This is a genomic window from Polymorphospora sp. A560 (assembly GCF_045781765.1).
Classification (GTDB): Bacteria; Actinomycetota; Actinomycetes; order Mycobacteriales; family Micromonosporaceae; genus Polymorphospora; species Polymorphospora lycopeni.
The window spans coordinates 3,552,794-3,610,464 of record NZ_CP122282.1; the positions used below are offsets into that span (position 1 = coordinate 3,552,794).

The window sequence follows — 57,671 nt, forward strand, 5'->3', positions numbered from 1 at the left end:
CGATCGCACGCCGGGTGGCGGAACTCGTGCCCGACGGGGCGACGCTGCAGGTCGGTCTCGGCTCGCTTCCGTCGGCGATTCTGGCGCAACTGGCCAATCATCGCGACCTGGGTGTCCACTCCGGTCTGGTGACCGACGCGGTCGTGGACCTGATGTCGGCAGGCGTGGTGACCGGCCGACGCAAGACCGTCGATCGCGGCAAGGTGGTGACCGGCCTGCTGATGGGGACCGAGCGGCTCTTCCGGGCCGCCGGACACGATCCCGCCTTCCAGTTGCGGGAGACGACCTACACCCATGATCCGGAAGTGCTGGCGGCCCAGCACCGGTTCGTCGCGGTCAACTCCGCGCTACAGGTCGACCTGACCGGGCAGATCAACGCCGAGGAGGTGGGTGGGGAGTACGTCGGCGCGGTCGGCGGCGCGGTGGACTTCCTGCGCGGGGCGCGGCGGTCGCCCGGCGGCGTACCCGTCGTCGCGCTCCCGGCCACGTCGCGGGGAACCTCGCGGATCGTCGTCCAGTTGAGCGGGCCGGTCAGCACCGCCCGCAGCGACGCCTGCGTGGTGGTTACCGAGCACGGAGTCGCCGACCTGCGCCGGCTCACCCTCGCCCAGCGCCGCGAACGGATGCTGGCGATCGCCGCGCCGGAACACCGGCCCGCCCTTGCGGAGTCGCTTCGGGCGTCGGCGTCGCCCGCACGGTCGGGAACCACGAGAGCAGGAGGTCGATGATGAGGCGAGCCGCGATCGTCAGCCCGCTGCGTACCCCGGTCGGTGCGTTCGGCGGGGCGCTGCGTCCCGTACCGGTGGAGGACCTCGCCGCGACGGTGGTCCGCGCGGTCGTCGAACGGTCCGGCGTCGATCCCGGATCGATCGGCGACGTGGTGTTGGCGCAGTCCTACGCGAACTCGGAGACACCGTGCGTGGGTCGCTGGGTGGCACTGCACGCCGGCCTGCCCGAACACGTTCCGGGCCTGCAGATCGACCGGCGTTGCGGCGGCGGCCTGCAGGCGGTGGTGACGGCGGCGATGATGGTGCAGACCGGTGCCGCGGACTGTGTGGTGGCCGGCGGCGTCGAGTCGATGAGCAACATCGAGCACTACACGACCGACGTGCGCTGGGGTCGGCGGTCCGGCGGCTCGGTCCTGCACGACCGGCTCGACCGCGGCCGGCAGCGGTCGCAACCGGAATGGCGGCACGGACCCATCTCGGGAATGATCGAGACGGCGGAGAACCTGGCCGCCCGCTATGACATCTCCCGCGCCGAGTCCGACGCGTTCGCGGTGGTCAGCCACCGGCGCGCCGCGGCGGCCTGGGCGGCCGGCCGGTTCGACGCCGAGGTGGTGCCGGTCGAGGTTCCTCGCCGCCGGGGTGATCCGGTGCCGTTCACGACCGACGAGGGCATCCGTCCGGACACCGACGCGACGGCGCTCGCCGGACTCCGGGCGATCCGGGCCGGTGGCACGGTGACCGCCGGCAACGCCGCGCAGCAGAACGACGCGGCGGCCGCCTGCCTGGTGGTGGCCGAGGACGCCCTCGACCGGCTCAACCTGGAGCCGGTGGGGTTCCTGGTCGGATGGGCGGCGGCGGGCTGCGATCCGGCGCTGATGGGAATCGGGCCGGTGCCGGCGACCGCCCGCCTGCTCGCGGCGACCGGCCTGCGGCTCGACGACTTCGACCTGATCGAGGTCAACGAGGCGTTCGCCTGCCAGGTGCTCAGCGTGCTGACCGAGTGGGGCCTGCGAGACGACGAGCGGGTCAATGTCAACGGGGGCGGGATCTCGCTCGGTCATCCGATCGCCGCCACCGGCGTACGGATCATGACCTCGCTCCTGCACGAGCTGCGCCGGCGTCGTGGCCGGTACGCCCTGGAGACGATGTGCGTCGGTGGCGGGCAGGGCATGGCCGCCGCGTTCGAGCGGGCCTGACGCCCGCCCGCGTCGCCGGTGCCGAGCCGACGGTGCCGGCCCGACAGATCGTCCGAATCGAACAACCGGCGGTTCCGTGCCGGTGGGAGGTGGTGTCATGCCCAGACGGGTGCCCCGGATGTCCATGCGCGAACTGGTCGCGGACCTTGTGCCGGACGGGCAGCAGTTGTTGATCGGCGGGTTCGCCTTCGGCGACCCGATGGCGCTGGCGCACGAGATCGTCCGCCAGCGCCGGACCGGGTTGGACGTACTCAAGACCAGCGGGGGAGTGCTGGTCGACCTGCTGGTCGGCGCCGGCTGCGTCGCCGAGCTGGCGTTCTGCCACGTGTGGAACTCGGTCGGCCCCGAGCCGGCGCACGCATTTCGGCGGGCGGTCGAGGGCGGCCACCCGAACCGGCCGGCGATCGAGGAACTCAGCTTCGGCGCGATGACGATGGGACTGGCGGCCGGTGCCCTGGGCCTGCCGTTCATGCCGACCACCCCGGTCACGCTCAGCGGCCACGACCTGGTACGCCGGCGCTGGCCGGACAAGCTCGGCACGGTCACCTCGCCGTTCGGCGACCATGAGCTGGTCAGCGTCGCGCGGGCGATCACGCCCCGGATCGGGATCTTCCACGTGCAGCGGGTCGACGAGTTCGGCAACGGTCAGGTCTTCGGTCCGACCGCCGAGCTGCGGTATGCGATCGGGGCGTGCGAGCGGATCGTCCTGGTAGCCGAGGAGGTGGTGGCCACCGAGGTGGTTCGGGAGCGGCCCGAACTCACCGTCGTGCCCGGCTTCGCGGTGGAGGCGGTGGTGGTGGAGCCGTGGGCGGCCCATCCGACTGACAGCTCCGGCTACTACCGCCGCGACCTGGACCACCACATCGACTACGGGGCGGCGACCGCCACCGTCGAGGGATTCGAGGACTACGTGCGGGACTGGATCGACGGCACCGACGACCATCCGGGTTTCCTGGCCCGGCTCGGCGGCGACCGCCTGGCGGCGCTGGCGTTGCGGGACCGGTGGTGGTGACATGTCGACCGTCCACCCGTTCGAATGGTTCCTGATCAACGCGGCCCGGGAGTTCCGGGACGGCGAGGTGACCTTCGTCGGCTTCCACTGGCCGATGGTCGCGGCGCGCATCGCGCGTCACCTGCACGCACCGGACCTGGTCGTGGTCTACGAGTGCGGCATCGTCGAGGACCGCCTCACCCCGCAGCTGTCCACCTCGCCGTCGGACCTGCGGGCCGCGGTGGGCGCGCCGATGTGCGCCGGCAGCATGGACGCCCTCTATTCGTGGCTGGGGCGTGGCCGGGTGACCCGTACGTTCCTCGAGGCGCCGATCGTCGACCGGAGGGGCAACGTCAACACGACCGTGGTGGGCGACTACGACCGGCCGACCGTACGGCTGCCCGGCTCCGGCGGCGGGACCGAACTGGGCAGCCTGGGGCGTGGCCTGGTGCTGTTAAGTACCGGTGACCGGGCCCGGGCGTATCCGGAACGGGTCGACTACGTCACCAGCCCCGGACACCTGTCCGGGCCGGGGGAGCGGGAACGGCTGGGCTATCCGGCCGGTCGCGGCCCGGAGGTGTTGTTGACACCGCTCGGACGGCTCACGTTCGACAGCCGGGAGGGCTTCGTCCCGGCGGCGCTGCGCCCCGGGGTGTCCTGGCAGGAGGCCCGCGCCTGCTTCCGGTGGCTGCGGGAGGAGCCGGGCGAGCTGTCGGAGCTGCCGGAGCCGACCGCCGAGGAGGTGGCCGCCACCCGGCACGTGCTGCGCGAGGCGCGGGAGATGCGCTACCGGCTGCCGGCAGACCTGCCCGCCTGACGCGGCGGGCGGCGGCCGATGGCTCACTGAAAGTTACGGGATGTTACAGCGGCATGTCGTTGACTTGCAAAATCTATGCATACTATTCTCATAGTGGCCGAGATCACGAAAGGCTCGGCGACGTCCGGCATGGGCATCTGTGCTGGTCAGGACACCGTACGAGAGATTCGGCCGGCTCAACGTAACGAGCCGACAAAGGTTCAGAACTTCCGGCGGACGGTGACGCTCCGGTGCGGTGCACCGCTCGTCGTTCGACCGATCGATCCGCCGGAAGTGGTGCTGTCGAGGACCGCGCGACGCGGTCGGCGCACGAGGGAGACAACCCATGAGATACAAGTCGCGGTTGCTTGTGTCCCTGATCGCCGTGAGCCTGGCCCTGGCCGGCTGCGGCGGCGGGGGCGGGCAGCGCTCACCGTCGGGCAACACGTCCGGCGGTGCCCTGGACCGGTCGGCCGAGCTGCGGCTGGCCACCAACGCCTTCGGGACGAGCTTCGACCCGCACCTGTCGCGCAACTTCGCGACCGACGTGCCGTGGGACTTCCCGATCTACGACCGCCTGCTGTCGTTCGCCGACAACAAACTGGAACCGATGCTCGCCGAGTCGTGGGAGCTGGCGGACGACCGCCGCACCCTGACGATGAAGCTGCGCTCCGGCGTGACGTTCCACGACGGCACCCCGTTCGACGCCGAGGCGGTCGCCGCCAACATCACGCGGGGCAAGGAACTCGACGGCTCCACCGTCGCGCGGGTCTTCGCCCTCATCGACTCGGTGCAGACGCCCGACGCCGGCACCGTGGTCTTCAACCTCAACGGCGACGGCAGCCTCCTGCCGTACAGCCTCGCCGACATCCCCGGAGCGATGATCAGCCCGGCGGCGTTCGACGGCAACGTCGCGCAGCAACCGGTCGGCGCGGGACCGTACAAGCTGGTGAGTTCCACCAGCGACAGCGCCACCTACGAGCGGTTCGACGGCTACTGGGCACCAGACCGGGCCAAGGTCGCGAAAATCACCTACCGGTCCATCCCCGACGACAACGCCCGCTTCAACGCGCTGCGTACCGGGCAGCTGGACGTCATGCAACTGCCCGCGACGATCTTCCAGCAGGCGCAGGAGCTGGAGACGCGGGGGCAGGCGAAGATCGAACGGGCGCTGGGCTCGGCGGTCATCGGCATTCTGCTCAACACCAAGCACCCCCAGCTGTCCGACGAGCGGGTCCGGCGCGCGCTGAACCTCGCGGTCAACCGCGAAGCGATCAACGACGGCCTGATGGAGGGCGAGTGCGTACCCGCGCTGCAGCCGTTCACCGCGGCCAGCGTCGGCAACGACCCCGCACTCGACAGCCAGATCAGGTACGACCAGGCCGAAGCCCGGCGACTGCTGGCCGAGGCGGGCGTGACGAACCTGGTGCTGCGCACCAACGTGGTCGGGGTCAGCCCCTACACCGAGATCGCCCAGGCCGTGCAGGCCCAGCTCGCCGAGGTGGGCATCACCCTGGAGCTGACCAACGTCCCCGGCGGCGAGGCCCGCGCGGAGTGGCGTAAGGGCGGCTGGGACGCGTTCTCGGCACTGATCACCGCGGGTGTCGATCCGGCGCTGACGCTCTCGACCTCCTACCTCGCCACCGACGCGGTCGGTGGGCCGGCGTCGCCGGAACTGACCGCCCTGGTCGACGAGTCGGCACAGTTCGCCATCGGCAGCCCGGAACGCGCGTCGGCGATGCAGAAGATCAGCGGCCACCTGACCGGCTCGCCCACCCACATCATGGTGTGCGCGCCGCAGTTCGGCTGGCTGACCGGCACGAACGTGCAGGTCGAGCCGGGCGCCTTCTACTCCTACTCGTACATCTTCGACCCGACCCGGCTCGGCATCACCAGCTGATCCGAACGGGCGGAAAGGGACGGCGCGGGACCCCGACGGCGAGCGGTCGGGGTCCCCGTACCGGGGACAGGAGACGGGATGGACGACGAGACCCGGCCGCTGCTGGAGGTGTCCGACCTCAGCGTCGACTTCCGGGGGGCGGCCGGCTGGACCCGGGTGCTCGACGGCGTCAGTTACGACGTACGCGCCGGTGAGGTGCTCGGCATCGTCGGGGAGTCCGGCTGCGGCAAGACGGTCTCCTCGCTGGCCGTCATGCAGTTGCTGGACCTGCAGGGCGGCCGGATCACCGGTGGCGACATCCGCTACGACGGCCGGAGCCTGCTCGGCCTCGGGCGCCGGGAACGGGACCGGGTCCGGGGCGCCGAGATCGCGATGATCTTCCAGCAGCCGATGCGCAGCCTGAACCCGGCGTTCACCGTCGGGCACCAGATCGCCGACGTGGTCCGGCACCACACCGGATGCGGCCGCCGGCAGGCGTGGGACCGTGCGGTCGAGATGCTCTCGCTGGTGCACATCCCGTCGCCGCAGGAGCGGGCCCGGGCCTATCCGCACCAGTTCAGCGGCGGCATGTGCCAGCGGGTCATGATCGCGATGGCGCTGGCCTGCTCGCCGAAGATCCTGATCGCCGACGAGCCCTCGACGGCCCTCGACGTCACCGTGCAGGAGCAGATCCTGGCACTGCTACGGGAACTACGGGACCAGCTCAACCTGGCGATCGTCATCATCACCCACGATCTCGGCGTCGTGGCCGACCTCGCCGACCGGGTGGCGGTCATGTACGCCGGCCAGGTCGTCGAGCAGGCACCGGTCCTGGATCTCTTCGCCGACCCGCAGCACCCGTACACAGCCGCCCTGCTGGCCGCCGTACCGACCGAGGTGCACCGCTCCGAGCGGTTCGTGTCGATCCCCGGCCGGGTCGCCCTGCCCGGCGAATGGCCGGCCGGCTGCCGCTTCGCCACCCGCTGCCCGGTGGTCGACGGCGAGCGGTGCACCGACCATCCGCCACCGGTCCACGTCGACGGACCCCGGTCGGTGCGCTGCGTACGCGCCGGCGAACCGGCTCTCGTCAAGCAGGGAGTTGCCCATGGTCGCCGTTGACGGCGCGATCCCGGCCGGACCGCCGGTGATCGCCGCCCGCAACCTGCACAAGACGTTCGTCACCTCGCGCAACCTGGTCGGCCGGGCGGTGCGTACGGTCCCCGCCGTGCAGGACGTGAGCCTGGCGGTGCACGCCGGCCGCACCCTCGGCATCGTCGGCGAGTCCGGGTCGGGCAAGTCGACCGTCGCCCGGCTGCTGCTGCGGCTCATCCAGGCCGACCACGGCTCGGTGTCGGCCGGCGGAATCGACGTGAGCCGCCTGCGGCGCCGCGAGCTGCGCGCCTGGCGGCGGAACGCCCAGATGGTGCACCAGGACCCGTTCACCTCGATGGATCCGCGGATGCGGGTCCGCGACTCGGTCGCCGAACCGCTGCACGTGCACGAACCCGGCCTGGGCCGCGACGAGGTCCGGGCCCGGGTCGACGACCTGCTGCGCAGCGTCGGCGTCGATCCGGGGCAGGGCGAACGCTACCCGTCCGGCTTCTCCGGCGGTCAGCTGCAACGGATCGCGATCGCCCGGGCGCTCGCGCCGGGCCCGTCGGTCCTGGTCTGCGACGAGGCGGTGGCGGCGCTCGACGTGTCGATCCGGGGCCAGATCCTCAACCTGCTGCGGGACCTGCAACGCGAGCGCGGTATCGCGCTGGTGTTCATCTCCCATGACCTGTCGCTGGTCCGGGCGATCGCCCACGAGATCGTCGTGATGTACCGGGGCCGGGTCGTCGAGACCGGTGACGCCGAGCAGGTCTTCGCCCACGCGGCACACCCGTACACCCGGCGGCTGCTGCACGCGATCCCGGTCGCCGACCCGGTACGCCAGCGCGAACGGCAGGCGACCACGACGGAACCGGCCACCGGCCCGGCGCCGGTGGCCGGCTGCCAGTACGCGCCCCGCTGCCCGCTGCGGATCGACCGGTGCGGCGCCGAGCCGCCACCGCTGGTGGAACGGCCCGACGGCGGCGCGGTGGCCTGCTTCGTGGCGTCCGGCACGCGGGACGGCACCGGTGGCGGGCCGGCCCGTGCCGGCGCCGGTCCGGTGCGGGTCGAGAAGGGGCCAGCGCCGTGCTGAGCGTCGTCGGCCGACGGCTGGCCACCATCGTCCCGATGCTGCTGATCCTCATCCTGGGCGTCCTGCTGCTGATGGACCTGACGCCCGGCGACCCGGCCGCCATCGTGGCTGGCGACAACGCGACCGCGCAGGACATCGAGGAGACCCGGGAACGGTTGGGCCTCAACGACTCCATCTTGGAACGCTACGTCGGCTACCTAGGTGACCTGGCCCGGGGCGACATGGGCACCTCGCTCTACACCAACCGGCCGGTGAGCGAGGCGATCCTGGCGGCCTTGCCGGTGACCCTGTGGCTGACCTTCCTCGCCCTGGCCGTCGCGCTGCTCGTCGCCGTACCGCTCGGGGTCCTGGCCGCGGTGAAGCGGGGCAGCGCCTTCGACCGGATCATCTCGTCGGTCTCCGCCGGCGCGATGGCGGCACCACCGTTCGCGATCGGGCTGCTGCTGGTCACCGTCTTCGCGGTGAACCGGTCCTGGTTCCCGGCCGGCGGCTACGTGGCGCTGGGCGAGGATCCGACGGGCTGGGCGTTGAGCGTCACGCTGCCGGCGCTGGCCCTCGCCGTCGACCCGGCGGCCGAACTGGTCCGGCAGACCCGCGGGGCGGTGGTCGACGTGCTGGAACGCGACTACGTACAGACCGCCGTGGCGATGGGCATCCCGCGCCGGGTGGTGATCGCGAAGTACGCCGGCAAGAACGCGGCCGTACCGGTGGTGACCGTGCTAGGGCTGCAGGCGGCCCGGGTGCTCGGCGGCGCGGTGGTCATCGAGCTGATCTTCACCTTGCCGGGGCTCGGCTCGGAGGCGCTCAACGCCGTCCTCTACCACGACTATCCGATGATCCAGGGGATCGTGCTGGTCAGCGCCGCGCTGATCCTGCTGATGAACCTCATCGTCGACGCCTCCTACACCTACTTCGACCCGAAGCTGCGGGGGTGACCATGAGCGGCACCGCACCGACCAGGAAGAAGACCGGGCCGATCGGGGCCGGCATGAGGCCGGGGACGAAAGGCGGCCGCTCGGGAAAGGGCGGCCTCGGCCTCGCCCCGAAGGTCGGGCTGGTCTTCATCGCCGGGCTGGTCCTGCTGGCACTGGTCGGTGACCTGCTGGTCCGCACCGACCCGAACGCGCAGGACCTGCTGCGCCGGATGGAGTCACCGAGCGGCGACCACTGGCTCGGCACCGACGCGTACGGGCGGGACACCCTCGCCCGGCTGATCGCCGGCGCCCGGCTGACCCTGGTGGCGACGTTGCAGGCGGTCGGCACGGCGGTGGTCCTGGGTATCCCGCTCGGCCTGGTCGCCGGATACGCCGGTGGGATCGTCGACGCCGTGCTCGGCCGGATCGCCGACTCGGTGATGAGCGTGCCGACGCTGATCCTGGCCCTGGCCATCGTCGGCATCCTCGGGCCGGGCCTGACCAACGCGATGATCGCGGTCGGCATCGTCTTCGCGCCCAGGTTCTTCCGGGTGGCGCGGGGCGCCGCGTCCGGCATCCGCAACGAGCCGTACATCGAGGCGTGCCAGGCGATCGGCTGTTCGCCGGCCCGGATCCTGTTGCGACACATGCTGCCGAACGCCAGCGGACCGCTGCTGATCCAGACGACGTACAGCCTGGGACTGGTGGTCATCGCGGAAGCCAGCCTGAGCTTCCTCGGACTCGGCGTGCAGGCGCCGGACGCGACCTGGGGCGGGATGACCCGCGAGGCGTTCGGGTCGGTGTCCCGCAACGGATTCCCGATGCTGCCGCCGCTGTTGATGATCTTCCTGACCATCCTGGCGTTCTCCATGGTCGGTGACGGCATCCGCGACCGGCTCACCCGGGGTCGGGACGGGAAGCGGATATGACGCCGCTGGTCGAGTCGGTCGAGATCACCCCGTTCCGCCTACCGCTGCGCCGGTCGGTCCGGTACGCCATCGGCTCCGACGACGTCGCCGAGCACGTGCTCGTCGCCGTACGCCTGGCCGACGGGACCACCGGCTATGGGGAGGCCATCCCGCGCCCCATGGTGTACGGCGAGACGCTGGCCTCGGTGCTCGACGTGCTGGACCGGGTCCTCGCCCCGGCCGCCGTCGGCACCCCGGTCGGCCGGCCGGAGCTTTTTCGGGCCCGTACCCGGCACCTGGTCGGCAACCCCACCGCCCGCAGCGCCGTCGAGCTGGCGATGTTCGACGCACTGGCCCGCTTCGTCGGGCTGCCCGCCTACCAGTTGCTCGGCGGTCACGCCGGCGACGTCGCCGCCGCCACGCTGCTCAGTTGGGGGCGGCCCGACGAGGTGGCCGCCGCCGCGGTGGAGGCGTCGACCGGTTGGGGGGTCACGGCCTTCAAGCTGAAGGTCGGGATCGACCCCGACCTGGACATCGCCACCACCCGGGCGGTACGCACGGCGCTCGGCCCGGACGCCCTGCTCTACGCCGACGCCAACCAGGGCTACACCTCGGCGCAGGCGGCCCGGTTCGTGGCCGCGACCCGCGAGGCCGGGCTGGCCTGGCTGGAGGAGCCGTGTCCACCCGGGGCGGTCGGCGGACCGGCCTACGCCCGGAGCAGCCCCGTGCCGGTCGTCGGCGACGAGAGCTGTCCCGACCCGGCCTCGGCCGGCGCGGCCGTGCTGGCCGGCCGGGTCGGCATGGTGAGCATCAAGACCGCCCGTACGGCCCTGCGCCGCTCGGCGACGATCCGCGACTTCTGCGCGGTGGCCGGCGTGGATGTGGTCGTCGGCAGCCAGGGCGAGTCGGCCGTCGGCACGTTCGCGGCGGCGTCGTTCGCGGCGGCGACGCCGGATACGAGCCGGTATCCGGCCGAGGTCCTCTACTTCCTCGACCTGCCCCACGACATCGCCCGGGAGCCGCCGGTGGTCGCGGGAGGCCGGCTGCGGCTGCCGGACCGGCCGGGATTCGGGTTCGAGTTGGACACCGGCGCGCTCGCCGCGGCGGCCTGCGGCCCGACGGTCCGGGTCGGTGCGGAAGTGCCGGTCGGACGGTAGCCCGCCCGATCCGAATCTATTACTATAGTTCGCATGGATAGGTTGCCTGATCCGCTCGTCTCGGGGTCGGGAACCGGTGGTGAAGGGGGACGGTGATGGATCCACTCTGGGAGCGCCTCGGACGACAGGCAGTCGTCACCGAGGCCGCCCGGCAGTTGCAGGTCGCGTACTGCGCGGCGTTCGACCGGGCCGACCGCGAGGCGTTGCTGCCGCTGTTCGATCCGGACGCGGTGTTCCGCCGCCCCGACTCGGTCTGCGCCGGCCGTGCCGCGATCCTCGACTTCTACGAGCACCTGTGGGCGGCCGGGACCAGACCCACCCGGCACTTTCCGGTCGTGGTCGAGGTCGACGAGATCGGCGAGCGGCTGCTGAGGGTCCGGACCAGCTACTTCCTGATCCTCGGCCACGGCGACGACCTCTACGTCGGCTGGGGCGACTACGACGACCGGGTCGCGGTGGGTCCGCAGGGGCTGGTCTTCGTGGCGAAGACCAGCACCATCGAGGGCCTCGTCCGCGCCGAGGGCGGCTGGGGCCGGGCCAGTCGTACCCCGCCGCCCTGGTTACCGGGAGGGAAGACGCCGTGAAGCTCGGGATCATCATCGGTGACGTCCGCACGTCGGTACCACCCGCCGAACACCTCGACCAGCTGCTCAGACAGGTCGAGGCGGCGCAACGCAACGGGTTCACCCACATCACGATCGGCCAGCACTTCATGTACGGCGACCTGCGCTGGCTGCAGCCCGTGCCGGTGCTGGCCCGGCTGGCCGCCGAGGTCGACCCGCACATCACCCTCGCGACGAACATCGTCGTCGTCCCGCTCTACCACCCGGTGCTGCTGGCCGAGGAACTCGCGACGCTGGACATCATCACCGCCGGCCGGCTGGTCGTCGGCGCCGGCATCGGCTACCGCACCCAGGAGTTCGACTACCTCGGCGTGCCCTACGGCGAACGGATCTCCCGGTTCGAGGAGTCGCTGGAACTCATCCGTCGACTATGGAACGAGCGCAAGGTCGACCACCACGGTCGGCACTGGCGGTTCGAGGGCGCCGAACCGCACCTGCGGCCGGTCCAGCAGCCGCACCCGCAGATCTGGATCGGCGCCCAGTCCGCGCCCGGCGTACGGCGGGCCGCCCGGCTCGGCGACCGCTGGACCATCTCACCCCGCGAGCCGCTACCCGCACTCAGCAGGCTGTGGGAGACATACCGGCGCGAGCGGGAGACCCTCGGCCTGCCGGTGCGACCTCCGATCATGCGTCGCGACCTGATCCTCGGCCGGGATCGGACGGACGCACTGGAACGCTTCGGCGCGATGGCACAGGGGCGCTACCTCGCCTACGCCAACCGGGAACTGGCCGCGCTCGACGCCGACACCGTCGCCAGCAACTTCTCCGAGGCGGTGAAGGACACCGTCCTCGCCGGCAGCCCCGACCAGGTCATCGACCAACTACGCGCCATTCACGATGCCGTACCGCTCGACGCGATCCTGGTCCGGCCACAGTGGCCGGACATGTCCGCCGCCGACGTCGTGAACTATCTCGACGACCTGGGCCGGGACATCGCACCCCGGCTCACCGAGTTCGCGGCGGCGCCGCTATGAACGCCGTCGTCATCGACGCGGTCCGATCCCCGATCGGCCGGGGCAAGGCCGGCGGCGCGCTGTCCGGCCTGCACCCGGTCGAACTGCTCGGCCAGGTACTCACCGGCCTGCTGGCCCGCAACGGCACCGTCGACCCGACCGACGTCGACGACGTCATCGTCGGCTGCGTCAGCCAGGCCGGCGAACAGTCCGGCTGCCCGGGGCGGCTCGCCTGGCTCGGCGCCGGGCTGCCGGAGACCGTGCCGGCCACCACGATCGACCGCCGGTGCGGCTCCGGTCAGCAGGCCGTCCACTTCGCCGCGCAGGGCATCGCCGCCGGCGCGTACGACCTGGTGGTGGCGGCCGGCGTCGAGTCGATGAGCCGGGTGCCGATGTTCAGCGCCCGCGCCGGCGGCGACCCGTGGGGACCGTCGGTCACCGCCCGCTACGCCCCGGGCCTGGTCCCACAGGGCATCTCCGCCGAACTGGTCGCCGCCCGCCACGCAATCTCCCGATCCGACCTGGACGCCCTGGCGCTGCGCTCGCAACAGCGGGCCGCCGCCGCCGCGCGACGTGGCGCCTTCACCGCCGAGATCGTCCCGATCACCGTCCCGGCCGCCGACGGCACGGTGCGCACCGTCAGCGCCGACGAGACGATCCGGCCCGGCACCACCGCCGAGGCGCTGGCCGGGCTGCGACCGTCGTTCATCGACGGCACCGTCCGGGAACGCTTCCCGGAGATCTCCTGGTCGGTGACCGCCGGCAACTCCTCGCAGTTCGGCGACGGCGCCGCCGCGATGCTGCTGGCCAGCGAGGATTACGCGGCCCGGCACGGGCTCACCCCACGGGCCCGCTTCGAGGGCTTCGCGCTCGCCGCCGGCGACCCCGTACTGATGCTCGACGCGCCGATCCCGGCGACCCGCAAGGTGCTCGACCGGGCCGGACTGCGGCTCACCGACATCGACCACTTCGAGGTCAACGAGGCGTTCGCGAGCGTGCCGCTGGCCTGGCAACGGGCCCTGCGCGTCGACGCCGAACTGGTCAACCCGCTGGGCGGGGCCATCGCGCTCGGGCATCCGCTCGGCGCCTCGGGCGTCCGGTTGATGACGACCATGTTGTACGCCATGGAGGCCGGCGGCACCCGGCGTGGCCTACAGACCATGTGCGAGGGCTCGGGCATGGCCAACGCCACCGTCATCACCCGCGATGTCTAGAGCTACTACCCATGAGGGGGCCACTGTGTTAGCAGGTGGGGCACTGGAGGCAGGCCGGCTGGCCCGACCCGCCACGAGCCTGTCCATCGGATGCGGATCCGGCTATTCCAACGACCGGCTGGATCTCGCGGCAGACCTCGCCGGCAGCGGCCTGGTGAGCTATCTGGGTTTCGACTGCCTCGCCGAACGCACGCTGGCGCTGGCCCAGATGCAGCGCCGGGCCGACCCCGACCGCGGTCACGACCAGCGGATCGGCAAACTGCCCGCGTTGCTGCGGGACTACCTCGCCGCCGGCGGCCGGATGGTCGGCAACTTCGGCGCGGCCAACCCGACCGCCGCCCAGCGGGACTGCCTCGACGGCCTGCGCGCGACCGGCCTGACCGGGGTACGGGTCGGCGTGATCGAGGGCGACGACGTGCTCGACCTCGTCACCGAACTGGACTGCGAGCTTCCCGAACTCGGTTCGACCGTGTCCCGCGAAGCACACCGGGTGGTCTCCGCGAACGCCTACATCGGCGCGGACGGCGTCGTCGACTGCCTGGCCGGCGGCGCGCAGATCGTCATCGGTGGCCGGCTGTCCGACCCGTCGATCTTCGTCGGCCCGATCTGCCACGAACTCGGCTGGCAACTCGACGACTGGCCCCGGGTCGCGCTGGCCACCATGGCCGGGCACCTGCTCGAGTGCGGGGTGCACAGCACCGGCGGCAACTACGAGGACCCACCATTCCGGTTCGTGCCCGACCCGCACAACCTCGGATTCCCGTACGCCGTGGTCGAGGACGGCTCCGTCGTGCTGCGCAAGCTGCCGGGCACCGGCGGGCGTATCGACCGCCAGGTGGTCCGCTCCCAGCTCTACTTCGAGATCTGCGACCCGCGGCACTACCCGACCCCGGACGTCACCGCCGACTTCAGCGAGGTGCTCGTCGAGGAGGTCGGCGAGGACCAGGTACGGCTCTCCGGCGTCACCGGCCGGGAGCGGCCGGACCGGTTGAAGGTCCTGGTCGGCCTGGATCTCGGCTGGCGGGCGCTGGGCGAGGCGTCGTACGGCGGCCCGGGCGCGATCGACCGCGCGCGGCGTGCCGAGGAGATCATCCGGCGGCGGCTGGAACCGGTCTCCGCCGAGATCGCCGAGATCGACGTCTCCTACCACGGGGTGAACGCGCTCTTCGGGGACTCCTCGCCTTCCGGTCAGCCGTCCGAGGTACGGCTGCGGGTCGCCGCGCAGTGCCACACCGAGGCGGCCGCCCGTGCCGTCGCCTACGAGGCCGAATACCTCTACTTCGGACCAGCCGCCGCGGGCGGCATGACGTCGAGCGTCAGCCCGGCCATCGGCGTCACCCCGGCCTACGTACCGCGCGCCCGGGTGCGTACCGATTTCGAGGTGGTGACGGCGTGAAGGTCCGGGACATCGCCTACGCCCGCTGCGGCGACAAGGGCGACAGCAACAACATCTGCGTCTTCGTCTACGACCCGGAGCACTACCCGCTGCTCGCCGAGCGGCTCACCGTCGCCCGCGTCGGGGCGGCCTTCGGCGGACTCGTCGCCGGTGACGTCGTCCGATACGACATTCCCAGCAACCACGGGCTGAACTTCGTGCTCACCGGATCGCTCCGCGGCGGCGTGTCGATGTCGCTGCGGACCGACCCGCACGGCAAGGCGTACGCGTCGTTGCTCCTCGGCATCGAACTGTGACAACGAAAACGGAGGTACGGGCATGAGACTCGCAGGACGGGTGGCGCTGGTCACCGGCGCCGGCTCCGGCATGGGCCGGGCGAGCGCGATCCGGTTCGCCGAAGAGGGCGCCACGGTCGTCGCCACCGATCTGGACGAAGCCTCGGTACGTGAGACCGCCGACCAGATCACCGCGGCCGGTGGTGCGGCGCGGTGGGCGGTGCTCGACGTGACCTCACGCGAGAACATCGACCGGGTCGTGGCGGAGGTCGAACGCGACCACGGCATCCTGCACGTGTTGTTCAACCACGTCGGCGCCCCCGGCGCGGCAGGGCTGGACATCACCGACGAGGAGTGGCAGTTCGCCATCGACGTCAACCTCAAGGGCGGGTTCTTCCTGACCGGTGCGGCGCTGCCGTTGCTACGCAAGGCGTCCGGCTCGGCGTCGGTCATCTTCACCGCCTCGACCGCCGGGCTGGTCGGTTCCCCGATCAGCCCGCTCTATTCGTTGACCAAGGGCGGTGTGGTGAACTTCGTCCGTGGCCTGGCGCTGAACCTCGCCGCGGACGGCATCCGGGTCAACGGCATCTGTCCGGGACCGATCGACACCCCGATGCTGCCGAAGTTCTTCTCCCGGGCCGCCGAGGGCGTACCGGCCGAGCTGATGCAGCAGTACATGTCGGTGATCCCGCTCGGGCGGGCCGGCACGGTGACCGAGATCGCCAACGCGGCCCTGTTCCTCGCCTGCGACGAGTCCAGCTTCATCACCGGTGTGCCGCTGCCGGTCGACGGCGGATACCTGGCGCGCTGATGGCGGACGACGGCGCGGCGCGGACGCCCGGCGGGGAGCGGGCCGGACTGCCGACGTACGCGCAACTGCGAGACCGACAGGGTGCCCCGGCCGGGTCGAGCTGGGGACTGTTCGGCGATGCCGACGAACTCGGCACCGTCGCCCTGCTGACGCCGCAGCGGGTGCTGGCGGCGGCCCGGACCGTCCGCCGGGGGGCCGTCTTCCGCCTCGACCTGCCGATCGACGCCTTCGACCCGCCGCTGGCGTCGTCGCGGGGCGTACCGCGTCACACGATCTTCCAGCGGGACCCCAACCACCGTGACGACCTGGTTGACGGGCTGTATCTGCAGGCGACCTCGCAGGTCGACGGGCTGCGGCACTTCCGGCACTGGGAACACGGCTTCTACAACGGGGTCGCCGACGACCGGGTCCGGGAAGGTTCGCCCGACCTGGGCATCCAACGCTGGGCCGAGCACGGCATCGTCGGCCGGGGCGTCCTGGTCGACCTGCCCCGCTATCTGCGCTCGCTCGACGACGACTGGGACCCGGCGGGTTGGCGGGCGTTCACGGTCGGGGAACTGGAGGGTGCGCTGGCCTACCAGGGGGTGGCGCTGCGCGACGGCGACATCCTGCTGTTGCGTACCGGGTGGCTGGCCACCGTGCTGGCGCACGACGTCGACCGGCGCCGGGCGTTCGCCGCCGCGCCCACCAGTCCCGGACTGGAGCAGAGCGAGGAGATGCTCGCCTGGCTGTGGGACCACCGGCTGGCGATGGTGGCCTCGGACAACATGGCGGTGGAGGCGCTGCCGCCGGCCACGGACTCGCCGTTCGTCTCCGGCCGGGAGGCGGCGGGGGAGCGCGGGCCGCACACCGGTCTGATGCACCGCGCGCTCATCCCACTGCTGGGGTTCGCCCTCGGTGAACTGTGGGACCTTGATGCGCTGGCCGCCGACTGCGCGGCCGACGGCGTCTGGGAGACGCTGCTGGTCGTGACCCCGCTGCACGTCGTCGGCGGGGTCGGCTCGCCGGCCAACGTGGTGGCGGTCAAGTGAGCGGCGACCGGCCGGACGGCGGCCGGACCCTAGTGCCAGTCGACGATCTCGTCGAGGAAGCCGGGGTAGCGCTTCTCCGCCTGCGCGATGAACTCGGTCATGTGTTCGCGGGTGAGCCGCTCGGCGAGTTCGGCGTCGCCGGCGGTGATCGCCGCCACGATGTCCGCGTGGGCCTCGACCACCCGGGCCCGTGCCTCCAGCGGGAAGACGACCCCGGTGATGCGTTCGGCGTAGATGTTGCCGATGGCCCGGCTGACGAGATCCAGCACCCGGTTGCCGGAGGCCCCGGCGAGCACGGCGTGGAAGTCGGTGCCGGCTTCGAACTGTGCCCGGGAGTCACCGACCGGGTGTTCCCGGGCCTGCTCGACCACCGTGTTGAGCGCGGCGAGGGTGTCCGGGTCCCCGCGCAGCGCGGCCTGCCGGGCGATCACCGGCTCGAGCACCAGGCGGGCCTCGGCCAGCTCCCGGAACGTGGCACCGGCGACATGGAAGTAGAGGGTGGCCATCTGGCCGAAGTGCTGGCTGCTGACGGTCTGCACGACCGGCCCGCCGCCCGGCCCGGGCCGGATCGTCAGCAGGCCGTGGACCTCGAGAATGCGCAACGCCTCGCGCAGCGAGGCGCGGCCGACGCCGAACTGCTCCAGCATCGCGCTCTCCGAGGGCAGCGCGGCCCCTGCCCCGAGCCGCCGCCGGACAATGTCCTTGACGATCTCCCGGGCGATGACCGAGGCGAGTTTGGTGTTGCCACCGTTTCGCGTCACCTGATCTCCAACCGATCGACTGGCGGCACCGGCGTGCAGCTAATCACTTCAATCCATCCCAAAAATCTCTGTGCATCATAGCACCAGTTTGAGCACGGTGGATTGCCCGGAGGCAGCCTTGTCAGCATCCGACACCACCCTCCCGAACCCGTCCCGTGGTCACCGCGGGACCGGCGAAACCGTCAACTTCGCGACCGGCCGGGGGATCGTGGAGCTGATCCACGACCGCGCCCGCAGTCGCGCAGAGCATGCTTTCCTGTTCTGGGACCCGATGGACGCACCAGTGCAGACCTGGTCCTACGCCCGGTTCGCACACGACGTCGACGCGGTCGCCGCGGGTCTGCTCGCCCGTGGAGTGCGCCCGGGCGACCGGGTGGCGATCGTACTCGACAACTGTCCCGAGTTCGCCATCACCTGGGCCGCGCTGTTGAGCGTGGGCGCGGTTGCCGTATGCCTCAACACCCGAAGCTCCACCGACGAACTCGCCTACTACGCCGGTCACTCCGGCGTGGTGGGCGTGGTGACCCAACCGGCCGCGGCGTCCCGCGTCGCCACGGCGATGCGCGACGTACGGTGGACCGTGGTGACGGCCGGCGACGGCGATCACCACGCACGGGACACCCCGGCCGAGCCGGGGGACACCTTCGAGGCGTTGCGCGGCGACCCGTCGACGGTGCGCCGGGTGCTGTCCGGCCCGCTGGACCCGGCCACCATCCAGTACACCTCGGGCACCACGTCGCGGCCCAAGGCGGTCCTGTGGACGCACGCGAACTGCCTGTGGGCGGGCCGGGTCAACGCCGCGCACGAGGGTCTGCGGCCGGACGACGTACACCTGATCTCCCTGCCCCTGTTCCACGCAAACGCGCTGGGCTATTCGTTGCTGCCGACGCTGTGGGCGGGGGCCAGCGCCGTGCTGCTGCCCCGGTTCAGCGCGTCCCGGTTCTGGGAGGTCTCGCTGCGGCACCGGTGCACCTGGGCGTCCATGGTCCGGTTCACCTACCAGGTGCTGGCGACGCACGAGGTGCCGGCCGGGCACTCGTACCGCCGGTGGGGCCACAGTTTCTGCGCGTCGGCCGAGACCTCGTACGCCGGTACGGAGACCATCGGCTGGTACGGCATGACCGAGACCGTGTCACACCCGCTCTGCGGGGAACTGCACCAGTCCAATCAGGACGGCAGCATCGGCCGCCCCACCCCCGAGTACGGCGTCGCCGTCGTCGACGGGCAGGGCCGGCCGGTCGGCCCCGGCGAACCCGGCGAACTGCTGGTGCGCGGCGTACCGGGCATCTCGCTTTTCGGGGGCTACGCCGGCGACCCGGCCGCCACCGCGGACGCGTACGACGAGGCGGGCTGGTTCCGCACCGGTGACCGGGTGCGCTACGACGAGGCCGGGGTCTTCCGCTTCGTCGACCGGGCCAAGGACATGCTCAAGGTCGGCGGGGAGAACGTCGCCGCACTCGAGGTCGAGACCGTGCTCCTCGATGTGCCCGGGGTCCGCGAGGCGGCGGTGGTCGGCCGGCCGGATCCGGTGCGGGGCGAGGTGCCGGTCGCGTTCGTGGCGGCGGCCGGGCCGGACGGTGTGGTGGGCGAGCGGGCGCTGGCGGAGTGCCGCCGGAGGTTGGCGGATTTCAAGGTGCCGGCGCGGGTCGTCGTGCTGTCCGAGTTGCCCCGGACGACCATCCACAAGATCGCCAAGTCGGAGCTGCGGGCGCTGGCCAGGGATCTGGACCTTGGGTGACCAAGATTCTATGCGTATGATACGAACAATAAAGACGACTGAGGAGGACACCGTGCTCCCGTCCGATTCCGCTCCCACCGGTCCGCTCGGTCCCGCCGCGGCCCGGCTCGTGGCCGGCGACCTTCTCGTGGCCAACACCTGGGCCGCGGGCCGGGGCGAGGCCCAGGAGACCGTCAACCCCGCCGACGAACAGCCACTGTGGCGGATCAACTCGGCCACACCGGCCCAGGTCGACGCCGCCGTGGCCGCCGCCCGGGCAGCCTTCGACGGCGGTGAGTGGTCACGGTGCGGGCCGACGGGCCGCCGCGACCTCCTGCTCGCGCTCGCCGACCAGATGGAGCGGCACCGCGCCGAACTGGAGGAGATCGTCGTCGCCGACGTCGGCACACCGGTCTCGCTGGCCCGCACCCTGCAGGTCGCGATCCCGATCGCCAACCTGCGCTGGTTCGCCGACGCGGCCGTCCGCGGGCCGCGTGGCGGCTACGACGAACCACTGCGACCGCACTTCGGCAACGTCGCCTCGACCAGCATGCTGCTGCGCGAACCGGTCGGCGTCGTCGCCGCCCTGGTCGCCTACAACTACCCGCTCTACCTGACGGTGTGGAAGATCGGCGCTGCCCTCGCGGCCGGCTGCCCGGTCGTCCTCATGCCGTCCCCACGCGCCCCGCTCGCCGTCGCGGCACTGGCCGAGTTGGCCGTACGGGCTGGCTTCCCACCCGGCGCGGTCAACCTGGTGCAGGGCCCGCCGTCGGTCGGCGAGCAGCTGGCCCGGCATCCCGACGTCGACATGGTCAGCTTCACCGGCTCGGAAACCGCCGGCGCCGCGGTGATGCGTGCCGCCGCCGACACCACCAAGAAGGTGGTGCTGGAACTCGGCGGCAAGTCGCCCGACATCGTCCTACCCGGCGTCGACCCCGACCAGATCCTGCCCGCCGCAGTGCTGCGGTTCACCCGCAACGCCGGCCAGGGCTGCGGCGCCACCACCCGGCTGCTGGTGCCCCGGCAGCGGTACGACGAGTTCGCCGCCGCGGCCATCGCCGCCCTCGAGAGCCTGAGGGTGGGCGACCCCACCGACCCGGCCACCGACGTCGGGCCGCTGATCAGCGCCGGGCACCGGGCCGGGGTGCTCGCCCGGATCGGGCGCGCGACCGCCGCCGGCGGCCGGGTGCTGTGCGGCGGCCAGGCGCCGCCCGGGCCCGGCTACTACCTGCGCCCGACCCTGGTGGGCGGACTGTCCAACAGCGACGAACTCGCCCAGGAGGAACTCTTCGCACCGGTCGGCGTGATCCTGCCGTACGAGGACGTGACGGACGCCGTCCGCCTGGCCAACGAATCCCGCTTCGGCCTCAACGCCAACATCTGGGGCCCGACCACCGAGGCGTTCCCGATCGCCCGCCGGCTGCGGGTCGGCAACGTGACCCTCAACGGCGGCGGCGACGTACGCCCCGAGTCGCCGTGGGGCGGCTACAAGCGCAGTGGCGTCGGACGCGAAATGGGCGAGGACGGCCTGGCCGAGTACTTCCACGTCAAGCACCTGCAGTGGCGGATGTGAAGGGAGAACGATCATGAAGACCAACAGTCGACGCGAACGCCTACTGGCATCCGTCGCCGAGCGGCTGGTCCGCCCCCGGATGATTCAGATCATGCGGTTCGTCCCGGTGATGCCGCGCGCCTTCAAACCGAAACGCTGGCCGGCCGACCCGCAGATCCGAGTGCCCGAGAACCTGCGTTCCACGCCGGGCATCCGGCGTGACCGGCAGGCCGAGGAGAATGCCTTCGCCGAGGGACCGATGCCCGAGTTCGGCAAGGCACACAGCAAGGCGATCCACTGGGCGCACCAGATGATGTGGCGCTCCTGGATCCCGTCGGCACCCCGGCTCATGCGCGCCTTCCACCGGGTCCGCACGGCACCGACCGCGCCGAGCCACGCCCGGACGCACCAGGTCGACGCGGCGGATCTCACCGCCGAACTGCGCAGCGTCGCGGCCGCTGCCGGCATCAGCACGATCGGCATCACCAATCACGACGAGAAGTACACCTGGGCGCCGTACCTCGGACAGGCACCCGGGGACAAGATCGTGGTATGCATCCTGGAACAGCCGTACGAGCCCACCCAGACCGCACCCAGCGGCCAGGCCGAACGAGCCGCCCTGCGGACGTACGCCGAACTGATGAACCGGGCCCTCGCCGTCGGTCGGTTCCTGCGCGAGCGCGGCTACCAGGCCAATGTCAACGACATCCGCGGCCACGGCGCCTCGCTGCACTACGCCGTCGAGGCCGGCCTGGGCCAACTCGGCCTCAACGGCCAACTGCTGACCCCGGCGGCGGGCTCCCGGTGTCGAATCCTGATGATCAACACGGATGCGCCGCTGACCATCGACCACCCGGTCGACTACGGCATCGAGAAGATCTGCGACAACTGCCTCGCCTGCGTGGAACGGTGCCCATCCGGGGCGATCCCGGCCCGCCGCGACTTCCACCGCGGCGTCTACAAAGCGAAGATCAATACCAAGCGCTGCCTGCCCGTGGTCGCCCAGGTCGACGGCTGCGCCGTGTGCATGAAGGTCTGCCCGGTCCAGCGGTACGGCCTGCCGGCCGTGCTCGACCACTTCGAGAAGACCGACACCATCCTCGGCCGCGGCACCGACGAACTCGAGGGCTACGGCTGGCCACTCGACGACCAGCGCTACGGCCCCGGCCAGAAACCGAGGCTGACCCGCGAATTCTTCGAGGCGATGCCGGAACGCTTCGACAACCAGACCAAATCCACGGGTGACGACACCGTTGCCTTCCTCTGACCCGGGCGACCGGCCGGACCGACCCGACCCGCGCGACGCCCGCTCGCTGCTCTTCGTACCCGGCAACCGCGGTGACCGTTTCACGAAGGCCGTCGCGAGCGGCGCCGACGCCGTCGTCTGCGACCTCGAGGACGGCGTCGCACCCGCAGCCAAGGACACCGCCCGCGACACGGTCGCCGGCTGGCTGCGGGCAGGCGGCCAGGCAGTCGTCCGGATCAACGCCCCCGGCACCCCCTGGTACGACCGTGACATCGCGGCCCTGGCCGGGCTGCCCGGCCTACTGGGTGTCATGCTGCCGAAAGCGGAGAGCACGACCGACCTCGCCACCCTCTGCGGCACGTTCGGCACGGTGTTACCCCTCGTCGAGACCGCGCTCGGCGTCCACCGGGCCCACGAGATCGCCGCCGTGCCCGGCGTGGTCCGCTTGGTCTTCGGTTCGCTCGACTACGCCCTGGACGCCGGTACGGCGCTCACCGACACCGCGCTGCTGCACGCCCGGTCCACGCTCGTGCTCGCCAGCCGGGTCGGCGGGATCATCGCACCAGTCGACGGGGTTACCACCGACCTGGCTGACCCGGCCGCTACCGCCAGTGCCGCCCGGCTGGCCCGGGACCTCGGCTTCGGTGGCAAGCTGTGCATTCACCCCCGACAGGTCGATCCTGTCAACCACGCCTTCAGCCCGAGCACCGAAGAGATCCGGCGAGCTACTCAGATCGTCAAAGCCGTGACGGACGACGGAGTCGCCGTGGTCGACGGCGCGATGGTGGACCGGCCGGTGGTCGAGGCCGCCCGCCGTACGCTCATCCACGCGGCCCGCCGGCAGGTATCGCTTGAGCGACGGGACCGGCACCAGAATGGGCTCTCCTGACGCTGTCGTGGGTGGCTTGAGGCCCTGATCAACAAAGCGCGCCGCTACGAACGCAAAGCCGACCACTTCCAGGCCTTCGCCGACCTCGGCTGCGCCCTACTCGGCTACCGCCGACTCACCAAGAACAACATCTGGGATGAACCCTCAGGCCCTGCCCCGGGTCGGTCCGATTTGGCGGCCCGCCCTACCGGTAGGTAGGCTGCTGGCATGACTTCGCTCCCTGCCGTCGACATCGTCGGCCTGACAAAGACCTACGGGGACCGGAACGCGCTGGACCACCTGTCGCTTCAGGTCGAGCGCGGAACTCGCACGGTGGTGCTCGGTCACAACGGCGCCGGCAAGTCCACGCTCCTGGAGATCATCGCCACGCTGCGCACACCAACCTTCGGCACGGTGACCGTCGAGGGGTACGAGACGGTGAAGCAGGGGCGGGAGGTGCGGCGCCTGATCGGCCTGACCCCGCAGTCCAACGCCCTGGACCCGCTGGCGACCACGGCGGAGGTTCTCGAGTTCCAGGGGGCTGCGCTCGGCCTCGACCGCCGGAACGCCGCGCGCCGGACGCGGGAGCTCCTTGACCTCTTCGGTCTGGCAGAGCACCGCGGGACGCGGATTTCCAGGCTGTCCGGCGGAACCCGCCGAAAGGTCGACCTCGCCGTGGCGCTCGTGGCCGAGCCCCCGGTCGTGATCCTTGATGAGCCGACCACCGGCCTCGACCCGCTCAGCCGCCTCGACTTCTGGGACGAGCTGAAGCGACTGAACCAGGGCGGCAGGACCCTCCTGGTGTCCACCCAGGACCTGCACGAGGCCGACGTCCTCGCCACGGACGTCGTCGTGCTCCGCAACGGAACGGTTGCCGCGCAAGGTTCCCCCGAGTCGCTGAAGCAGCGCGTCGGGGAGCGCACCCTGACCCTCGTGCTGACAGACGCGGACGCCTCACAGGCGCTGCTCGCCTCCTCGCGTGCGCCATTTCGAGCCGAGCCGGACGAGCCGCGCACCGTGCGCCTCGCGCTCCCCGGCACGGCCGGCGCACTGAAGGTCGCGCTCGATGACATCGGCCAGGTCGCGGGCGACGTCGAAGAGCTCCGCCTCACCGAACCCTCGCTCGACGACGTCTTCGTCGCGCTCGCCGCTGGCTGACCCGAATCCCCGTCACCTCATGTGAGGACTCGATCGTGACCGCTTCCGCCGTCTCTGTCGTCCCTGCGCCCAGCGCGGCGGTCCCCGTGACCCTTGCCGCTGTCAGGCGCTCCACCCGCATGGTTATGCGCTCACCGGCCCTGCTGATCGCCCCGATCGCGCAATCCCTGTTCTTCCTCCTCGTCTACGCCGGACAGCTCAGCACCGTCGGCGGCAGCTATCTCGCAGGTGCCAGCTTCGTCTCCTTCCTGCTCCCGCTGATCCTGCTCACCGGTGTCGCCACCGGAGCGGGAGCCGCGGGCACGCTCGTTCTGGGCGACGTCACCAGCGGATACCTCGACCGGCTCCGACTCGCCCACGGCACGACGATCCCGTTCGTCCTGGGCGCCGTCGCCGCCGCCCTCGTCGCCGTCACCGTCCAGATGCTCGTCACGATCGCCGGCGCCGCGGTCATCGGCTACCGGCCGGGGAGCTGGCCGGGCGCGATCGCAATGATCCTCCTGATGCTCACGCTCGGGCTGGGAGTCGCCCTGCTCAGCGTCGCGGTCGCCATCCGCACCGCATCCGCGTCGAGCACCAACCTCGTCACCCTCGCGGTCTTCGGGCTGTCGTTCTTCACCGGCGTCTTCGCACCCGTGGACGAGCTCGCCGGCTGGATGCGGGCAATCGCGACCCTCAACCCACTCACCTACGTCATCGACGCCGCCCGCCAGCTCGAGAGCGCCGCCACACCCTCGGCCCTGCCGATCGCCCTCGGCGTCCTCGGGATCCTCGTCGCCGCCGGGACCGCCTCCTGCGCCCTCGCACTCAACCACGCTCGGAGAAACCGATGACACCCGCAGCAGACACCCGTTCACAGATCATGGACGCCTTCGGCGAGCAGTTGGCCGCCGCGGGCTACCCGGGCATCTCCCTCGTCGGCGTCGCCCGCACCGTCGGCATCCAGAAGCCATCCATCTACCACCACTTCCCCGGCGGCAAGGAAGAACTCTATGCGGCCGTCGCCATCAGGTTCATCGAACAGCTCCACGACAGTCTGGCCACCGCCCTCGCCGCCGAAGGACCGACGGAACAGAAGCTGCGGTCCCTCGCGGTCGTCGCCGCCGACCACTCCACCCGCGCCATCTCGTTCGAGCAACGCGTCTACGACGCGCTGGATCACGTCTCCGACGAGACCAGAAGCACCGTGTCGCAGAAGTACGTGCGCGACATCCTCGATCCCGTCGTGGCTTTCTTCGCCCACGCCGTCGACGTCGGTGAGGTGACTGGTGAGCCCTGGTTCCTCATGAACGCGTTCCTGCACCTCGCACGCGCAACGGACCTCGTGAACACCCCGGACGGGGCGACCCAGGTCGTCGCGCTATTCCTGGAGGGAGCCCGGCCCCGCTAGTGCCTCGTCATGCAGCCATGAACAGGTGATCGGGGTGGCGGATCTTGGAGTTGATCGCGAATCCGGTCTTCGGCTGTGCGAGGAACTGTTCCAGACCGGCAAGGGCCAGGTCGGCCTGCACCACTACCAGGTCCGCGGCTGGACCGGCTGGCACCGGTTCATCACCCTGGCCATGCCCGCCCTGGCCGTCCTGACCACCCTCGCCGCCACCAGGCAGCCCGCCTCCGACCCGGAGATCACCGCGTTGCCCGTCGCCGAGATCCGCCGACTCCTCAACGCCCTCGTCACCCAACCACTCCCACCAGCACACCATGCATTGGTCGATCTGGCGACGAACATTCCAAGCCCGAGCCAGACAGGCCCAAATGACGACGATCCAGCCGAGCTGGGACTTCAACGGATGGTGGCGGCCTCGCTGGCAGCCGGCGTTGCGGTCTGCAACAAACCTGCACGTATCTAACCCTTGCCACGCCGGCAAGCGCTTTCCTAGCATGTTGTTTCATCGATGTTTCGATCCTTGACCGGGCTGAGGGTGCGGACATGAAGCTACGTGCGGTGTTGGGTTGCGAGGGTAATGCCCCGCACCGTGCTCACTCCCGAGGAGTCCAACAGTGAGAACCGCAGTGCGACACAAGCTCCTTGCCGGCGGCACCGCTGTGGCCGTGGCCGCGGTCGTCGCGGCGCTGCCGATGCCCCAGGCGTCAGGTGCCTCCAGTGGTCCCAGTCCCGCATCGGTCGGCGTCAACGCGACCAATCTCAGCCTCGGGGCCGGCTCCGACGGCTCCAGCAAGGCCAGCGGCACCAGCTACGGCAACGTGCTCGACGGCAACATGAGCACCTACTGGTCACCGGCCGGATCGACCGGCCGCATCTCGATCAAGTGGGGTTCCGCCACCACGGTGGGCTCGATCAACATCCGGGAGGCGGCCGGCGCTGTCGGAGTCATCGGCTCCTGGCGGGTCGTCAACAACGACACTGGCGCCACCCTGGCCAGCGGCACCGGAGCCGGGACCATCACCTTCGCCGCCACCTCGCTGCGCAAGATCAACTTTGAGATCACCGGCTCGACCGGCACACCGAGGATCGCCGAGTTCGAGACGTACGCCTCGGGCACGACCACTCCGCCGACCACGCCGCCGCCGACGACCGGGCCGACCACCCCGCCGCCGACCACGCCCCCGCCGTCGAGCAGCACGCTGTACGTGGCACCGACCGGCACCGACAGTGCGGCCGGCACGGAGGCGAACCCGACGACGCTCACCTCCGCGATCACCCGGGTCACCGCCGGCGGCACGATCTACCTGCGCGGCGGCACCTACCGCTACTCGCAGACCATCACCATCGGCCAGGGCAACAACGGCACGTCGAGCGCGCGCAAGAACATCTTCGCCTACCCGAACGAGACCCCGATCCTGAACTTCTCGGCCCAGAGTGAGGATCCGGCGAACCGTGGACTCGCGGTGGGCGGATCGTACTGGCACATCCGCGGCATCATCGTCGAGCGGGCCGGGGACAACGGCATCCTGCTCGCCGGCAACAACAACATCATCGAGCGTACGGTGACCCGCCATAACCGGGACTCAGGGCTTCAGCTCTCGCGGCTGGTGGCAAACGCGCCCCGCGACCAGTGGCCCTCCAACAACCTCGTGGTGAGCACCGTGTCGCACGACAACGTCGACTCCGACGGTGAGGACGCCGACGGTTTCGCCCCGAAGCTCACCGTCGGCCCCGGCAACGTCTTCCGCTACACCGTGGCACACAACAACATCGACGACGGCTACGACCTCTACACCAAGAGCGACACCGGGGCCATCGGCACGGTGACCATCGAGTCCTCCCTCGCCTACGGCAACGGCACCCTGAGCAACGGTGGCCAGGCCGGCAACGGTGACCGCAACGGCTTCAAGCTCGGCGGCGAGGACATCGCGGTGAACCACACCATCCGGGGCAACATCGCGTACGACAACGGCAAGCACGGGTTCACCTACAACCGCAACCCCGGCACGATGACGGTGTCGAACAATGCCAACATCGGCAACGCCGAGCGCAACTTCAACTTCGACGGCGGCTCCTCGGTCTTCCGGAACAACACCTCGTGCAACAGCGGCTCGAACGACCGGATCGTCGGAAACTCCGACAGTTCGAACCAGTTCTGGTCCGGCACCAACGGATCCCGGTGCTCCCAGTACTCCGGCGCCCTGGGCTGGTCCTTCGCATCCGACGGTCGTCTCGTCGTGACCTTCGGCGGCAGGGTGGTCACACCGTAACGCAGCAGGACGACGCCAGCGGCGCGGGCGGCACCGGAGTAGGCCGGCACCCGACGGTCACGCCGCCACACCCCACCGGCTCACCGGTCCCGGCGCGAGCACGCCGGGACCGGTGACCGATCACATCAGGGGGCCTCTGATGCCCCTGTGTTTCGTCAAGTGGTTCGTGGGGTCTGATTCGTTGGGGCTGGCTGGCGGAGCAGGTGGTAGACCTCGCGGACGATGTCTTGATCCCGAACCGGGTTGGTACCCCTGCTCCCACGTTGTCCGCCGAGTTCGGAACCAACGCCCCACCGGCGTGGGTCGAGCGAGCCCATGCTTGGAGTCCATTAGGGTGTGGAGCGTCCGCCCTCCTGAAGGGACGGACGGGACAGATACCAGAAGCCGAAGGGGAGACCACCGTGACGAAGTTCGGCCGGATCGGCAAACTTGCCCTCCTGAGCACCGTGACCAGCGTTGCGCTGGCCATCGGCGCTGCCGCGCCGGCTCACGCCGCCTGGTCGACGTTTGCCGGCCAGTCTGGCACCGCTGTCGTGATGGCGTGCAAGACGGCGGTCGAAAGCGGGTACGGCCCGTTGTGGGAGATCACTCTGGTGGCGGCGACCACGCCCGGCCGTACTGCGGCAGCCCGGTTCGAGGTGTGGCGCGGCAGCAGCCTCGTCTCGCGCGTGGACCTCGCTGCCAGGGACGGCGCGTGGGACGTCAAGACGACCTGGGCGTCGCGCATCCTCGGCGACACGTACACCGGGGTGGCAGGCACGGGCCTTACCAGTGGTGAAGGCGCCGGCGGAGCGATCGGCGGATCGTTCTCGACCATCGCGGGCTGCTGATCGGAGCAGGACGGACCAGGCCCGGCCGGCTCCGATGCCCCTATGTTTCGTCAAGCGGTTCGTGGGGTCTGATTCGCTGGGTTGGCTGGCGGAGTAGGTGGTAGACCTCGCGGGCGATGTAGCGCTTGAGGCATCGGGTGGCTTCGCGGCGGGTGAGGCCTTGGCTGCTGCGTCGGTCGAGGTAGTCGCGGGTGCGTTGGTCGGCGCGTGATCGGGTCAGGGCGATGCGGTGGAGGGCGGCGTTGGCGCGGCGGTCGCCGCCTCGGTTGAGGCGTCGGCGGCGGGTCTTGCCGGAGGACGCCTCGATCGGGTTGACGCCGCATAGTGCGGCGAAGGACGCCTCGCTGTGCATCCGGTCTGGGTTGTCGCCGGCGGTGACCAGCAGGGCCGAGGCGGTGTCGGGACCGACTCCGTGCCGGACCGAGCAAGCGTGACACTGGAACGAACGGCTCTGGCGCAGAAACGGTGGTCACCATGGGTGATCTACGAGAGCAGGATGCGCTGCCGGAGTAGGGCGAAGCCTGCCCGGCCGTACATCTGTCGTTTCAGGAACTTGCCCTCGGTATTGACGCCCTCGATCGGTCCGTTACTGCCCGGCGAGGTCACCGCCACCGTGGTTGACCACCGCGCCCTGACCGTGGTTGCCGAGCCGGCGAGCTGCCCCGTCAGCCCGAACCCGGCGATGCCGGCGGCATCACCGCCGCGCAGGCCACCGACGCACCACGCCACCCAACTGGAGCGCACCATGACAACCGAGCCCAGCCCGCTGCGGGACGACGCGAACTATCGGAATCAAGCTCGGCGGGACCGGCGTGAGACCCGGCGGACCGTGTGACCGGCCGTTGCGGCAAGGCGGCACCCTGCGCGGCCCTCCATGCCGTCTGGGAATCTCAAGGACGCGGTGTGCGATCGGCCATCCTTGGACCACCGGCGGTCCGACGACCGTCGTTGCGCCGGATATGGCTGTCCCGTAATGGATGAGGAGTGTGATATGGGCCCGGACCACGATCCGTTCGACGTCCACGTGGTCGCTGTCGGCATCGACCAGTACGCGGCGGGCGGCGAGTGGAGCCTGGTCGGGCCGGTCGACGACGCCATCCGGTTCGCCCGCTGGTTCGTTACCCGAGGGGTCCCGCCTGGGCAGGTGACCGTGCTGCTGTCGCCCGATCCCGGGCCGGACGCCGTCCCGCCCGGAGTCGTGCTGCGGTCCGCTGACCGTGCGACCGTACGCGAAGTGCTGCTGCGGGAGCTGCCCACACGGCAGGCGTCGACCCTTTACGTAATTTGGGGTGGCCACGGCTATGTCGACACCGGTCGCCACCGGAGGCTCTACTACGCCGACGCCACCGCCACCGATGCGGGCTCTCTCGACCTAGATTCGATGCTCGCCACCTTCGCCTCCGATCTTGTCCCCGCGTTCGGGCGGCAGGTGTGGATCGTGGACGCGTGCCAGCTGCACGATCGCCCCCAGGGCCTGCGCCTGGCCGGCAACGAGACCTTCCCGGTCGGGGGAACCGTCGCCGGACGGCGACAGGATGTCCTGTTTGCCGCCGCCGTCGGTCAGGCCGCCGCCAACCTCCGTGTGCGACGTACCGGGCTGTTCAGCCGGGAGGTGCTGCGTCTGCTCGACGATGGAGACGGGGATCGGCTCGCCGATCCGGAGCGGCTCGTGGCCACCCTGCGAGAGCGGTTCGACAAGCTGCGGTCGAGCGGCCTCACCGCCCAGACCCCCACGTACCTCTGGTACCGCAACGCGCTCGGCGACGAGGGGTTCCTGCTCAGCGGATCCGGGGCCGGGCGTCCGGCTCCTGCGGCTCCCGCGCCCCCACCCCCGGCCGCTATGGCCCCCCTCGTGGACGCGCTTCTGGAGGTCCCGGAGTTCCTGCGACCGAACGACCGTGAGGAGATCCTGTCGCTGCTGCGCGGCCAGGTGTACGCGGCCATCCGGCGTAGCACCGCGGCGCGGCTCGATGCCATCAGTGTCGTGCGGACCTGCCTGCGCTATCCGGGTGCCCTGTCGGAACTCGTCGAGGCGGTCCGTTTCTTCGCCGCCGACGACGCCACGATGGCCCGGGTCGAGGACGGTGCCGCCCAGCTGGCGGCGCACACCTGACCCGAACACACCTGGGAATCCAAAACGGACGGCCCGCGGCCTGAACCGGTTTGTGGTGTCGACCGCTCGACGCTTTCGCTGCATGCAGGCATAAGTAATGATGGAGCTATCGACCGTCATCATCGGGAGGGTTGCCGTACATGAAGAAACGCCTCGCCGGTATCGAGTCTGAGCTGCTCGACCTGTCAGCGGTGACCGTGGCGACCCTACGGTCGGCTGATCCTACCGGCATGACTGCGGCGATTTCGCGGGTACGAGAACGAGTTGCCGATTCGGGGGGCAGTATCAGCGGCTACAACGGCTCCTTCCCGAGCCGGATGCGACCCGCCGGGCCGGATTCGGAGGAACATGTCGTCTGATTCCTTCTCGTTAGGTCCGACCTACCTCGAACAGGCACACTTCGAAACCCTGGCCACTGGTGCCGGAGACGAATCGAGCGTCGCGGCGCTCTGGCGGTCCGAGCGCAGCTGGCGGCTGCTAGTGCTGCGCGCAGTGCTGGACACGTGCGTCATCCGGCCCGAGGCCTGCGGTCCGCTCGCGCCTGCCAGCGACGCCTGGCAGTTGCTGGTCCGGGCCTACGGAGCCGCTCCGGACAGCACCGAGGACGTCCTGGCCCAGCCACAGGTCGGCATCTGGGCCGCGCACACCCTGCGTCGGCTGGGCGACGACGCCGACCCCCTGGTGCCGATGTGGCTGGACGTGGGATACCTACACGCCCTCGCGGCCGCGTGTGCTGTTCGGGCCGATCTCTCCTTCGAACTCGACATACCTGTGCGCCAGGGTTCCGCGATGCTGCCTACGGTGGGCTCCGCGTCGGTCCCCACGGACCGCGCGGTCGTCCGCGTGCGGGCCCGCGACGGGCAGGTCGATATAGACACCGGCGCCCGCACCGTACGATGCCTGTCCGGCGATCCGGACTGGCACGTACCCGTCGTCGTCGAGGTCGGTGAGGACGGCGTCGACCTCCGGGTCGAACTGCTCGACCGCGACGTGTACCGCGACCTGCGAGGCCCCACATCGCCGCAGCCGCTGTCGGCGACCGAGATCACCCGCTGGCGCGTGCATCTCGCGCGTGCCTGGGAACTGCTGGTCCGCGAGCAGCGCGCATGCGCCCTGGCGATCGCCGGAATCGTACGGACCCTGGCACCGGTGCCACGCCGCGAACGCTTCCGTCCGCTGTCCGCGTCGGGCGCCGAGGCGTTCGGGGGCATCCTGCTCTCCGAACCGGACGACGCGGTGCAACTGGCAGTCACCCTGGTACACGAGTCGCAGCACCACAAGCTCGGTGCCTTGTCCCACCTGCTCACCCTCTGCGACCCCGACGACGGCCTGCGCTACTACGTCCCCTGGCGAGACGACCCAAGACCCCTCGCCGGTGTCCTCCAGGGTGCGTACGCGTTCGTTGGCATCACCCAGTTCTGGCAGGTTCACCGGCACCACGCGCCACCGCAGGAGCGGGCAGCGGCGGACTTCGAGTTTGCGCTGTGGCGCCGGCAGACCCTCGGCGTCCTGCGGATGATCACGACGTCGGGCCGGCTGACCGGGCATGGCCAACAGTTCGTAGACACCCTGCACACAGAGCTGAAGGCAGGCCAGGACGATCCGTTGCCCCCCGCCGCGCTCGACGCGGCCCACGCCGTCGCCCTCGATCACTATGCACTGTGGCGAGGCCACAACATCCGCCTGGACCCCGCCGAGCTTGACGCACTCGTCACCGGCTGGCGGCACCGTGTCCCGGCGGCGGACGCCGTCCTCGCCGTCGGTGCCGAAAAGGTGCTGGCGGAACCACCGCCCGGCCTGCTCGACGCCCGGGCCGTCCTACGCAGATACCTGCTGTTCGATCCGGACGCCTTCAGGCGGCTACGCGCCGCCCCCGACGAGGTAGGGGACAGGGTCGCGGGTGCCACCCCGGCCGACCTCGCCCTCGTCGCGGGGGACATCGAGCAGGCACACGCCGGCTACCTTGGCGAGCTGAGGCAGAACCCGTCGCACGTACACGCCTGGGTCGGCCTCGGTCTCACCCGGCTCGACCGCCCCGCCGATCCGGCGACGCGGGCTCTGCTCGGCCGCCCGGAACTAATCGTGGCCGTCGTCCGAGGGCTACGGGCGCGCGGGGCCGCGACGGTGACCCTGGATCCGCTGGAGATGGCTGGCTGGCTCGGTGACGGGCTCCCCGACCTGCGGTTCGACACCGTCGACCCGGCGGGCTGGCAGGCTGTCTGACCCGCCGGATCGGACGTTGTGCCGCTACAGGGGGAGCGGGTCGATGTCGCAGTTGGCCCGTACGCCGGCACCGGCCGCCGCGACCGCCGGGTGCCGGAAGCCGAGGGCCTGCCGCAACTGCTCGAGGTTCGAGTCGAACAACCTGCCCGCCTCAGAATCGCGCCCGAGTTCCCGCAGATCCATGGCGAGGTTCAGAGCGCACACGAGCGTGGTCGGGTGGGTATTGCCGAGGACCTGACGACACTGCGTGAGGGTATCTGCGTCAAGGGCGTGGGCATCCTCGTAGGCGCCGAGTTCGTAGTGGTCGCTCGCGAGGTCGATCCGGGCGGCCAGCACCAGGGCATGCGACGGACCAAGCCGGCTGGTCAGCCGCTCCAATGCCACCTGGTCGAGCTCCCGGGCCTGTTCGCACTCTCCGAGCAGACGAAGCGTCACCGCCAGGTCTACCTGCGCACCGGCCGTATGCGGATGGTCCTCGCCGTACAGCCGGCGCAGGCCCTCCACCGCCACCTCCGCCGCCTCCCTGGCTGCGCGCAGATCGCCGGTCATCCGCTGGTCGATGGAGAAGGTCAGCGTGGCGAGCACGGTGTCGGGATGGTTGTCGCCGTAGCGCGTACGGAAGCGGCGCAGCACGTTGCTGGACAGGTCGAGCGCGTCGTGGTGGTGACCGGCCTTGCGCCGGAAACTCGCCAGCATGTGGCTCTGCCGCAGCAGATCCGGGTGGTCGTCGTACTTCAGCATCCGGCGGGCCATGGCGACGACGTTCTCCTGGTTCGCGTGCGCCGCGATGTAGTCGCCGAGTTCCCGTCGGTCCAGGTTGATGCCGCCGAAGGTGCTGAGGCTGTCCGGGTGGTCGGTGCCGTAGATCTGCACGAGACGCTGGTAGGTCTGCTCGTCGAGTTGGAGAGCCCGTCCGAACAGGCCGGACAGCCGCATGCTCACCGCGAGATTGTGGGCGGCGCGCAGCGTGAACGGCTCCTCCTCACCGAAGTTCTGCTTCGCCTGTTCGTAGACGACGAGCGAGCGGTCCAGCGCACCGGCGAAGTCACCTGCGACCCGGTGGTCGGCGGCCACGGCACCGATGGCGTCCAGGGTCTCCTCCCGCTCGTCGCCGAGGGTCTGTCGGTAGAGTTCGAGCGTCTGGGCGTTCAGTGCGGCCGCGGCGGCGTAGTCACCGACGACGAAATGCATGAAACCGAGCCAGCTCGCCATCCGGAGACTGTCCGGGTCGGCACCCCCGCCGTCTGCGGTCCAGGCCGTCCATGCCCGCTGCGAAAGATCACGTGCACCCAGGTGGTCCCCCCACCGCCACAGGTACTTCGCCTCGTTCAGCACCATGTCGCGCACCAGTTCGTTCGCGCACTGCTCCGCACCGGAGGCGACGATGTGCGGGTACAACTCGGCGTACCGCGGCCAGTGGTCAGCGTCGTCAGGCTGGTCGGGGTCGTTGCCGGCCAGCAACATGTGGGCGCCGTGCCGGAGGGCTTCGCGGTCTTCCGGATCCATCTGGTTGATCAGTACGCGTTGGACGAGGCGGTGCATCTGGAAGGAATTCGTCCGGTGGTCGATTCTCGCCAGCGAGAGGCGGCCGACCGTACGGATCGCCCGGTTGAGACGGATCGGGTTGCGGACCAGGGGATCGAGGTCGGGATGGATGTGCAGCGCGCGTGGCTTCGACAGGAGCACCTTGCCGATCGGCTCGGGCGCGAAGAATGAGCACACCTGCAACAACCGGAGGGCCGACAGGTCCTGGTCGCGCAGCCAGTTGAGGGACACGTTCCATGCCGCGGCGACAAGTTCCGGGTAGTCCTGCTGCGCGGTCTCGTCATCGAGGATCGGACGGCTGGCGTCGAGGAGTTCCAGGTACTCGTCGGTTGGCATCCTCGTCTCGGCACGCCAGGCCGCCGCCTGCTCGATGGCCAGGGGAAGGTCACCCAGGGCCGCGGCGAGCCGGTCAGCGTCGTCGACGGCCAGGTCCGGCCCCCGACGGCGAAGCAGATCGATGCTCTCCCGCCGCTCGAACACGTCGACCGGAAGACTGTTCGCGATGCCCCGCCACGCGCCGTTGCGGGAGGTGACGACGATGCTTCCGGGGCCGCCCTTGGGGAAGAACTGCTCGACGTCGTGCGGATCCTCGGCGTTGTCGAAGATCAGTAGCCAGTTGGAGTACGGGCGTCCGACCCGCAACGCCTCAAGCACCGCCGGCACCGCCGTGTTGGCGGTCGACGGGACCGGCAGGGCCAGGCGCGCCGCCAACTCCACCAGCGCGGACTGGATCTGCGCCGGCCGCTCGGCCGGGATCCACCAGATGAGGTCGAAATCCTGCTGATGAAGGTAGACGTACTCGATGACGAGTTGCGACTTGCCCACTCCGCCGGAGCCGTGCAACGCCTCCGGCAGCACTGCGGTGGTGCCGGCACGCAGGCGCTGGTGCAAGGAGTCGAGCAGTTCACGCCGGCCGGTGAAGTTCGCGTTCCGGAGCGGCAGGTTGCCGACGACAGCCGGCGAAGGCCCGTCGAGCCGCGGTACGGTCCGCAGATCGTCGATCGGAGCCCTGCCCGAGATGCCCGGCTCGGCATCCAGCATGACGTGTGCTGCGGAACCGAACGAGACCCCCGGGGCCGGCGAGTTCTCTCTGTCAGACATTCCGGACTCCATGGTCCTGTGAGCGGTAACGGATGGTGGCTGCAGTACTCGACGTACCTGCCGTGGGATAGGAGAGCCGAGCGCCTGGCCCAGCCGTGCGGCCGCGACGAGGTTCGGCCCGCCCAGCGAGAGGTGAACAGCCAACTCGACCCGTAGGTACGGTTCGGCGGCCGGAGTGACCCGCTCGTACGAGGCGTTCTGCGGATCCTTGACGCGAAGGGTCAGATTGCGTACCGCCTGCACGTCGTGCGCGAGCTCGTACTCCACGATGTGCTGGACCTCGACCGTGCGGTCGCGGTACCCGAGCGCGAGGAGTCGCTCGCGGACACCGTGCACGAATTCGTAGCCGATGCGGGCGCCGCCTGTCGCCGCCGCGTGCCGAACCGGCTGCACCAGATCGCTCGTCAGCACCTCGGTCAGCTGATCCGGCCCCGATCGGATCACCGTCCTCGCCACGGCGCGCACGACGGCGACGTTGAGCGGAGCGGCGGCCAGCCGTGTCGCCAGCGTGAACGCCGCCGGTGACACGCTGGCCCGGAACCGGGCGACGAGATCCTGAACCGAAACCGCTCGGCCGGGGCGGCTGCCCGCCAACCCGCCGGGCGGCAGCAAGAGTGCCGGCATCCGCAGTTCGCCCGTTGCCGGCCCGGCCAGCAGCCGGCTCCACCGTCGCAACCAGTCCGTGCCGCGCTCGATGACCGGCACCGCCGTCAGCCGGGCCTCGTCCCGCTCGTCGGAGGGACGGAGATCCAGACCGCTCACCCGCCACGACCGAGAGGTCGCCGGACCCGGACCTTCCAGGCTCCATGCCACCTCGGTGGTCTCCATGCCCCGGTCGCGCCACCGCTGTTGGGGTAGCAGATGGACCACGGCAACGGTCATACCGGCTGCCCACGAGACGAGCACGGGGCGGATGAGTCCGCCCCGCCAGGCATCGGACCCGCCGTGGGTCAGCAGGAAGACGACCCGCCGCCCTGTGGGATCAATCAGACTCTCGGGCGGAACGTCGGCAGCCTCGCGGTCACCGGTCACCCGCAAGACACCGCCCTCGACACTGGTACGTCTGACCTCGACGGAGGTGAAAACGCGCTGGGCTCGTAGTACCGCGATGAAGGTCGAGATCTCGTCGGCCCAGAACTCCATCACCGGATCGTCATCGACGACCACGACGAGATCCCGGCCTTGCTCCGCCGGCTCCACCGGTGAGTCGTTTGCCCGTCGGCCGGCGGGTGCGGAGATCGCAGGCACTGCTCGGCTCATCGCGGATCCGCCGTCGCCGACGCGGGCTCCGACGATCGGGCGCCACGGTGCCGGCCGGTGACGCTGCCGCCCGTCCGGCGTGGATACCGGTCGTCGGCGGCCCACATCCCGTGGCCGTTGCCGCTCATGCAAGGACCCTTCGCCTGTCGCCGTCGGCGAAGACCGCTCCTCCTGGCTGCCGATCCGGATCATCAAACAAGATCACAAATCCGTGTCCGATGTGCTGGTCGAGCCCTTTGGGGTCCTCGCTCCACGCCAACTGCCGCACTTCCGCGAAACGCCACGGAAGCTCGATCACTCCAGCGCCTGTCGCGCGATCACCGACCATCGACGCGACAGTGTCGCACACATCCCTTGTGGACGACCGGTTGCGATGCCAGACGATGGCCGGTACCCCGGACCGTAGCCCGACAAGCAACTGCCGCTCTCCGACGCTATCCACAGTCGGTGACTCGCTGAGCACCAGCACCACGACGCCGCTCTCGCGTCTGAGGGTCGCCTCGAGCTGGACGTCGACATGGTGCCCCGAGGCGCAGTGAATCAGCTTCCGTTCGCTGCCGCGACTGGCGAGGCCCTGCCATCGACTGCGCCACACACGGTGCCACTGGCTGGCGCGGATGCGTTCCAGGCTCCTGATCACCAGGGGATACTCCGTGGTCAGGGGACTTGGCATCAGTGAGTGGAGTTCCTTGCGCCAGGTGTCGACCGGTTCGTTGATCAGCTGCCAGGGCAGGACGAATTCGATGGTCACGGCACCGGCCTGATCCGACCAACGGCGCTCGATCTCGTTTATGACCCGGTCGACGGCTGCCTCGAGTTCTCCGTACGGCACGTGCCGGTCCTCACCGCGGAGGGGCTGCCAGACCGCAGACGCCCACTGGTACCAGTGCGACATGATGTAGGTGTCGTCGTCGCCACCGTACTTCTCGAACTGGATCACGAGGTATCCGGTGCCGACGGCCGCGGGAGGATTCGTCGGGGCCACCTCCAACTGCTCCGTGAACCCCCAGTCCTTGGCCAGCTGCGCGACGAACTCCCGCATCCGGTCCAGCGACGCCTCCGGCACCGCCGGCACCAACTTTGCGAGCAGCCCCAGCCACGCTGGCGTCTCACCTTGTGAGTTGGTCGACGCCAGGTGGGTGAAGAGATCCCAGGCGTTCTTGCACCTCAGCGGGGCGGGGACCGCGCGGGTCTCGGTGACGAACCGCCGCAGATCACGGGTCACCTCGACCGTGGACAGCAGGCCCCGCAGCCAGGAGATGTCGTAATCGGCGAACAACTCGACCACCTGCCACTCGTCCGCCAGTCGCAGCAGCTCGGTCGTGTGCTCGCTGCCCGGCTCGAGCAACTCCAGACATTCCACGAGGCAGCGCAGCCCGCCCGGGCGGTCCACGCACACCGTCACCAGCTCGACGATCTGGGGCCGTAGCAGACCCAGTTCCCGGTAGCCCACGGCGCCGCCCAACGCATGGCTCAACTCTTGAAGCAGCAACTGTCGGCTGTTCGGGTCGCGGATGACCGACGACGCCTCCATCGCGGCCGCGACCTGTTTGACGAGTCTGAGGCGTTCCTCCGCCACCGCCGTCGAATACTGCCGCGACGGCTCACGTACGCTCCTCGCCAGATCGCTCACGGGCGAGACCTCGGCGGGGCGCTGCGGCAGGGCGCCATCAGGAAGGCTCCGACCTGAACGGGTCAAGCCTGTCCAGCACCTCGACGACGTCGGCCGCCTCTCCGGTCACCTCCACGCCTCGTCGCTGGACACCGTCATCGAAAATCGCGCGTACGCTGACCTGCCCGGTGCGTCGGCGCAGCATCGACTGCAAGGCGTACCATCCGGCGGACGAGCCGATTCCGATACCGATCTGGAGCAGCGTGTCGGTCACCAGACCGCGCGACGAGGCGAAATCGCATTCCGAGGCGGGATGCCAGGTATCCACCACCAGTCCCGTGGCCACTAGTTCCTGCATCAGTACCGGAGTCGATTCAGGATAGACCGGCACGCCGTCGTCCTCGGCGAGCGGCAGAAAGGTCACGTCGACGCCGGCTCTCGGGCCGGGACCGGGGTTGTGGTCCATGGCGACAATCGAGACCTTTGATGACATGCGACCATCGTATTACCGATGCGGCGGCGACGGAATTACCGGCGACGACATCCCTGGACTGTCGCTAACCTGACACAATCCTGTCTTGCGTATGCCCGACTCCCTCGTCTGCATGTAAATGCTGATCAGAGTGGGTCGGCAAGCGGTCGTGTCCCGGATGCCCCGTCCGTTCGGATGATCAGCAGCAGGCCGGTGGTGTCCACGACGATGTGGCGCCCGCGGTCGTTCACTCTTTGCCGGTGTCGTAGCCGCGCGGTCCGTTACCGCACCGGGTGGTGCTGCCCGTGCCGATCTCTGCGGCGAGTTGCTCCACCCTGGCCAGCGCGGTGCGAAGTAGGTCGATGGCCTCGTCTGCCCGGCCCTGTTTCTCGAGCAGGTTGGCTAGAAGCAGGGTGGTGGCGGCGCTCGCGGCGGCGTCCTCGTCGCCGAGTTCGCCGTGGCAGACCGCGAGTTCGGTGTGCAGGACGAGTAGTGCGATCGGATCCGGCAGTCCGGCCCGAACCAGGTCGTCCCGGGTGTTGGCAAGTAGGTACGCGGCGTACCGGTGTTCGCCTCGTTGCCGCAGCGTGGCGGCCCGCCCGGCGGTGGCGTCGGCGCGTAGCCACGGCGGGGCATTCTCTGGTGGTTCGGCCCGTTCGAAGTGGCGTTCGGCGGTCTGTGGATCCCCTTGGAGCAGTGCGAGGCGGCCCAGCCCGAGCCAGCCACGTGCGACCTGTTCTGGATCGTCGGCGCCGGTCGCCGCTCGCCGGTAGACGTGTTCCGCGCCGGCCGGATCGTGTGCGGCCGTGCGGTCCGCCTCGGTCAGTGCCAGGTCTGCCCGTACGGCCTCGGCGGGAGAGCGTCCCGTGGCCAGCTCGGTGGCCGGTACGCCGAGCCGGTCGGCGAAATGGGTGAGTGCGTCACCGGAGGGCATCCGCCGACCGCTCTCCACGGACGAGACGTAGGCCGCGGTGTAGCGCGGTTCGGCCAGCTCCCGTTGGGTGAGGCCGCGCGCGGTGCGTAACGCGTGCAGCCGCAGGCCGAGCGTGGCCGGGTCCCGGTCCGGAACGGCGACTTCCGCACTCACCGACCGTCCGATTCGATCCATCGGATCGCGGCGATCTCGCCATCCTGTCATCGGCCGAGGTGGCGGTCCGCGTGGTCGGTGGTCATCACCATGATCGGACCCGTGGCGTGAACGGACACCCAGGTGCCGGGGTCGGCGAGGGCCGTATCGATCTCCGCCTCGGTCATCGGCACGTGCTCCGGCCAGTCGTCGTAGCGCTCGGTGGGGATGAGTTCGATCAGACCCCGGACGACCAGGCCTTTGGTGATCGCGGCGAAACGCGGAATCAGTGCCCTGATGGCCTCCTCGTCGGTGCCGAACGTCCAGACCGCACCGCCGGCCGAGGCATGACCGAGGTGGTCACCGATGACGTGGCAGAGCCACGCCTCTTCGATCGCGTTCTGCATGACGGTGCGTTCCTCGGCACCCAACTCGTCCCACAAGCTCATCGGTCGATCATCGCAACACCGGGCTGGACCTGTTCGAAGTAGAACTCGCGGATGAAGCAGTCCCGTGGTTGGCCGATCGCGAACAGGACGCAGTCGACGACCGACCGGGCGGTCAGGTCGCCGCTGGCCTGCCGTGGCCCGTCCTGCACGAAGTCCGGCGGGAACAGCGAGATCACCCGGATACCCTCGGGGATCCAGATCCGCAGGCCGGACAGGTCGGCGATGGTGACGTGACAGGCGGCGGCGAGTGGGTGCGGGCCGTCCGGGACACGCGCGGCGCGGATGTCCGGGGGCAGCTGTCCGGGCGGCAAGGGAGGGGGCCGGAATGTCGCGTCGATTGTGCCGGCCTCGACGGCGGCGATAGCGGCGGCGGCGTCCGACTCGGCCAGGGTCACCACGTCCAGTTCGGTCTCCGGGTACGCCAATGGCAACAGCGCGGGTTCTATGAGTGCCAGCCGCTACCCTCTATGGGATGGACGAGCACTCCACGGGTCGCTCCCACATCGTGTCGCGTTTCCAGTCTGTGTGGCACAGGCATCAAGAATGTCGGCGGCGCGCTCACGCTGGCGCTCATCAGTGGCTTCGGCTGATGCGGCCTGTATCAAGGAAAGAAGGTCCGGTCGGCGGATCAGGTCGGGACTGTCGAGGAGCAGTGCGGCCGCAATGGCGGCCGCATGCCGGGTGGCAGGGTCAGGGTCGTGCAGGAAGGCGGACACGGCCTGGAGGATCACAGGGCGCTGGGCGCGGAGTTCGGCCATTTCCGGGTAGCCGGCTGATGCAGGTGGGGCGGTCGCCGGTGGTCAGGAACTCCCGTGCGGCTGCCCGTACCTGTTCGATCGGGATTTCGGCGCCTGCGGTGATGCCGGTCCAGGTGCCGCAGTAGAAGTATGGCGGGGTCGGCGCGTCGGTGGCTGTTCCCTTGCTGGCGTATCCGTCGCCGGTGGTGAGATCCACGTAGTTCAGCACACCGACGGCGCCTCGTACCCCGACCGTCAGGCTGCGCTCTCGTGCCGGCATGTCGAGGGCGATCAGGGGCGGCGTGTCGGGTGAGGTTTCGGCGGTGACGCGATCGAGCACCGCATCCAGTTCGGCGATGGTCGACACCACGACGGGGTCCTCTTCCTCAGTGAAGATGACCTCGACGGTCTGGTCTGCCACCGTGATTCTCCTCCGGTCCGTTGTACGTTTTGCGGAATCCGTCAGGACCGTACACCGTCAGCTGGGCGCCGGCCGGTAGTAGCCGGGGGAGCAGGCGGTCACAGCCCTGCATGCCGGGGCATGGCCTCTTGTTGACCGCCAGCACCGCCTCCCGCAATCCGAACCGGTCCATCGTTTCGGCGGCGTGCGCCTCGACGTGGGTCTCGGCAGCCCAGGACCTCGCGAGCCCGACCCGGGCGGCGAGTGCCTTGGTTTGCAGTTCTCTTCGCTGATCAGTGGTTGTTCGTTCAGGTCGGGGCCGACCAGCAGGCCGCGGGTCTTCGACCCGCGTCCGCCGAAAGCCGGGAGCGACGCTGCGAGCCGCTGGCCATCGACCGTTGAACTCCAACCAACGGCCGGTTCATCAGGGGCGTCACCACCGTGAGCGACCGGTGTGTCCGGAGGCTCTGCGGTCGACTCCGGCGGTGCTGTGGGCGACCGCGACCATTCACCCGAGCTACCGGTCGATTTTGCCCCGGCCATCGCTGCCTCGACCTGGTGCCTGGTGGCCGCAACGCACTGCCCGACCGCAGCCAGAACCGCAGTGCTGGTCTGGCGGGACGGGCGTTCGTTGCCGTTGATGTTCGATGGCTTCTCGGTGTTGGCCGGCGGGGTGTGGGTTGCGCCGGACGGTTCTGTGTTGACGGGTGAGGCGGCGTGGCGGCAGGCGTCGGCGGCACCGGACCGCTTTCCGTGGCGCCGTTCGCTGCATGGGAAGAACCGGATCTGACCAGGCTGCCGGTGGTACCGCAGTACCATCGGCCGCCTCGAAGAGCCGACTGCGGTACCACGGTCTCGGCGCTACGCGACCCTAACGTGGTGAGCATGATTCAGGTACGCGAAGTAACCAAGCGGTACGGCGCGAAGACGGTCGTTGACCACCTGTCGTTCACCGCGAAGCCCGGTCAGGTCACCGGGTTCCTCGGCCCCAACGGCGCCGGCAAGTCGACGACCATGCGGATGATCGTCGGCCTCACTGCGCCGACCTCCGGTGACGTGCTGGTCAACGGCAAGCCGTACGTGTCGTCGAAGGCCCCGCTGCGCGAGATCGGCGTGCTGCTCGAAGCCAAGGCCGTGCACCCCGGCCGCACGGCGGTCAGCCACCTGCTCGCCCTGGCCCGCACGCACGGCATCCCGCGTTCGCGCGTCGACGAGGTGCTCGACCTGGCCGGCCTCTCGGCCGTCGCCCACAAGCGGGTCGGCGCCTTCTCCCTCGGCATGGGCCAGCGGCTCGGCATCGCCGCCGCGCTGCTCGGCGACCCGGCCGTGGTGATGCTCGACGAGCCGGTCAACGGACTCGACCCGGAGGGTGTCCTCTGGGTGCGCAACCTGCTCACCGGCCTGGCCGCCGAGGGCCGCACCGTGATGCTGTCCTCGCACCTGATGAGCGAGGTCTCGCTGATCGCGGACCACCTGGTCATCGTCGGCCGGGGCAAACTGCTGGCCGACACCACCGTAGCCAACTTCGTGACCACCGAAGGCGTCCGGGTCGTCACCGCCGTCCCCGACGCGCTGCGCGCGGTGATCACCGGCCCGGGCGTCACTCTCACCTCGACCGGCGCCGAGGAACTGTTCGTCACCGGCGCCACCGCCCGCGAGATCGGGCTGGCCGCGGCCACCCGTGGCATCCCCCTGTTCGAGCTCACCCCACAGAACGCCTCCCTCGAAGAGGCGTTCATGGACCTGACCCGCGACGCTGTCGAATACGAGGCCGCCCGATGAAGATCACTGCTGGTGGCGTCGTCGCCGCCGAATGGACCAAGTTCTCCTCGCTGCGCTCCACCTGGATCACGACCGGCATCTCGGCCGTCCTCCTGATCGCCTTCGGCATGATCGCCTCGGCTTCCTTCTCGGGCGACGGCATGACCCCGATCGACCTGGCCCTGTCCGGCAGCATCCTGGCCGCCCTGTCCGTCGGCGCGCTCGGCGCGCTGCTGGGGGCGAGCGAATACACCACCGGCATGATCCGGGCGACCCTCGCCGCGGTGCCACGCCGATTGCCGGTGCTGTGGTCGAAGAGCCTGGTGGCCGGGGCAGCCGCCTTCGTCACGATGACCGCAGCCGCCTTCGCCGCCTTCGCACTGGGGTCGGCCGTGCTCAACGACAAGGTCGGCGGCCTGGGCCTCGGAGACGACGGCGTGCTTCGCACCCTTCTCGGCGCCGGCCTCTATCTGGCCCTGGTCGCGGTGCTCGGCGTCGCCCTCGGCATGCTCGTACGCTCCAGCGCGGGCGCCATCACGATCCTGGCCGGCGTGCTGCTCATCGTGCCCGGTCTGGCCGTGCTGCTGCCGGCCTCGATCTCCGAGGCCATCACCCCGTACCTGCCGAGCAACGCGGGCAGCGCCGTGATGGCACTGACCCCCGCGGACGGCACCCTGGCGCCGTGGACCGGTCTCGTGGTCTTCGCCGGATATGTGATCGTGACACTCGCCGCGGCGGCGTACGGGCTCAAGAAGACCGACGCTTAACGGCGCGCAGGGGAGAATCGGCTGATGAGCACGCAGGGATGGCTGGTGGACCGGCAGGCACGGCTGCGGGCCTTCGACCGCCGCCGCCCGTGGGTCATGGACACCTTGGTGGCCGTACCGATCGTGCTCTTCAGCATTCCAGACCTGATCGAGAAGCCCTTATCGGCGACGATCGCAACGCTGGTCCTGCTGCCGGCGCTGTACTGGCGGCGGCGGTATCCGTTTCCCGCGTTCCTGGTCACCGCGGCCATCGAAACAGTCGAGGCATTGCTGGACGTCGGTGTCGGCGCCGGAGTGATCCTGCTCGTGATGCTCTTCGGGGTGGCCTCCCGCGGTTCAGGGCGGGCGCTGGCTTGGGCGTCCGGGATCACCCTCGGGCTACTGACAGCCCAGATCTACCTTTTCGGACCGGCCACTGAGAACCGCACCCTCACGTTGTTCCTCGCCCTCGGCCTGACGGTGGCTGCGACCGCGTCCGGTGTAGCGGTGCGCACCCGCCGGGCGTACCTCGTCGCTCTGGAGGACCGCGCCGCCCGCCTGGAGGTCGAGCGGGACCAGCGGGCCCGCCTCGCCGTCGCCGACGAGCGGGCCCGGGTGGCCCGCGAGATGCACGACATCGTCGGCCACCACGTGTCAGTGATCGTGGGCCTGGCCGACGGAGGCGCCGCCCTCGCGACATCGCGGGGAGAGCAGACCGCCGAGCCGCTCCGGCTGATCGGGGACACCGGCCGGCAGGCGCTGTCCGAGCTGCGCCGCGTGCTGGGCGTACTGCGCGAGGAAGACGCCGACCCTCACCTGAGTCCTCAGCCCGGCATCGACGACCTCGACCGGCTGCTGCCCAGCGTACGGGCCGCCGGGCTGCCGGTCACCTACTCCACCTCCGGCGAGCTGCACACCCTCGGCAAGGGCGTGCAGCTCGCGGTCTACCGCATCGTTCAGGAAGCGCTCACCAACACCCTGAAACATGCGGGGCGCAGCGCGTCCGCGACGGTCACTCTCACCGCCCGCGACGGAGAGGTACGGGTACGCGTTCGCGACAACGGCCGTGGCGCACCGGCCGCACCGAGCCACGGCCTGCTCGGCATGCGCGAACGCGCCGCCATGTACGGCGGTGTGGTGACCGCCGGCCCGGCCGGGAACGGCTGGCTCGTCGACGTCGTCCTCAAGGAGCCCTCGTGACCACCGTCCTGATCGCCGACGACCAGCCGCTGCAGCGCATGGGCTTCAAGATGCTGCTCGAGGGCACCCCCGGCATGACCGTGGTGGGCGAGGCCGCCACCGGCGCCGAGGCGGTGCGGATGGCCGAACAGGCCCGGCCCGATGTGGTGCTGATGGACGTGCGCATGCCCGGCATGGACGGCATCGAGGCCACCCGCCGCATCACCGCGGCCGGCTCCCGCAGCCACGTGCTGATCCTGACCACATTCGACCTGGACGAATACGTCTACGCCGGGCTACGAGCCGGGGCTAGCGGCTTCCTGCTCAAGGACGCCCGCCCCGAGGAGTTGCTCGCCGGCATCCGAGCCGTCGCCAGCGGAGACTCGGTGGTGGCGCCCAGCCTGACCCGCAAGCTGATGGACGCCTACCTGCAAGACGCGGCACCGACAGCCGGCACCGATCCCCGGCTGGCCACGCTGAGCGAGCGTGAGCGGGAGGTCCTCGAGGCGATCGGGCAGGGCGCCACCAACACCGAGATCGCCGAACGCTTGAGCCTCACCGAGTCAACGGTGAAGAAGCACGTCGGACGCGTCCTGGCCAAGATCGGCGCACGGGACCGGATCCAGGCCGTCATCTTCGCGTACGACAACGGCCTGGTCCAACCACGCACCTGAGCACCCGGCGGGCGGCCGTCAGCCGGGCTCGGCCGCCCAGTCGAGGTCGCGTTGCGGAAGTTGCCCGGTGGTCAGGAATGTGGTCACCGAGTCGTTCGCGAACCCTCGGGAATTGCATCGGATGGGCTCGGTCCCTCGTGAGCTGCTAGCTCTGGAGCCTACGGCCGCGACGATGACCGCCCTCACGGGCGAACCTCCACGAGATCCGGATTCTCACGGCGCCACCGCGCAATCCGCGTCGGATAGGTCGGCATGATGCGAGCCGCCGGCCGCTTCCCGCGCAGCCCGCTCGATCTTCGCCCAGTACGCCTCCCGGGCCGCCGTGTCGATCTGCTCCTCGTACTCAGCCCTCACCCCGGTCCGGCCATCGAGCTGCTCACGCAGGATGTCAGCGTGTCCGGCATGCCGGGCGGTCTCCTGAAGGACGTGGACCATGATGTTGAACAGCTTGACGTCCGGCCGCGACCACCACGGCACGTGGCCGGGCGCGTCGATGGGAAGCTCTTCGATCGTCACGTCCGCATGCCCCCAGGCACGCTGATAGAAGTCGAGGATCTGCTCGCGGGTCTCGTCCGGGGTCACCCACAGGTCGCTGCCGTCCGCGTCCTGCCATCGCCCCAGCGGCTCCGGGTACGGGCGGCCGAAGACCTCACCGAAATACCAGGCCTCCAGGGTCGCCAGGTGCTTCACCAGGCCGAGGAGGTTGGTCCCCGTCGCTGTCAAGGGACGCCGGACGTCGTACTCGGACAGGCCCTCGACCTTCCAGACCAGCGTCTGACGTGTCCGCCTGAGCTGGCCGTGCAGATGGCCCTTAGCGAAATCCTCGATCATGGAACATGAGCTTGCCATCCGACGGCAAGGGGAGCAGCCCCGGACCTCACCGCGCCGTGGTTCGTAACTCGCCGACACGAATCCGACGACGATCTTGCAGTGCCAGGCCCGAGGTTCAACTTGTGTCCGAAGCCGCGCAGATAGCCATACGACAGGATTCGGGCAGCCGACGTCACCATCTGACATCGTCGGAGCCCTGCTGGCGCTGGCTCCCGGTACGGTGCCTGACGGGGAACTGGTCGGATATTGGGCAATAGTTCTTCTGGTCGCATTTGTATAGGTGCCTGAGAGTGATCATGGTGGGTGATGCCTGATTTGTGATTGCGGAATGTAGTCGCTATTTACACGGCGCGTATCGATCTTTAGAGTCGCTGGGAATGTTTTGACCGCGATCACGGGGGTTCTCGGTGCTGGGTCGGCTGTCGTCATGTTGTCCGAAGTGGCCGTTCGGGATGGTGGTCCTGGCCCTTGTTGTTGCTGGTTTGTCGTTGCCGTCGGCTGCTGCGGTCGCGGCGCCGCCGGTCCCGGCGCCCGATGCGTCGGGCCAGTCGCAGACTCCGCTCGACGAGCTGGACGAGGCGTCGGCGATGGCGTTGGCGTACCGGACTCGTCAGCCGGTCGAGGTGACGGCGGTGACGTCGGGGATTTCGCGGGTGTGGGCGTTGCCGGACGGGACGTTTAGGGCGGAGCAGCATCTGGCGCCGGTGCGGGCGCGTGACGCGTCTGGTGACTGGGTCGATGTGGATCTGACGTTGGAGGTCAAGCCGGACGGCAGTGTGGGGCCGAAGGCGCATGCCCATCATCTGCGGTTGTCGGGTGCGCGTGGGGTGGAGTCGGATTCGCTGGTGGAGTTGGGCACCGGGGTCGATGCGAGTGAGTTGGGGTGGCGGGGTGTGTTGCCGGCGCCGGTCCTCGATGGGCAGAAGGCGACCTATGCCGAGGTGAAGCCTGGTGTGGATCTGGTGGTCGAGGTTGGTAGGAGTGGTTACGAGTACTACTTCCTGGTGAAGAACGCGGTCGCGGCGGGGAGCATGTCGTCGATCGCGATGCCGTGGCGTACCGGGGACGGGGCGGTGCCGGAGTCGGCTTCGGGGGCGGGGTTGCGGTTGCGGACGGCGTCGCAGTCGTCGGTGGTGGTGTCGCAGGCGCGGATGTGGGATGCGCGGGTGGCGCCGGAACTGTCGGACCACGTGTATGCGGCGGACGTGGATGTGTCGATGGTGCCGAACGGGTCGGATACAGATCTGGTGCTGACACCGGACGAGTCGTTCTTCGACGATCCACTGGTGGAGTATCCGGTCACGATCGATCCATCGGTCCACCTGAACCCGGCGTTCGACGCGTTCGTGCAGAACACGTACTCCAGCGACGAGTCCAAGGCCAAGGAGTTGAGGCTGGGTTACAGCAACGACGCCCTCCGGGGTTGCGCCAGCCCATGCCGGGCCAGGTCGTTTCTCAGCTTCCACAATCTTGGCGGCTACTGGGGGGCGACGGTGGTGTCGGCAAGCCTGCACCTGTGGCCCACGCATTCGTGGTCGTGCACGAAGGCGGGCTGGGAGGCGTGGCGTACGGATTTCGTGAACCACACGGTGCGGTGGAACAGTTGGCCGGCGTGGCGGGAGTTGGACGGCACCTCGGATGAGACCAGGGGCTACTCGTCGACCTGTGCCTCTCGATACGTCGAGATATCGGTGAAGAAGACGTTCCAGCACAGCTTCAACACCCAGTCGCACACCGCGAACGTCGGTCTGAGGGCTACGAACGAGAACCATCACAACGGATGGAAGAAGTTCAACTCATCGGAGGCGTCGTCGAACACGCCGTACGTGGAGTTGGTGTACAACCGGACCCCGAACGTGCCGACCGGGTTGGCGATCGATTCGTGTTACACGTCGTGTGCCTCGCCGGCAGCGGTGCGGTCGGGTACGCCCCAGATCAGGGCGACGGTCTCCGACCCCGACGGCGGGGTGCTGCGCGCTGAGTACGAGGTGTTCAACAGCGCCGGGACCACGCGTCTGGCGGCGTCCGGTAGCACGGTGACCGGTGTGTCGTCCGGGTCGGCGCGTTGGTGGCGGATCGTGCCGTCGGCGGGTGGGGCGTTACCGACGGGGACGTACCAGTGGCGGGCGAGGGCCTGCGACAGTTGGACCTGTGGCGCCTACTCGGGCTGGTTCGTGTTCGAGGTGGTTCCCGACGACCTGACCCTGCCGACCGTTTCGGCCACCCCGTACGCGGAGACCTCGGCCGGCACCTGGAACGGCGGGCCTGGGCAGGCGGGCACGTTCACGTTCGGGCCGAACAGCGGTTCCAACGTGACGGAGTACGTCTACCAACTCAACGGCGGCAACGCCGTCACCGTCGCGGCGGGTACCCCGCAGGCCGAACAGCTTTCGGCCAACCAGCAGCAGGTCTCCACCGGCGTGACCGGCTTCGACCCGGTCAACGTGGCCCTGGCACGCAACACGAGCCTGGGCCACGGCTCCACCGACTCGTTGTCGCTCACCCCACTGGCGTCGGGCGGGAACCCCGGCGGTGCGGTCGGTGACACCTACGCCACGGTCGGCGGCGACTACGGCGGCATGCGCGTCGGCATGCAGGCCGGGAAACGGTACCTAATCTCCGGCTGGGTCTACGTTCCCGCCGCGACGGGCCTGAACCCGTCCGGAGCGACCGGCGCCAGCCGCGGCCTACGTCTGGTCGCCTTCTACGGCGTTGGTACGACGTTCACCGAGATCGCCTCCCCGAAAGCCTCCATCACCAACGGATGGCAGCGGCTCTCGGTCGCGATGACCGTCCCGTCGTCGGCGACCGACGCGTTCATCCGCCTGTACAACGGGTTCAACATTGGCTCCGGCAAGACCGTGTACTGGGACGACCTGTCGGTCCGTGAGGTTGTCGGCACCACCACGGTCGAGTCGGTCACCCCCACCCGTGACGGCCTCAACGTGCTGTCCGTACAGTCCCGCAACTCCGTCGGAGTGAGTTCGGACCCGAAGATCTACCGGTTCCTGGTCGCTCCAAGCAGCGGTGCCTGGCACTGGCACCTGGACGACAACACCGGAAGTGTCGCGGCCTCGGTTCCCGACACCCGCCCGGCAACGCTAAGTGCCTCTCGTCGTTAATTCGTCGGGGGTTGTGTCCAGGCGGTGGGGTCGTTGAGGTAGAGGCCGCAGGCGCAGTCGAGGGCTTCTTCGGGGCTGCCGGCGTGCAGTCCGTTGGGCAGGACGAAGTCTTGGTAGGCGTCGCGGCTGGCGAGGTAGATCGCGAAGCCCCACCTGCTGGCGGAGCCGCCGTAGCGGAGCCGGCACAGCGGCAGGGTGGTGCCGTCGGCGAGCCGCCCGTCGACGTAGGCGAAGATGCCGTGATACCGCACGGGCACGGCTGTGAGGGCGGGCCAGCGGGTGCGGGCGTGTGCGCTCAGGCGTTGACGCAGGCTGGTCTTGGTCGACTCGGGTGGGGGCTTGGCCACGACTGCCATCCTGCCCCACCCCCTGTGCCGTCGTGTCGGTGCTGGCGCCGTGGCGGTGCGGGTGGCACAACGTTGCGGTGCCTCCGTCATCCCCGTACCCGATCATGCTCGACGCTGCCGAGCGTGTCGTCCTGCAGGCGCTGGCCCGCCGGCCTACGACCTCCTACCGGCTGGTGGTGCGGGCTCGTATCGTGCTGGCCGCAGCCGATGGTGCCAGCAACACTGTGATCGCCGCCGATCAGCGGGTGCACGTGGATACGGTGCGTAAATGGCGGGTGCGGTTCTACCAGCGGCGGCTGGACGGGTTGGCCGACGCGCCGCGTCCTGGCCGGCCGCGCAGGTTCAGCGACGTGCAGGCCGCGCAGGTCAAAGCCCTCGCGTGTGAGTTGCCGGCCGAGCGTGGCGTGCCACTGTCCCGGTGGAGCGCCGCTGATCTGGCCGACGAAGCGGTGGCCGCCGGTGTCGTGGAGGACATCTCGGCGGCGACGGTGACGCGCTGGCTGGCCGCCGATGCGATCAAGCCCTGGCGGCACCGGTCGTGGATCTTCCCCCGGGACCCACAGTTCGCCGTCAAGGCCAGCAGGGTGCTGGACCTGTACGCCCGCATATGGGATGGGAGCCCGCTGGGCGGGGGCGAGTTCGTCATCAGCGCGGATGAGAAGACCTCGATCCAGGCGCGGTGCCGCTGCCATCCCAGCCTGCCGCCGGGCCGGTCGAGGCTGATGCGTGTCGAGCACGAGTACGAACGCGGCGGCGCCTTGGCGTACTTGGCCGCGTTGGACGTGCATCACGGCAAGGTGTTCGGCCGCTGTGAGCCCTCCACCGGGCTGGTCCCGTTCGCCCGCCTGGTCGAGCAGGTCATGACCAGCCAGCCCTACGCCTCAGCGGATCGGGTGTTCTGGATCGTGGACAACGGATCCTCCCACCGCGGGCAGGCCTCTATCGATCGCCTGACCGAGGCGTGGCCCACCGCGACGCTGGTCCACCTACCGATCCACGCGTCGTGGTTGAACCAGGTTGAGCTGTATTTCTCGATCGTGCAGCGCAAGGTCGTCACGCCGAACGACTTCTACGACCTGGCCGATGTCCAGGACCGGCTCATCGCCTTCCAGGAGCACTACAACCTCGGCGCCCGTCCGTTCAACTGGCGATACACCAAGAGAGACCTCGACGCCCTACTCAAACGACTCGCCGCGCACGAGTTCCTACCTGCCGCCGCGTAACCCCCGACGAATTAACGACGAGAGGCACTTAGGAGGCGTCCAACACCGGTTCCTCGCGTATACCTCTCCGTCTCGCTCACCGGGCCCGCATCATCTGGCAGTACTGACACGTCCCGGCTTCGTCGGGGCCGCTTGCCACCCTCCCCGGCACCTCCCGGATCAGGCTGCCCCCAGCTTCACCGCCCTGCTACGACAGGACGGCGGCGAAGGTCTCTCACCCCCACTCGATCAATCAGCGCCTCACGGCGCACGTGCCACAGGTGCCACCTGTCGGCGACCTGGGCCGCGTCGGGCGGGGCGCGGCGGATGGCCTCGGCGTAGGTGGCGGAGCCGTCGCGGCACACGACCTCGACGCCCGGATGCCCGCGCAGCCACGCTTGCAGGGTGTCGGCGGTGCGGTCGGGCAGCACGTCGATCCGTGCATCTGTCTCGGCGTCGATCACCACGGTGGCATAGCGGTGCCATCGGCGCAGAGCGAAATCGTCGACACCGATCACCCGGGGCGTCCGGCCGGTGGGCAACGGGATACGCAGCAGGGCACGCAGGGCCGTGTGACGGGACAGGCCTACCCCACTTGGTCAAGATGGTGTGAGACACCCCGTGTGAGTGGGGTGCTGACCTGAGTGCCCGTTGAAGAACCAGGTCGGCGTGGCTGGGCTCGGTTGAGGGCGCAGGAATCCGAGTCGATCTCGGTGTGTCGCGCGGACACGTGGTAGGGCCTCCAGGTACGGCTGTGGTTGTCGAAGCCATGCCATCCCGAAGGCCCTACAGTGAGTTTCTACCTGGTCTGCGGCCAGGCCGCCGCCGCGCCCCCCGCCACCGCCCCGGAGCACCTGCCCACGGCCCGTCCACGCCGCTACCCGTCCGACACCACCGACACCGAGTGGCAGCTGATCGCCTCCTACCTGCCCACCGGCGGCACCGGCAATCGCGGCGGCCGCCCGGTCACCTACCCGCGTCGTGACATCGTCGACGCCATCCGCTACCTCGACCACAACAGCTGCGTCTGGCGCGCACTACCGGTCGACTTCCCACCCTGGCCGACCGTCTACCACTACTTCCGCACCTGGACCCGCGACGGCACCCTCACCCGCCTGCACGACGGCCTCCGCGAACAGATCCGCACCGCCGAGGGCCGCAACACCACCCCGTCCGCGGCGATCATGGACTCGCAGTCCGTCCGCGCCGCCGACACCGTCGCCAGGACCAGCCGCGGCTACGACGCCGGCAAAAGAGTCAACGGCCGCAAGCGTCACATCGTCGTGGACACCACCGGCCTGCTCCTGGTCATCCTGGTCACCACCGGCGCCGTGCAGGACCGCCACGCCGCCCGCCTCCTGCTGTGGGCCCTACACGGCTGTTTCACCCGCGTGGCCAGGGTCTGGGCCGACGCCGGCTACGCCGGCCAACTCGTCGACTGGGCCACCGGCACGCTCGGCCTGACCGTCCAGATCGTGCGCAAGCTCGCCGACCAGGTCGGCTTCCAGGTCCTACACCGCAGATGGGTCGTGGAGAGAACACTGTCCTGGATCACCCGCTGCCGCCGCACCGTCCGCGACTACGAACGCCATCCCGCACACCACGCCGCGATGGTCCAATGGGCCATGATCATCGTGATGACCCGACGCCTGGCCAGATACCACCACACCGGCCGACTCCACACCGCCATCCACCCACGCTGACCAGGTTCTTCAACGGGCACTGAGGGCGGGGATCGGAGATCCTTGTGTACGTGTCCACTTCATCTGGCAAGGAGTCGGCGTCCGGTGGCGGGGCTGATCCGGCGCCGAAGCCGTCGCGGCGGGTTTTCAGCCCGGAGTACAAGCTCGCGATGGTCGCCGAGTACGAGAGCGCCGCGAACGGGGAGAAAGGCGCGATCCTGCGCCGGGAGGGCTTGTACTCATCGCACATCATTGAATGGACGCGAGCCCGCGACGCCGGGCAACTCGGCAACGGAGGCGCCGAGAAAACGGACGCCGCCACGACTGTGGCCGGGGCGCGAGTGAAGAAGTCCGCGGAACAGATCGAATTGGAGAAGCTGCGCCGGCAGAACGAGAAACTGCAGGCGGATCTGAAGAAGACCCGTATGGCGTTGGATATTATGGGAAAAGCGCACGCGCTCTTGGAAGAACTCTCCGAGAGCGCGGACGACGACAGCCCGCCGAAGAGATCCTGACCGCCGTGTTCGGCGAGTTGCGCGACGCGGATATCTCGGTGCAGCGGGCGTGCGCGCTGACTGGGACCTCGCGGGCGACCTACTATCGGCGGGCGAAGCCGGTCGGACCGCGGCACGGGCCGTGGCTGCCGCGGACCCCGCCGCCGCAAGCGCTCAGCACGGCCGAACGTGACCGGGTGCTGGCGGTGTTGAACTCGCCGGTATACGCCGACCTGGCGATCCCGCAGGTCTGGGCCCGGGAACTCGATGCGGGCAGGTACCACTGCTCGATGTCCACGATGTATCGCATCGCCCGGGCGGCCGGGCAGAGCCGGGAACGACGCCGGCTGGCGACTCATCCACCCCGGGTGCGTCCAGAGCTGGTCGCGACCGGGCCCGGTCAGGTGTGGTCCTGGGACATCACCGCGTTGAAAGGACCCGTCAAAGGCGTCTGGTACAGATGTTACGTCGTTATTGACATCTACTCACGTTACGTCACCGGCTGGCTCGTCGCCGCCGGTGAGGACGCGATCGTGGCCCGTGACTTCCTGGCCGACGCGATCAGCCGTAACGGGATCGAGCCGCACACCATCCACGCCGACCGTGGCGGCGCCATGGTGTCGAAGCCGGTATCGGAAATGCTCGTCGACCTCGGAGTCCTACGTTCGCATTCCCGGCCTCGGACCTCGAACGACAACCCGTACTCCGAAGCTCAGTTCAAGACGATGAAATACGTGCCGGACTTCCCGGATAGGTTCGGATCCCTCGCTGACGCGAGAGCCTTCTGTGACGCCTTCTTCACCGCCTACAATCACGAGCATCGGCATTCCGGGATCGGCTGGCACACTCCGGCGTCGGTGCACTACGGCACCGCCGAGCAAATCCGTGAGCAACGCCAACGCGCCCTCGACGCGGCCCACGCCGCCCACCCGGACCGGTTCAACCGCCGGCCGCGCGCACCGAAACTGCCCGACCAGGCCTGGATCAACCAGCCGACCCAGAAGGAACAGACCGTCTCAGTTTGACTTGACAACTACCGTACCGCGAGTACCGCCAGCAGACGTGCCCCCGCCCGGCCCGCCACCACCGACTTTGAGACAGGGCCTCGCGAACGGCGTTTCCGGCGATCTGGGTTCGTAGATTTCAGCGATCGGGAAGCGGTTGCTGAAGGTGATGGCGAAGCGTTCAACGCGGGCTTCAACACACCATCGATCGGGTCCTACCTCTGCTGGTGGGACAGAAGACGAGTCGACAGAGAGCTGCCTGGCCGTTTACGCGGCGATGAAAGGCTGGTGGTCAGCGTGGGGCAGAGGCCCAAGTCCCGAGAGCGGCGAGCGCACCGTCACCCATGAACCGGCCGTATCCGGAGAATTCTTACGCCACGGATGGCTGGTTGGTTAGTGGGTGTTGCTGGTGGGCTGAGCCTCAGCGGCTCGATCGGGACCACTGGTGTAGGGCCGGATACGGTGACGCCATGAGCAGACCGATCCGCTGGAGCACCGATACCGGCCCCGACCATTCCCGGTGGTACGTCGACCGGTTCCGTCAGCTGGCCGCCGAGGGCGCCGACCTGGGCGGTGAAGCTCGGCTGCTCGACGCCATGGTCGCTCCCGGGTCACGGATCCTCGACGCGGGCTGTGGCACCGGGCGGGTCGGTGCCACGCTGGCCGCCCGGGGGCACACCGTGCTGGGTGTGGACGCCGACCCGGTGCTGATCGATGCGGCTCGCGCCGACCATCCCGGACCGCGCTGGCTGGTCGCCGACCTGGCCACGCTGGACCTGCCGGCGTCCGGGATCGCCGAACCGTTCGACGCGGCGGTGGTGGCCGGCAACGTGATGGCCTTTGTCGCGCCGGGCACCGAACGCGACGTGTTGACCAGGATCGCCGCCCACCTGCGGCCGGACGGAATCGTGGTGGTCGGCTTCGGCGCCGACCGGGGATACGCGTTGGCCGCCTCGTGCGGGATGCCGAGACGCAGGTGGGCCAGCGTCACCACCAGCCAGCCGACGAAGGCCAACACCGGCCTCACGCTGCCTACGCCCACCGCGTGGGGAGTGCAACCGGCCCTCACGCCCGGCAATCCACAACGGATACAACTCTGACCGCAGCAGGTTCAGGTGGCGGCCGGAAATCCCGGTGAACGCGGGATGGCTGAAGACACGACGCGCCCAACGGACCGCCACCCGCAGATCATCGGCCACATCGACCGACCGGCGCCCCAGCGCCCTACTGCGCACAAGGTCGTTAGACTTGGCGCGGTGTCGGGACATCACCTGGGAATCGACTACGGCACGTCGCACACCGTTGCGGTGGTGCGTTGGCCGGATGGCCGGTGCCGGCCGCTGTTGTTCGACGGATCGCCCCTGTTGCCCTCCGCGCTGTTTCTGAGCTCGGACGGGGATCTGGTCGCTGGTCGGGACGCGGTGCACAGCGCCCGGCTCGACCCGGCGCGGTTCGCGCCGTATCCGAAGCGCCACGTCGATGAGGGTGTTCTGCTGTTGGGGGACCGGTCGGTGCCGCTTGTAGAAGCGGTCGCGGCCACGCTGGCTCGGGTGGCGGTCGAGGCGGTTCGGGCCTGTGGCCTCCCGCCGGCCCGGGTCACGATGACCTATCCGGCCGGATGGGGGGCGGTGCGCCGTGACGTACTGGTGGGCGCTGCCACCCGTGCCGGCCTTCCCGCTCCGACGCTGGTGCCGGAGCCGGTGGCGGCGGCCGGATACTTCACCGCCGTGCTGGGGCACGCGGTCCGTCCCGGGCATCTGCTCGTGGTGTACGACCTTGGTGCGGGCACTTTCGACGTCGGCGTCGTACGCCGTACCGGAACCGGCTTCGAGGTCTGCGACGTTGACGGCATGGCCGACTTCGGCGGCCTGGACCTGGACGCGCTGGTGGTCGCGCGGGTCGGTGCCGTCATCGAAGATGTCGACCCGGCGGCGTGGCAGCGGCTCACGGCGCCGTCCGGCCCGGCCGACCAGCGGCACTTCCGCACGCTGTGGGACGACGCGCGTAACGCCAAGGAGATGCTCTCCCGCCAGTCCAGCGCCGGGCTGCATGTACCTCTGGTCGAGCGCGAGGTGCCAGTGGGACGAGAGGAGTTCGAGGCGGCGGCCCGCCCGTACCTGGAGCGGGCCGCGGTGTTGACCAGGCAGGTGATGGCCCGGTCAGGCGCCACCGCAGGCAACCTCGCTGGCGTGTTCCTCGTCGGTGGCGCGTCCCGGGTCCCGCTCGCCGCGACCACGCTGCACCACGCGACCGGCGTGGCACCGACCGTCCTCGAACAGCCCGAACTGGTAGTCGCGGAGGGCGCTCTGCACGTCGCCCACACCGAATGGTCCACAGCGGACGCTGTGCCGCCCAGGCTGCCGGGGCCGCGGGTCGCGTCAGTCGCGCCCGGCATGGCGCCGGCAGCGGTTCCGCCGCTACCGGTGCCGACGACCGGTTGGGGCTCGCCGGACCTGCCGCTCGGATCCGGCTGGCCCGCCGCTGCCGGCCCCGCACCGGCCGCCGTGCACCCTTCAGCCGCGCCGCCTCCGAACCGGCCTTTGGGCACGCGGCGGGCATCGTCGGTGCCGCCGATGGTCTGGGCCATGCTGGCCGTGCTGACCACCTTGCTGACCGCCGCCTCCCTCGTCACCTGGATCACCCGGCTGCTGGCGCTCGCCGGCGTGGCCGGCACCGTCATGTTGGTCCGTCGCGCCGTGACCTGGCGGCCGCGCGAGGGAGCTGGATTCGCCCGGTCCCGGTCCACCCCCAGCACCCTGGGCACGATCGCGGCCGTGCCCGCCGGCGTCGTCGCGGCAGCCGGCC

Annotated in this window: 53 protein-coding genes and 3 pseudogenes (2 of these 56 running past the window's edge); 42 read left to right on the forward strand and 14 right to left on the reverse strand. The window is 69.9% G+C overall.

The genetic code is table 11. The annotated features are described in order from the left end of the window. The 17 genes from QCD66_RS16010 to QCD66_RS16090 all read left to right on the forward strand — a co-directional run. Positions 1-728 carry the 3' portion of an acetyl-CoA hydrolase/transferase family protein gene (locus tag QCD66_RS16010; protein WP_375733838.1) on the forward strand. 568 nt of this gene lie to the left of the window's left edge, so 728 of the gene's 1,296 nt are visible here — the last part of the coding sequence; its start codon lies off the left edge, out of view; its stop codon occupies positions 726-728. Further along, positions 728-1,924 carry an acetyl-CoA C-acetyltransferase gene (locus tag QCD66_RS16015; RefSeq protein ID WP_375733837.1) on the forward strand — a complete coding sequence of 399 codons (1,197 nt, stop codon included), beginning with the start codon at positions 728-730 and terminating at the stop codon, positions 1,922-1,924. Before QCD66_RS16010 ends, QCD66_RS16015 begins: the two co-directional genes overlap by 1 nt. 97 nt (positions 1,925-2,021) lie before the next feature. Continuing rightward, entirely contained in the window at positions 2,022-2,936 is a 915-nt protein-coding gene (locus QCD66_RS16020; RefSeq protein WP_375733836.1) for a CoA transferase subunit A, read from the forward strand. A gap of 1 nt (position 2,937) precedes the next feature. Then, positions 2,938-3,732: a CoA-transferase gene (locus tag QCD66_RS16025; RefSeq protein ID WP_375733835.1), complete on the forward strand. Its 795-nt coding sequence runs from the start codon at positions 2,938-2,940 to the stop codon at positions 3,730-3,732. 325 nt (positions 3,733-4,057) lie between these two features. Then, entirely contained in the window at positions 4,058-5,611 is a 1,554-nt protein-coding gene (locus QCD66_RS16030) for an ABC transporter substrate-binding protein (RefSeq protein WP_375733834.1), read from the forward strand. Positions 5,612-5,689: 78 nt separating this feature from the next. Next, positions 5,690-6,709 (forward strand): ABC transporter ATP-binding protein, encoded by a 1,020-nt coding sequence (locus QCD66_RS16035; RefSeq protein ID WP_375733833.1) that lies wholly within the window; start codon positions 5,690-5,692, stop codon positions 6,707-6,709. Continuing rightward, positions 6,696-7,775, forward strand: a complete 1,080-nt coding sequence (locus QCD66_RS16040) for an oligopeptide/dipeptide ABC transporter ATP-binding protein (protein WP_407567179.1) — start codon at positions 6,696-6,698, stop codon at positions 7,773-7,775. The genes QCD66_RS16035 and QCD66_RS16040 overlap by 14 nt, the downstream gene beginning before the upstream one ends. Next, positions 7,769-8,710: an ABC transporter permease gene (locus tag QCD66_RS16045; RefSeq protein ID WP_407567180.1), complete on the forward strand. Its 942-nt coding sequence runs from the start codon at positions 7,769-7,771 to the stop codon at positions 8,708-8,710. The genes QCD66_RS16040 and QCD66_RS16045 overlap by 7 nt, the downstream gene beginning before the upstream one ends. Positions 8,711-8,712: 2 nt before the next feature. Next, entirely contained in the window at positions 8,713-9,618 is a 906-nt protein-coding gene (locus tag QCD66_RS16050; RefSeq protein WP_375733831.1) for an ABC transporter permease, read from the forward strand. Beyond that, positions 9,615-10,754, forward strand: a complete 1,140-nt coding sequence (locus QCD66_RS16055; RefSeq protein ID WP_375733830.1) for a mandelate racemase/muconate lactonizing enzyme family protein — start codon at positions 9,615-9,617, stop codon at positions 10,752-10,754. The genes QCD66_RS16050 and QCD66_RS16055 overlap by 4 nt, the downstream gene beginning before the upstream one ends. 95 nt (positions 10,755-10,849) lie before the next feature. Further along, on the forward strand, positions 10,850-11,338 hold the full coding sequence (locus tag QCD66_RS16060) for a nuclear transport factor 2 family protein (protein WP_375733829.1): 489 nt from the start codon (positions 10,850-10,852) through the stop codon (positions 11,336-11,338). Continuing rightward, positions 11,335-12,351: an LLM class flavin-dependent oxidoreductase gene (locus QCD66_RS16065; protein ID WP_375733828.1), complete on the forward strand. Its 1,017-nt coding sequence runs from the start codon at positions 11,335-11,337 to the stop codon at positions 12,349-12,351. The genes QCD66_RS16060 and QCD66_RS16065 overlap by 4 nt, the downstream gene beginning before the upstream one ends. Further along, the gene (locus QCD66_RS16070) at positions 12,348-13,544 is read left to right on the forward strand and encodes a thiolase family protein (protein ID WP_375733827.1); all 1,197 of its coding nucleotides are present in this window, start codon (positions 12,348-12,350) and stop codon (positions 13,542-13,544) included. The genes QCD66_RS16065 and QCD66_RS16070 overlap by 4 nt, the downstream gene beginning before the upstream one ends. Continuing rightward, positions 13,537-14,940 (forward strand): acyclic terpene utilization AtuA family protein, encoded by a 1,404-nt coding sequence (locus tag QCD66_RS16075; RefSeq protein ID WP_407567181.1) that lies wholly within the window; start codon positions 13,537-13,539, stop codon positions 14,938-14,940. The genes QCD66_RS16070 and QCD66_RS16075 overlap by 8 nt, the downstream gene beginning before the upstream one ends. Continuing rightward, complete coding sequence (locus QCD66_RS16080; RefSeq protein ID WP_364218774.1) at positions 14,937-15,236, forward strand: hypothetical protein; 300 nt, start codon at positions 14,937-14,939, stop codon at positions 15,234-15,236. The genes QCD66_RS16075 and QCD66_RS16080 overlap by 4 nt, the downstream gene beginning before the upstream one ends. A gap of 22 nt (positions 15,237-15,258) precedes the next feature. Then, a complete protein-coding gene (locus QCD66_RS16085; protein ID WP_364218772.1) occupies positions 15,259-16,026 on the forward strand; it encodes an SDR family NAD(P)-dependent oxidoreductase in 768 nt (255 codons plus the stop codon). Continuing rightward, complete coding sequence (locus QCD66_RS16090; protein ID WP_375733825.1) at positions 16,026-17,057, forward strand: cyclase family protein; 1,032 nt, start codon at positions 16,026-16,028, stop codon at positions 17,055-17,057. The genes QCD66_RS16085 and QCD66_RS16090 overlap by 1 nt, the downstream gene beginning before the upstream one ends. A 29-nt stretch (positions 17,058-17,086) precedes the next feature. Here the strand turns inward: QCD66_RS16090 and QCD66_RS16095 are convergent, their stop codons facing one another. Then, positions 17,087-17,818 (reverse strand): FCD domain-containing protein, encoded by a 732-nt coding sequence (locus QCD66_RS16095; protein ID WP_364218768.1) that lies wholly within the window; start codon positions 17,816-17,818, stop codon positions 17,087-17,089. 118 nt (positions 17,819-17,936) lie between these two features. Between QCD66_RS16095 and QCD66_RS16100 the strand changes: the two genes are divergently transcribed. From QCD66_RS16100 to QCD66_RS16145, 10 genes are all read left to right on the forward strand, one after another. Further along, positions 17,937-19,556: a class I adenylate-forming enzyme family protein gene (locus QCD66_RS16100; RefSeq protein WP_375733824.1), complete on the forward strand. Its 1,620-nt coding sequence runs from the start codon at positions 17,937-17,939 to the stop codon at positions 19,554-19,556. 52 nt (positions 19,557-19,608) lie between these two features. Next, positions 19,609-21,108 (forward strand): aldehyde dehydrogenase family protein, encoded by a 1,500-nt coding sequence (locus QCD66_RS16105; protein WP_375733823.1) that lies wholly within the window; start codon positions 19,609-19,611, stop codon positions 21,106-21,108. Between the two features lie 13 nt (positions 21,109-21,121). Next, on the forward strand, positions 21,122-22,354 hold the full coding sequence (locus tag QCD66_RS16110; RefSeq protein WP_375733822.1) for a 4Fe-4S dicluster domain-containing protein: 1,233 nt from the start codon (positions 21,122-21,124) through the stop codon (positions 22,352-22,354). Then, positions 22,341-23,222: an HpcH/HpaI aldolase/citrate lyase family protein gene (locus QCD66_RS16115; protein WP_375733821.1), complete on the forward strand. Its 882-nt coding sequence runs from the start codon at positions 22,341-22,343 to the stop codon at positions 23,220-23,222. The genes QCD66_RS16110 and QCD66_RS16115 overlap by 14 nt, the downstream gene beginning before the upstream one ends. Before the next feature lie 207 nt (positions 23,223-23,429). Further along, the gene (locus tag QCD66_RS16120) at positions 23,430-24,359 is read left to right on the forward strand and encodes an ABC transporter ATP-binding protein (RefSeq protein ID WP_364218758.1); all 930 of its coding nucleotides are present in this window, start codon (positions 23,430-23,432) and stop codon (positions 24,357-24,359) included. An 86-nt stretch (positions 24,360-24,445) separates the two neighbouring features. Beyond that, entirely contained in the window at positions 24,446-25,192 is a 747-nt protein-coding gene (locus QCD66_RS16125; protein ID WP_407567182.1) for an ABC transporter permease, read from the forward strand. Then, positions 25,189-25,749 carry a TetR/AcrR family transcriptional regulator gene (locus tag QCD66_RS16130; RefSeq protein ID WP_375733819.1) on the forward strand — a complete coding sequence of 187 codons (561 nt, stop codon included), beginning with the start codon at positions 25,189-25,191 and terminating at the stop codon, positions 25,747-25,749. Before QCD66_RS16125 ends, QCD66_RS16130 begins: the two co-directional genes overlap by 4 nt. Before the next feature lie 34 nt (positions 25,750-25,783). Beyond that, complete coding sequence (locus tag QCD66_RS16135; RefSeq protein ID WP_375733818.1) at positions 25,784-26,209, forward strand: hypothetical protein; 426 nt, start codon at positions 25,784-25,786, stop codon at positions 26,207-26,209. Between the two features lie 151 nt (positions 26,210-26,360). Further along, complete coding sequence (locus tag QCD66_RS16140; protein WP_364218752.1) at positions 26,361-28,016, forward strand: cellulose-binding protein; 1,656 nt, start codon at positions 26,361-26,363, stop codon at positions 28,014-28,016. Positions 28,017-28,417: 401 nt separating this feature from the next. Then, positions 28,418-28,846: a hypothetical protein gene (locus QCD66_RS16145; RefSeq protein ID WP_375733817.1), complete on the forward strand. Its 429-nt coding sequence runs from the start codon at positions 28,418-28,420 to the stop codon at positions 28,844-28,846. Positions 28,847-28,886: 40 nt separating this feature from the next. Here the strand turns inward: QCD66_RS16145 and QCD66_RS16150 are convergent. Both QCD66_RS16150 and QCD66_RS16155 read right to left on the reverse strand, forming a co-directional pair. Continuing rightward, a pseudogene (locus QCD66_RS16150) lies at positions 28,887-29,264 on the reverse strand (transposase); the annotation flags it as partial. 65 nt (positions 29,265-29,329) lie between these two features. Continuing rightward, positions 29,330-29,593: a transposase gene (locus QCD66_RS16155; RefSeq protein ID WP_375733816.1), complete on the reverse strand. Its 264-nt coding sequence runs from the start codon at positions 29,591-29,593 to the stop codon at positions 29,330-29,332. A gap of 244 nt (positions 29,594-29,837) precedes the next feature. Here QCD66_RS16155 and QCD66_RS16160 point away from each other — a divergent pair, with 244 nt between their 5' ends. From QCD66_RS16160 to QCD66_RS16170, 3 genes are all read left to right on the forward strand, one after another. Then, entirely contained in the window at positions 29,838-30,959 is a 1,122-nt protein-coding gene (locus QCD66_RS16160) for an effector-associated domain 2-containing protein (protein WP_375733815.1), read from the forward strand. A gap of 140 nt (positions 30,960-31,099) precedes the next feature. Next, a complete protein-coding gene (locus tag QCD66_RS16165) occupies positions 31,100-31,318 on the forward strand; it encodes a hypothetical protein (protein WP_364218744.1) in 219 nt (72 codons plus the stop codon). Next, positions 31,308-33,182 carry an HEXXH motif domain-containing protein gene (locus QCD66_RS16170; RefSeq protein ID WP_364218742.1) on the forward strand — a complete coding sequence of 625 codons (1,875 nt, stop codon included), beginning with the start codon at positions 31,308-31,310 and terminating at the stop codon, positions 33,180-33,182. The genes QCD66_RS16165 and QCD66_RS16170 overlap by 11 nt, the downstream gene beginning before the upstream one ends. A 24-nt stretch (positions 33,183-33,206) precedes the next feature. Here the strand turns inward: QCD66_RS16170 and fxsT are convergent, their stop codons facing one another. The 8 genes and pseudogenes from fxsT to QCD66_RS16210 form a co-directional block, all read right to left on the reverse strand. After that, positions 33,207-37,280 carry an FxSxx-COOH system tetratricopeptide repeat protein gene (fxsT, locus tag QCD66_RS16175; RefSeq protein ID WP_407567183.1) on the reverse strand — a complete coding sequence of 1,358 codons (4,074 nt, stop codon included), beginning with the start codon at positions 37,278-37,280 and terminating at the stop codon, positions 33,207-33,209. Next, positions 37,213-38,721 carry an effector-associated domain 2-containing protein gene (locus QCD66_RS16180; RefSeq protein ID WP_375733813.1) on the reverse strand — a complete coding sequence of 503 codons (1,509 nt, stop codon included), beginning with the start codon at positions 38,719-38,721 and terminating at the stop codon, positions 37,213-37,215. The genes fxsT and QCD66_RS16180 overlap by 68 nt, the downstream gene beginning before the upstream one ends. 37 nt (positions 38,722-38,758) lie before the next feature. Continuing rightward, a complete protein-coding gene (locus tag QCD66_RS16185) occupies positions 38,759-39,193 on the reverse strand; it encodes a hypothetical protein (protein WP_375733812.1) in 435 nt (144 codons plus the stop codon). 226 nt (positions 39,194-39,419) lie between these two features. Beyond that, entirely contained in the window at positions 39,420-40,259 is an 840-nt protein-coding gene (locus QCD66_RS16190; protein WP_375733811.1) for a helix-turn-helix domain-containing protein, read from the reverse strand. 47 nt (positions 40,260-40,306) lie between these two features. Further along, positions 40,307-40,687, reverse strand: coding sequence for a hypothetical protein (locus tag QCD66_RS16195; RefSeq protein WP_375733810.1), 381 nt, complete (start codon positions 40,685-40,687; stop codon positions 40,307-40,309). After that, a pseudogene (locus QCD66_RS16200) lies at positions 40,684-40,875 on the reverse strand (hypothetical protein); the annotation flags it as partial. The pseudogene QCD66_RS16200 and the gene QCD66_RS16195, both read right to left, overlap by 4 nt. A gap of 502 nt (positions 40,876-41,377) precedes the next feature. Then, a complete protein-coding gene (locus QCD66_RS16205; RefSeq protein WP_364220516.1) occupies positions 41,378-41,845 on the reverse strand; it encodes an Imm1 family immunity protein in 468 nt (155 codons plus the stop codon). Continuing rightward, positions 41,811-42,233, reverse strand: a complete 423-nt coding sequence (locus tag QCD66_RS16210) for a DddA-like double-stranded DNA deaminase toxin (RefSeq protein ID WP_375733809.1) — start codon at positions 42,231-42,233, stop codon at positions 41,811-41,813. Before QCD66_RS16210 ends, QCD66_RS16205 begins: the two co-directional genes overlap by 35 nt. Before the next feature lie 81 nt (positions 42,234-42,314). Between QCD66_RS16210 and QCD66_RS16215 the strand changes: the two genes are divergently transcribed. The 5 genes from QCD66_RS16215 (at position 42,315) to QCD66_RS16235 (ending at position 46,184) form a co-directional block, all read left to right on the forward strand. Beyond that, positions 42,315-42,614 carry a hypothetical protein gene (locus tag QCD66_RS16215; protein ID WP_375733808.1) on the forward strand — a complete coding sequence of 100 codons (300 nt, stop codon included), beginning with the start codon at positions 42,315-42,317 and terminating at the stop codon, positions 42,612-42,614. A gap of 95 nt (positions 42,615-42,709) precedes the next feature. After that, the gene (locus tag QCD66_RS16220; RefSeq protein WP_357538637.1) at positions 42,710-43,606 is read left to right on the forward strand and encodes an ABC transporter ATP-binding protein; all 897 of its coding nucleotides are present in this window, start codon (positions 42,710-42,712) and stop codon (positions 43,604-43,606) included. Next, the gene (locus tag QCD66_RS16225) at positions 43,603-44,352 is read left to right on the forward strand and encodes an ABC transporter permease (protein ID WP_344142592.1); all 750 of its coding nucleotides are present in this window, start codon (positions 43,603-43,605) and stop codon (positions 44,350-44,352) included. Before QCD66_RS16220 ends, QCD66_RS16225 begins: the two co-directional genes overlap by 4 nt. Positions 44,353-44,376: 24 nt before the next feature. Next, positions 44,377-45,531, forward strand: a complete 1,155-nt coding sequence (locus QCD66_RS16230; RefSeq protein WP_364220505.1) for a histidine kinase — start codon at positions 44,377-44,379, stop codon at positions 45,529-45,531. Beyond that, a complete protein-coding gene (locus tag QCD66_RS16235; protein WP_364220502.1) occupies positions 45,528-46,184 on the forward strand; it encodes a response regulator transcription factor in 657 nt (218 codons plus the stop codon). Before QCD66_RS16230 ends, QCD66_RS16235 begins: the two co-directional genes overlap by 4 nt. A gap of 213 nt (positions 46,185-46,397) precedes the next feature. Here the strand turns inward: QCD66_RS16235 and QCD66_RS16240 are convergent, their stop codons facing one another. Then, entirely contained in the window at positions 46,398-47,015 is a 618-nt protein-coding gene (locus QCD66_RS16240) for a DinB family protein (protein ID WP_375733807.1), read from the reverse strand. Positions 47,016-47,422: 407 nt separating this feature from the next. Between QCD66_RS16240 and QCD66_RS16245 the strand changes: the two genes are divergently transcribed. After that, positions 47,423-50,137 (forward strand): DNRLRE domain-containing protein, encoded by a 2,715-nt coding sequence (locus QCD66_RS16245; protein ID WP_407567184.1) that lies wholly within the window; start codon positions 47,423-47,425, stop codon positions 50,135-50,137. On the opposite strand, the gene QCD66_RS16250 is transcribed toward QCD66_RS16245, so the two are convergent. Next, positions 50,134-50,484 carry a hypothetical protein gene (locus QCD66_RS16250; protein WP_407566987.1) on the reverse strand — a complete coding sequence of 117 codons (351 nt, stop codon included), beginning with the start codon at positions 50,482-50,484 and terminating at the stop codon, positions 50,134-50,136. The two genes, QCD66_RS16245 and QCD66_RS16250, sit on opposite strands and share 4 nt — an antisense overlap. A 104-nt stretch (positions 50,485-50,588) precedes the next feature. On the opposite strand from QCD66_RS16250, the gene QCD66_RS16255 reads away from it, so the two are divergent. Further along, on the forward strand, positions 50,589-51,707 hold the full coding sequence (locus QCD66_RS16255; protein ID WP_375737351.1) for an IS630 family transposase: 1,119 nt from the start codon (positions 50,589-50,591) through the stop codon (positions 51,705-51,707). A 221-nt stretch (positions 51,708-51,928) separates the two neighbouring features. Here QCD66_RS16255 and QCD66_RS16260 read toward each other — a convergent pair. Further along, positions 51,929-52,276, reverse strand: a pseudogene (locus QCD66_RS16260) (transposase); the annotation flags it as partial. Positions 52,277-52,540: 264 nt separating this feature from the next. Here QCD66_RS16260 and QCD66_RS16265 point away from each other — a divergent pair. The 5 genes from QCD66_RS16265 to QCD66_RS16285 form a co-directional block, all read left to right on the forward strand. Then, entirely contained in the window at positions 52,541-53,389 is an 849-nt protein-coding gene (locus tag QCD66_RS16265) for an IS5 family transposase (protein ID WP_407567250.1), read from the forward strand. A 50-nt stretch (positions 53,390-53,439) separates the two neighbouring features. Continuing rightward, positions 53,440-53,883 (forward strand): hypothetical protein, encoded by a 444-nt coding sequence (locus tag QCD66_RS16270; RefSeq protein WP_407566786.1) that lies wholly within the window; start codon positions 53,440-53,442, stop codon positions 53,881-53,883. Between the two features lie 5 nt (positions 53,884-53,888). After that, a complete protein-coding gene (locus tag QCD66_RS16275; protein ID WP_407566942.1) occupies positions 53,889-54,887 on the forward strand; it encodes an IS3 family transposase in 999 nt (332 codons plus the stop codon). A gap of 449 nt (positions 54,888-55,336) precedes the next feature. Next, the gene (locus QCD66_RS16280) at positions 55,337-55,966 is read left to right on the forward strand and encodes a class I SAM-dependent methyltransferase (RefSeq protein ID WP_375737167.1); all 630 of its coding nucleotides are present in this window, start codon (positions 55,337-55,339) and stop codon (positions 55,964-55,966) included. 45 nt (positions 55,967-56,011) lie between these two features. Beyond that, positions 56,012-57,671: the 5' portion of an Hsp70 family protein gene (locus QCD66_RS16285; RefSeq protein WP_375737168.1), read on the forward strand. Its footprint extends 455 nt past the window's final position; 1,660 of the gene's 2,115 nt are visible here — the first part of the coding sequence; its start codon is at positions 56,012-56,014; its stop codon lies off the right edge, out of view.

Excerpts from the sequence above, each read along its gene's own strand:
- QCD66_RS16015 (WP_375733837.1), top strand. The coding sequence starts at position 728 with ATGAGGCGAGCCGCGATCGTCAGCCCGCTGCGTACCCCGGTCGGTGCG.
- QCD66_RS16020 (WP_375733836.1), top strand. The coding sequence starts at position 2,022 with ATGCCCAGACGGGTGCCCCGGATGTCCATGCGCGAACTGGTCGCGGAC.
- QCD66_RS16025 (WP_375733835.1), top strand. The coding sequence starts at position 2,938 with ATGTCGACCGTCCACCCGTTCGAATGGTTCCTGATCAACGCGGCCCGG.
- QCD66_RS16030 (WP_375733834.1), top strand. The coding sequence starts at position 4,058 with ATGAGATACAAGTCGCGGTTGCTTGTGTCCCTGATCGCCGTGAGCCTG.
- QCD66_RS16035 (WP_375733833.1), top strand. The coding sequence starts at position 5,690 with ATGGACGACGAGACCCGGCCGCTGCTGGAGGTGTCCGACCTCAGCGTC.
- QCD66_RS16040 (WP_407567179.1), top strand. The coding sequence starts at position 6,696 with ATGGTCGCCGTTGACGGCGCGATCCCGGCCGGACCGCCGGTGATCGCC.
- QCD66_RS16050 (WP_375733831.1), top strand. The coding sequence starts at position 8,713 with ATGAGCGGCACCGCACCGACCAGGAAGAAGACCGGGCCGATCGGGGCC.
- QCD66_RS16055 (WP_375733830.1), top strand. The coding sequence starts at position 9,615 with ATGACGCCGCTGGTCGAGTCGGTCGAGATCACCCCGTTCCGCCTACCG.
- QCD66_RS16060 (WP_375733829.1), top strand. The coding sequence starts at position 10,850 with ATGGATCCACTCTGGGAGCGCCTCGGACGACAGGCAGTCGTCACCGAG.
- QCD66_RS16070 (WP_375733827.1), top strand. The coding sequence starts at position 12,348 with ATGAACGCCGTCGTCATCGACGCGGTCCGATCCCCGATCGGCCGGGGC.
- QCD66_RS16075 (WP_407567181.1), top strand. The coding sequence starts at position 13,537 with ATGTCTAGAGCTACTACCCATGAGGGGGCCACTGTGTTAGCAGGTGGG.
- QCD66_RS16085 (WP_364218772.1), top strand. The coding sequence starts at position 15,259 with ATGAGACTCGCAGGACGGGTGGCGCTGGTCACCGGCGCCGGCTCCGGC.
- QCD66_RS16090 (WP_375733825.1), top strand. The coding sequence starts at position 16,026 with ATGGCGGACGACGGCGCGGCGCGGACGCCCGGCGGGGAGCGGGCCGGA.
- QCD66_RS16110 (WP_375733822.1), top strand. The coding sequence starts at position 21,122 with ATGAAGACCAACAGTCGACGCGAACGCCTACTGGCATCCGTCGCCGAG.
- QCD66_RS16120 (WP_364218758.1), top strand. The coding sequence starts at position 23,430 with ATGACTTCGCTCCCTGCCGTCGACATCGTCGGCCTGACAAAGACCTAC.
- QCD66_RS16130 (WP_375733819.1), top strand. The coding sequence starts at position 25,189 with ATGACACCCGCAGCAGACACCCGTTCACAGATCATGGACGCCTTCGGC.
- QCD66_RS16155 (WP_375733816.1), bottom strand. The coding sequence starts at position 29,593 with ATGGTGCGCTCCAGTTGGGTGGCGTGGTGCGTCGGTGGCCTGCGCGGC.
- QCD66_RS16160 (WP_375733815.1), top strand. The coding sequence starts at position 29,838 with ATGGGCCCGGACCACGATCCGTTCGACGTCCACGTGGTCGCTGTCGGC.
- QCD66_RS16165 (WP_364218744.1), top strand. The coding sequence starts at position 31,100 with ATGAAGAAACGCCTCGCCGGTATCGAGTCTGAGCTGCTCGACCTGTCA.
- QCD66_RS16170 (WP_364218742.1), top strand. The coding sequence starts at position 31,308 with ATGTCGTCTGATTCCTTCTCGTTAGGTCCGACCTACCTCGAACAGGCA.
- fxsT (WP_407567183.1), bottom strand. The coding sequence starts at position 37,280 with ATGATCCGGATCGGCAGCCAGGAGGAGCGGTCTTCGCCGACGGCGACA.
- QCD66_RS16185 (WP_375733812.1), bottom strand. The coding sequence starts at position 39,193 with ATGTCATCAAAGGTCTCGATTGTCGCCATGGACCACAACCCCGGTCCC.
- QCD66_RS16195 (WP_375733810.1), bottom strand. The coding sequence starts at position 40,687 with ATGAGCTTGTGGGACGAGTTGGGTGCCGAGGAACGCACCGTCATGCAG.
- QCD66_RS16220 (WP_357538637.1), top strand. The coding sequence starts at position 42,710 with ATGATTCAGGTACGCGAAGTAACCAAGCGGTACGGCGCGAAGACGGTC.
- QCD66_RS16225 (WP_344142592.1), top strand. The coding sequence starts at position 43,603 with ATGAAGATCACTGCTGGTGGCGTCGTCGCCGCCGAATGGACCAAGTTC.
- QCD66_RS16230 (WP_364220505.1), top strand. The coding sequence starts at position 44,377 with ATGAGCACGCAGGGATGGCTGGTGGACCGGCAGGCACGGCTGCGGGCC.
- QCD66_RS16240 (WP_375733807.1), bottom strand. The coding sequence starts at position 47,015 with ATGATCGAGGATTTCGCTAAGGGCCATCTGCACGGCCAGCTCAGGCGG.
- QCD66_RS16255 (WP_375737351.1), top strand. The coding sequence starts at position 50,589 with ATGCTCGACGCTGCCGAGCGTGTCGTCCTGCAGGCGCTGGCCCGCCGG.
- QCD66_RS16280 (WP_375737167.1), top strand. The coding sequence starts at position 55,337 with ATGAGCAGACCGATCCGCTGGAGCACCGATACCGGCCCCGACCATTCC.